This window comes from Rothia nasisuis (genome assembly GCF_928381405.1).
GTDB classification, from domain to species: Bacteria; Actinomycetota; Actinomycetes; order Actinomycetales; family Micrococcaceae; genus Rothia; species Rothia nasisuis.
Genome location: NZ_CAKMSB010000012.1, coordinates 1 through 57,671 on the forward strand (window position 1 = coordinate 1; position 57,671 = coordinate 57,671).

At 57.1% G+C, this 57,671-nt stretch carries 52 protein-coding genes, 1 tRNA gene and 1 pseudogene (1 of these 54 running past the window's edge); 16 read left to right on the forward strand and 38 right to left on the reverse strand.

Annotated features, from left to right (window positions below; genetic code table 11):
• Positions 1-128 precede the first annotated feature (128 nt).
• From L6966_RS09610 to rfbB, 9 genes and pseudogenes are all read right to left on the reverse strand, one after another.
• Positions 129-233, reverse strand: a pseudogene (locus L6966_RS09610) (adenylyltransferase/cytidyltransferase family protein); the annotation flags it as partial.
• 199 nt (positions 234-432) lie between these two features.
• Entirely contained in the window at positions 433-888 is a 456-nt protein-coding gene (sufU, locus tag L6966_RS09615; protein WP_083093355.1) for a Fe-S cluster assembly sulfur transfer protein SufU, read from the reverse strand.
• A 132-nt stretch (positions 889-1,020) separates the two neighbouring features.
• Positions 1,021-2,322 (reverse strand): SufS family cysteine desulfurase, encoded by a 1,302-nt coding sequence (locus tag L6966_RS09620; protein ID WP_237233276.1) that lies wholly within the window; start codon positions 2,320-2,322, stop codon positions 1,021-1,023.
• Between the two features lie 105 nt (positions 2,323-2,427).
• Positions 2,428-3,012, reverse strand: coding sequence for an aminoacyl-tRNA hydrolase (pth, locus tag L6966_RS09625; protein ID WP_083093351.1), 585 nt, complete (start codon positions 3,010-3,012; stop codon positions 2,428-2,430).
• A 121-nt stretch (positions 3,013-3,133) separates the two neighbouring features.
• Positions 3,134-3,757: a 50S ribosomal protein L25/general stress protein Ctc gene (locus L6966_RS09630; RefSeq protein ID WP_237224134.1), complete on the reverse strand. Its 624-nt coding sequence runs from the start codon at positions 3,755-3,757 to the stop codon at positions 3,134-3,136.
• A 173-nt stretch (positions 3,758-3,930) separates the two neighbouring features.
• Positions 3,931-5,079: a glycosyltransferase gene (locus L6966_RS09635; RefSeq protein ID WP_237224133.1), complete on the reverse strand. Its 1,149-nt coding sequence runs from the start codon at positions 5,077-5,079 to the stop codon at positions 3,931-3,933.
• Positions 5,080-5,234: 155 nt separating this feature from the next.
• Positions 5,235-6,068: a glycosyltransferase family 2 protein gene (locus tag L6966_RS09640; RefSeq protein ID WP_237224132.1), complete on the reverse strand. Its 834-nt coding sequence runs from the start codon at positions 6,066-6,068 to the stop codon at positions 5,235-5,237.
• Between the two features lie 29 nt (positions 6,069-6,097).
• Positions 6,098-7,516, reverse strand: coding sequence for a dTDP-4-dehydrorhamnose reductase (gene rfbD, locus L6966_RS09645; RefSeq protein WP_237233277.1), 1,419 nt, complete (start codon positions 7,514-7,516; stop codon positions 6,098-6,100).
• On the reverse strand, positions 7,516-8,514 hold the full coding sequence (gene rfbB / locus L6966_RS09650) for a dTDP-glucose 4,6-dehydratase (protein WP_083093619.1): 999 nt from the start codon (positions 8,512-8,514) through the stop codon (positions 7,516-7,518). Before rfbB ends, rfbD begins: the two co-directional genes overlap by 1 nt.
• A gap of 180 nt (positions 8,515-8,694) precedes the next feature.
• Here rfbB and rfbA point away from each other — a divergent pair, with 180 nt between their 5' ends.
• The 4 genes from rfbA (at position 8,695) to L6966_RS09670 (ending at position 12,623) form a co-directional block, all read left to right on the forward strand.
• Positions 8,695-9,555, forward strand: coding sequence for a glucose-1-phosphate thymidylyltransferase RfbA (gene rfbA / locus L6966_RS09655; protein WP_083093340.1), 861 nt, complete (start codon positions 8,695-8,697; stop codon positions 9,553-9,555).
• Positions 9,556-9,758: 203 nt separating this feature from the next.
• Complete coding sequence (locus L6966_RS09660; RefSeq protein ID WP_083093338.1) at positions 9,759-11,177, forward strand: tyrosine-protein kinase domain-containing protein; 1,419 nt, start codon at positions 9,759-9,761, stop codon at positions 11,175-11,177.
• A 305-nt stretch (positions 11,178-11,482) separates the two neighbouring features.
• A complete protein-coding gene (locus L6966_RS09665; protein WP_237233278.1) occupies positions 11,483-12,334 on the forward strand; it encodes a nucleotidyltransferase family protein in 852 nt (283 codons plus the stop codon).
• A gap of 1 nt (position 12,335) precedes the next feature.
• Positions 12,336-12,623: a PqqD family protein gene (locus L6966_RS09670; protein ID WP_237224129.1), complete on the forward strand. Its 288-nt coding sequence runs from the start codon at positions 12,336-12,338 to the stop codon at positions 12,621-12,623.
• Here L6966_RS09670 and L6966_RS09675 read toward each other — a convergent pair.
• The 16 genes from L6966_RS09675 to L6966_RS09750 all read right to left on the reverse strand — a co-directional run bounded on the left by L6966_RS09675 (position 12,591) and on the right by L6966_RS09750 (position 29,821).
• Complete coding sequence (locus L6966_RS09675; RefSeq protein ID WP_237233279.1) at positions 12,591-13,775, reverse strand: glycosyltransferase; 1,185 nt, start codon at positions 13,773-13,775, stop codon at positions 12,591-12,593. The two genes, L6966_RS09670 and L6966_RS09675, sit on opposite strands and share 33 nt — an antisense overlap.
• A 19-nt stretch (positions 13,776-13,794) precedes the next feature.
• Entirely contained in the window at positions 13,795-14,739 is a 945-nt protein-coding gene (locus L6966_RS09680) for a glycosyltransferase family 2 protein (RefSeq protein WP_237233280.1), read from the reverse strand.
• A 3-nt stretch (positions 14,740-14,742) separates the two neighbouring features.
• Entirely contained in the window at positions 14,743-15,783 is a 1,041-nt protein-coding gene (locus L6966_RS09685; protein WP_237233281.1) for a glycosyltransferase family 4 protein, read from the reverse strand.
• A gap of 6 nt (positions 15,784-15,789) precedes the next feature.
• Positions 15,790-16,698, reverse strand: a complete 909-nt coding sequence (locus tag L6966_RS09690) for a glycosyltransferase family 2 protein (protein WP_237233282.1) — start codon at positions 16,696-16,698, stop codon at positions 15,790-15,792.
• Positions 16,695-17,945: a hypothetical protein gene (locus L6966_RS09695; protein ID WP_083093326.1), complete on the reverse strand. Its 1,251-nt coding sequence runs from the start codon at positions 17,943-17,945 to the stop codon at positions 16,695-16,697. The genes L6966_RS09690 and L6966_RS09695 overlap by 4 nt, the downstream gene beginning before the upstream one ends.
• A 1-nt stretch (position 17,946) precedes the next feature.
• Complete coding sequence (locus L6966_RS09700) at positions 17,947-19,074, reverse strand: glycosyltransferase (RefSeq protein ID WP_237224124.1); 1,128 nt, start codon at positions 19,072-19,074, stop codon at positions 17,947-17,949.
• Entirely contained in the window at positions 19,065-21,308 is a 2,244-nt protein-coding gene (locus L6966_RS09705) for an N-acetylneuraminate synthase family protein (protein ID WP_237233283.1), read from the reverse strand. The genes L6966_RS09700 and L6966_RS09705 overlap by 10 nt, the downstream gene beginning before the upstream one ends.
• A gap of 4 nt (positions 21,309-21,312) precedes the next feature.
• The gene (locus L6966_RS09710; protein WP_237233284.1) at positions 21,313-22,059 is read right to left on the reverse strand and encodes an acylneuraminate cytidylyltransferase family protein; all 747 of its coding nucleotides are present in this window, start codon (positions 22,057-22,059) and stop codon (positions 21,313-21,315) included.
• A 5-nt stretch (positions 22,060-22,064) separates the two neighbouring features.
• On the reverse strand, positions 22,065-23,147 hold the full coding sequence (locus tag L6966_RS09715) for an RNA-binding protein (RefSeq protein ID WP_237233285.1): 1,083 nt from the start codon (positions 23,145-23,147) through the stop codon (positions 22,065-22,067).
• Complete coding sequence (locus L6966_RS09720) at positions 23,138-24,145, reverse strand: CgeB family protein (protein WP_083093314.1); 1,008 nt, start codon at positions 24,143-24,145, stop codon at positions 23,138-23,140. The genes L6966_RS09715 and L6966_RS09720 overlap by 10 nt, the downstream gene beginning before the upstream one ends.
• Complete coding sequence (locus L6966_RS09725; protein WP_237233286.1) at positions 24,146-25,063, reverse strand: glycosyltransferase family 2 protein; 918 nt, start codon at positions 25,061-25,063, stop codon at positions 24,146-24,148. It abuts the gene before it with no gap.
• A 111-nt stretch (positions 25,064-25,174) separates the two neighbouring features.
• The gene (locus tag L6966_RS09730) at positions 25,175-26,275 is read right to left on the reverse strand and encodes a glycosyltransferase family 4 protein (RefSeq protein WP_237233287.1); all 1,101 of its coding nucleotides are present in this window, start codon (positions 26,273-26,275) and stop codon (positions 25,175-25,177) included.
• Positions 26,276-26,596: 321 nt separating this feature from the next.
• Positions 26,597-27,580, reverse strand: a complete 984-nt coding sequence (locus L6966_RS09735; RefSeq protein ID WP_083093308.1) for a ribose-phosphate diphosphokinase — start codon at positions 27,578-27,580, stop codon at positions 26,597-26,599.
• Positions 27,581-27,585: 5 nt separating this feature from the next.
• Positions 27,586-29,070, reverse strand: coding sequence for a bifunctional UDP-N-acetylglucosamine diphosphorylase/glucosamine-1-phosphate N-acetyltransferase GlmU (gene glmU / locus L6966_RS09740; RefSeq protein ID WP_257618071.1), 1,485 nt, complete (start codon positions 29,068-29,070; stop codon positions 27,586-27,588).
• A gap of 52 nt (positions 29,071-29,122) precedes the next feature.
• Positions 29,123-29,194: transfer RNA gene (locus L6966_RS09745), tRNA-Gln, on the reverse strand.
• Positions 29,195-29,326: 132 nt separating this feature from the next.
• Positions 29,327-29,821 (reverse strand): arsenate reductase/protein-tyrosine-phosphatase family protein, encoded by a 495-nt coding sequence (locus L6966_RS09750; protein ID WP_180377905.1) that lies wholly within the window; start codon positions 29,819-29,821, stop codon positions 29,327-29,329.
• Between the two features lie 306 nt (positions 29,822-30,127).
• Between L6966_RS09750 and L6966_RS09755 the strand changes: the two genes are divergently transcribed.
• The 4 genes from L6966_RS09755 to L6966_RS09770 all read left to right on the forward strand — a co-directional run bounded on the left by L6966_RS09755 (position 30,128) and on the right by L6966_RS09770 (position 35,010).
• Entirely contained in the window at positions 30,128-31,957 is a 1,830-nt protein-coding gene (locus tag L6966_RS09755; protein WP_237233288.1) for an ABC-F family ATP-binding cassette domain-containing protein, read from the forward strand.
• Positions 31,958-32,144: 187 nt separating this feature from the next.
• The gene (locus tag L6966_RS09760) at positions 32,145-32,807 is read left to right on the forward strand and encodes an alpha-1,2-fucosyltransferase (protein WP_237224117.1); all 663 of its coding nucleotides are present in this window, start codon (positions 32,145-32,147) and stop codon (positions 32,805-32,807) included.
• A gap of 92 nt (positions 32,808-32,899) precedes the next feature.
• The gene (locus tag L6966_RS09765) at positions 32,900-33,928 is read left to right on the forward strand and encodes a glycosyltransferase family protein (protein ID WP_237224116.1); all 1,029 of its coding nucleotides are present in this window, start codon (positions 32,900-32,902) and stop codon (positions 33,926-33,928) included.
• 53 nt (positions 33,929-33,981) lie between these two features.
• On the forward strand, positions 33,982-35,010 hold the full coding sequence (locus L6966_RS09770; RefSeq protein ID WP_237233289.1) for a glycosyltransferase family A protein: 1,029 nt from the start codon (positions 33,982-33,984) through the stop codon (positions 35,008-35,010).
• Here the strand turns inward: L6966_RS09770 and L6966_RS09775 are convergent.
• From L6966_RS09775 to rsmA, 5 genes are all read right to left on the reverse strand, one after another.
• Positions 34,913-35,797, reverse strand: coding sequence for a glycosyltransferase family 2 protein (locus L6966_RS09775; RefSeq protein ID WP_237233290.1), 885 nt, complete (start codon positions 35,795-35,797; stop codon positions 34,913-34,915). The two genes, L6966_RS09770 and L6966_RS09775, sit on opposite strands and share 98 nt — an antisense overlap.
• Positions 35,790-36,968, reverse strand: a complete 1,179-nt coding sequence (locus L6966_RS09780; RefSeq protein WP_237233291.1) for a glycosyltransferase — start codon at positions 36,966-36,968, stop codon at positions 35,790-35,792. Before L6966_RS09780 ends, L6966_RS09775 begins: the two co-directional genes overlap by 8 nt.
• Positions 36,968-38,752: an ABC transporter ATP-binding protein gene (locus L6966_RS09785; RefSeq protein WP_237224113.1), complete on the reverse strand. Its 1,785-nt coding sequence runs from the start codon at positions 38,750-38,752 to the stop codon at positions 36,968-36,970. Before L6966_RS09785 ends, L6966_RS09780 begins: the two co-directional genes overlap by 1 nt.
• A 206-nt stretch (positions 38,753-38,958) precedes the next feature.
• On the reverse strand, positions 38,959-39,864 hold the full coding sequence (locus L6966_RS09790; RefSeq protein WP_237224112.1) for a GHMP family kinase ATP-binding protein: 906 nt from the start codon (positions 39,862-39,864) through the stop codon (positions 38,959-38,961).
• Positions 39,861-40,787, reverse strand: coding sequence for a 16S rRNA (adenine(1518)-N(6)/adenine(1519)-N(6))-dimethyltransferase RsmA (rsmA, locus tag L6966_RS09795; protein ID WP_180377913.1), 927 nt, complete (start codon positions 40,785-40,787; stop codon positions 39,861-39,863). The genes L6966_RS09790 and rsmA overlap by 4 nt, the downstream gene beginning before the upstream one ends.
• 63 nt (positions 40,788-40,850) lie before the next feature.
• Between rsmA and L6966_RS09800 the strand changes: the two genes are divergently transcribed.
• The gene (locus L6966_RS09800; protein WP_237233292.1) at positions 40,851-42,083 is read left to right on the forward strand and encodes a glycosyltransferase 87 family protein; all 1,233 of its coding nucleotides are present in this window, start codon (positions 40,851-40,853) and stop codon (positions 42,081-42,083) included.
• Between the two features lie 2 nt (positions 42,084-42,085).
• Here the strand turns inward: L6966_RS09800 and L6966_RS09805 are convergent, their stop codons facing one another.
• Both L6966_RS09805 and rsmI read right to left on the reverse strand, forming a co-directional pair.
• Positions 42,086-43,162, reverse strand: coding sequence for a TatD family hydrolase (locus L6966_RS09805; protein ID WP_237233293.1), 1,077 nt, complete (start codon positions 43,160-43,162; stop codon positions 42,086-42,088).
• A gap of 2 nt (positions 43,163-43,164) precedes the next feature.
• The gene (gene rsmI / locus L6966_RS09810) at positions 43,165-44,061 is read right to left on the reverse strand and encodes a 16S rRNA (cytidine(1402)-2'-O)-methyltransferase (RefSeq protein ID WP_083093276.1); all 897 of its coding nucleotides are present in this window, start codon (positions 44,059-44,061) and stop codon (positions 43,165-43,167) included.
• Between the two features lie 80 nt (positions 44,062-44,141).
• Here rsmI and L6966_RS09815 point away from each other — a divergent pair, with 80 nt between their 5' ends.
• Positions 44,142-45,854, forward strand: a complete 1,713-nt coding sequence (locus L6966_RS09815; protein ID WP_419721890.1) for a dolichyl-phosphate-mannose--protein mannosyltransferase — start codon at positions 44,142-44,144, stop codon at positions 45,852-45,854.
• Positions 45,855-45,945: 91 nt separating this feature from the next.
• Here L6966_RS09815 and L6966_RS09820 read toward each other — a convergent pair whose 3' ends face one another.
• From L6966_RS09820 to L6966_RS12115, 4 genes are all read right to left on the reverse strand, one after another.
• Entirely contained in the window at positions 45,946-46,998 is a 1,053-nt protein-coding gene (locus L6966_RS09820) for a TIGR01906 family membrane protein (RefSeq protein WP_237233295.1), read from the reverse strand.
• 8 nt (positions 46,999-47,006) lie between these two features.
• Entirely contained in the window at positions 47,007-48,254 is a 1,248-nt protein-coding gene (locus L6966_RS09825; protein WP_083093272.1) for a L,D-transpeptidase, read from the reverse strand.
• Between the two features lie 162 nt (positions 48,255-48,416).
• The gene (locus L6966_RS09830; RefSeq protein ID WP_083093270.1) at positions 48,417-48,683 is read right to left on the reverse strand and encodes a DUF3499 family protein; all 267 of its coding nucleotides are present in this window, start codon (positions 48,681-48,683) and stop codon (positions 48,417-48,419) included.
• A gap of 17 nt (positions 48,684-48,700) precedes the next feature.
• Complete coding sequence (locus tag L6966_RS12115) at positions 48,701-49,171, reverse strand: WhiB family transcriptional regulator (RefSeq protein ID WP_272878798.1); 471 nt, start codon at positions 49,169-49,171, stop codon at positions 48,701-48,703.
• Between the two features lie 338 nt (positions 49,172-49,509).
• Here L6966_RS12115 and L6966_RS09840 point away from each other — a divergent pair, with 338 nt between their 5' ends.
• Positions 49,510-50,274 carry a TIGR03089 family protein gene (locus L6966_RS09840; RefSeq protein WP_237233296.1) on the forward strand — a complete coding sequence of 255 codons (765 nt, stop codon included), beginning with the start codon at positions 49,510-49,512 and terminating at the stop codon, positions 50,272-50,274.
• Here L6966_RS09840 and L6966_RS09845 read toward each other — a convergent pair.
• Complete coding sequence (locus L6966_RS09845; protein ID WP_083093267.1) at positions 50,219-50,800, reverse strand: GtrA family protein; 582 nt, start codon at positions 50,798-50,800, stop codon at positions 50,219-50,221. The two genes, L6966_RS09840 and L6966_RS09845, sit on opposite strands and share 56 nt — an antisense overlap.
• Positions 50,801-51,043: 243 nt before the next feature.
• Between L6966_RS09845 and L6966_RS09850 the strand changes: the two genes are divergently transcribed.
• The 4 genes from L6966_RS09850 (at position 51,044) to L6966_RS09865 (ending at position 55,735) form a co-directional block, all read left to right on the forward strand.
• Positions 51,044-52,219 carry a 5-(carboxyamino)imidazole ribonucleotide synthase gene (locus L6966_RS09850; protein ID WP_237233297.1) on the forward strand — a complete coding sequence of 392 codons (1,176 nt, stop codon included), beginning with the start codon at positions 51,044-51,046 and terminating at the stop codon, positions 52,217-52,219.
• Positions 52,220-52,286: 67 nt separating this feature from the next.
• Entirely contained in the window at positions 52,287-52,940 is a 654-nt protein-coding gene (gene purE, locus L6966_RS09855) for a 5-(carboxyamino)imidazole ribonucleotide mutase (RefSeq protein WP_237224103.1), read from the forward strand.
• A gap of 161 nt (positions 52,941-53,101) precedes the next feature.
• A complete protein-coding gene (locus L6966_RS09860) occupies positions 53,102-54,643 on the forward strand; it encodes an LCP family protein (protein WP_237233298.1) in 1,542 nt (513 codons plus the stop codon).
• A 72-nt stretch (positions 54,644-54,715) separates the two neighbouring features.
• Positions 54,716-55,735, forward strand: a complete 1,020-nt coding sequence (locus L6966_RS09865) for a lipid II:glycine glycyltransferase FemX (protein WP_083093257.1) — start codon at positions 54,716-54,718, stop codon at positions 55,733-55,735.
• A 168-nt stretch (positions 55,736-55,903) separates the two neighbouring features.
• On the opposite strand, the gene glpX is transcribed toward L6966_RS09865, so the two are convergent.
• On the reverse strand, positions 55,904-56,899 hold the full coding sequence (gene glpX / locus L6966_RS09870; protein ID WP_083093255.1) for a class II fructose-bisphosphatase: 996 nt from the start codon (positions 56,897-56,899) through the stop codon (positions 55,904-55,906).
• A 201-nt stretch (positions 56,900-57,100) separates the two neighbouring features.
• On the opposite strand from glpX, the gene L6966_RS09875 reads away from it, so the two are divergent.
• Positions 57,101-57,671 carry the 5' portion of a DUF4245 domain-containing protein gene (locus tag L6966_RS09875; RefSeq protein ID WP_237233299.1) on the forward strand. The gene runs 137 nt beyond the window's last position, so only the first 571 of its 708 coding nucleotides appear in the window; the start codon lies at positions 57,101-57,103; the stop codon falls past the right edge of the window.

Genomic DNA, 57,671 nt, shown 5'->3' on the forward strand with positions numbered 1-57,671 from the left:
TGCTGAGGTCTAGGCCTTGTTCTTTGGCTTGGGTGATGAGGTTTTGGGCGAGTTGGTGTTCTGTTGTCATGGTGTTATTTTCTCCTGTTGGGGTTTGGAGGGTTTACACCGTTTTTCTGACAGTCCCCACAGTTCTTCTTGGCCTCGCGCAGAATATTGAGGTGACCTACGTGAAAGAGGTCGAAGGCGCCAGCTGCGTAGCCGATGTTCAAAGTTTCCCCCAGTGTTTTCATAGTTGTGACCCGGAGCGCGGGTTGGTACGAGTATTCTCAGGCTTTAACCCTACGTGAAGGTTACGGGCCAGTTAAGGGGGTGAAAACTAATTTTTTTTCACAACGTAATTTAGCGCACTGGAGGGGCCGCCGGCGGGCACGGCGCCACAAAAAGCTCAATAAGAGTATTTGCACTGGTCAAAAGCAACTTTGAAGAGGATTATGCCCCTGCTTCTTTGGTGGCTTCTTCTGCCGCCACCCAAGAGAGCATGGCGCATTTCACGCGAGCTACAAACTTAGAGACACCGGCAAAAGCAGCTGCATCGCCGAGCTCCTCCTCGTCAGGTTCAATCTGGCCGCGAGAGCGAAGCATCTCACGGAAGGCATCAACGAGCTTCTGAAACTCAGCCGTGGTCATACCAGGTGCCATCTCAGAAAGCACAGATGCCGCTGCCATGGAAATCGAACACCCGTCACCCTCCCACGAGATTGATTCGATGACCGGCTCGTCTGCTCTGAGGGCTACACGCAGGTTAATCTCATCACCGCAGGTGGGGTTGTACTGGTGGTTGGTGGCCGTGCGCTGCCCCCCGGTGGCGTCAAGGAGCCCCTCGCCGGAGCGTTGCTTGGCGTGTTCGAGGATGATTTGCTGGTAGAGCTGTTCAAGACCGCTCATGGGTATTCCTTCTTTCACGTGTTTTTGATTCAATCTCTAGGCACACCGCTCTGACGCGTAGGCGGGTAGTTAGCCAACTCGCATGGGCAAGGGGTTGTGCCAAGCGGAACTGGGATTGTGAAATTGATTATTCTAGTAGCCGAAGTAGGGCCGCACTGCGGCAAGCTCTTCAACGAAGCGTTCAACCTCGTCAGTGGTGTTGTAGATGTAGGCCGAGGCTCGGGTCGATGCCGTCATACCCAGCGCGCGGTGCAGAGGCTGGGCGCAGTGGTGGCCAACGCGTACCGCGATGCCCCGGGTATCGAGGAGCTGGCCGACGTCGTGCGGGTGCACACCGTCAACGTGTACTGAGGTGAGCCCTGCTCGGGGCTGGCCCGCGGCGGGCCCAATCAGGCGGACGCCGGGGATTGAGCTGACGCCCTCGGCCAGTAGCTGCCCGAGTTTGGACTCCCAGGCGTGAACCTGCTCCATACCCAGGTGCTGGAGGTAGCGCACTGCCTCAGCCCAGGCGACAGCCTGGGAGACGCGCTGGGTACCCGCCTCAAATTTGATGGGGGCGGGCATCCATTCGGCTTCGGTCATGGTGACCCTGGTGATCATGGAGCCACCGGTGAGGAAGGGCGGCATGGCCTCTAGCAGCTCGTTGCGGCCGTAGAGGGCGCCGATACCGGTAGGTGCCAGCATCTTGTGGGCCGAGAAAGCGGCGAAGTCTACGCCGAGTTTTTTCATGTCGACTGGCATGTGGGGCACCGACTGGCAGGCATCCAGTACGGTCAGGGCGCCCACCTTATCTGCCAGGGAGACCATGAAGTCTACGTCGGTGATAGACCCGGCAACGTTCGAGACGTGGGTGAAGGCAAGGACGCGGGTGCGGTCTGTGACGATGGACTCGGCTGCTTCGTAGTCGATTAGGCCCTGGTCGGTGACGGGGATATAGCGCAGGGTGGCCCCGGTTCGGGCAGCCAGGAGCTGCCAGGGAATGATGTTGGCGTGGTGCTCCTGCTCGGTGGTGACGATTTCATCACCCTCCCCCAGGGCAAAGCGGGTGGTTGCGCTTCCCCCGATGCCTGCTGAGGCATTGGAGAAGGAGTAGGTCAGCAGGTTAAGAGCCTCAGTGGCGTTGGATGCCCAAACCAGTTCGTTCTCGGCTGCACCGATGAAGGAGGCGACGGTGCGGCGGGCGCCTTCAAAGGCGTCGGTGGCTTCAACAGCGAGTGTGTGTGCCCCACGGTGGACCGCAGAGTTAGCGCCCAGGTAGTAGTCACGCTCAGCGTCCAGCACCTGCAGGGGGTTTTGGCTGGTGGCTCCGGTGTCGAGGTAGGCCAGGGGGTGGCCGTTGACTTCACTACCCAGGATAGGGAAGTCCTTACGGATTTCTGCCACAAGCTCGTTGGTGAGCTCTGCTCCGGCAGGTGTGCGGTAATCGCGGGCCACTGTGTTCACCTTTCCTCAGGGTTCTGCCTCTATAACGGCATACTTTTCTAGCGTATTCCTTGCGAGGCGGAAATGGTAGTTAGGGTGGGCTTTATAGCGGAGAGGTTAGGATGCCGCGTGGTACCGCTGCTGAGTTGCCAGTAAACCGCTCTTCACCAGCATTTCAGCGGCATCTGCCGCGCTAGAAATTAAAAAGGGCAGGTCCTTCTTCTCAGCTGCGCTGAAGGGCTTGAGCACGAAATCTGCGGTCTGCATCTGCCCCGGTGGGCGGCCGATACCGGCGCGCACCCGGTAGTAGTTCTTGGTGCCCAGAGCCTTGGTAATATCTCGCAGGCCATTATGCCCCCCTTCTCCCCCACCAATTTTGAGTTTGATGGAGTCAAAGGGAATATCCAGCTCATCGTGCACCACAATGATTTTTTCGGGGTCAATACCATAGAACTGAGCCAGAGCGGAGACGGGCCCGCCCGATACGTTCATGTAGGTCAGGGGCTTTGCCAGTACCACTTTCGCTCCCCCTACGCCCAGGCGTCCTTCGAGAACCTGGGCACGGGCCTTGCTGTGCTTCTTGAAGTTGCCGCCTACAACGGTTGCCAGTTCATCGAGCACCATCTGCCCGATGTTGTGGCGGGTTGCGGCGTACTCGGGCCCGGGGTTACCCAGACCAACAATCAGCCAAGCGTCAGACATGTTTTCGCCCTTTCTGCGGCGCAAGAATGTGGTGAGCATACAAGAGAGTCTACCGAGAGGGAGGCCCGCACCGTGTACACGATGCGGGCCTCCCTCCATCAGCTAAGTGAGCCGCTAAGGCTTACTTGGCTTCATCAACCTGTGCGTCAGCTTCTGCACCCTCGGGGGCGTTCTCGCCCTCTTCGCCAACCTCAGGGACGTCAAGTTCCTCAGGCTCGGAGATGTTAACAACCAGCAGTTCAGCGTCTGCTACGAGGGTAACGCCGGCGGGCAGTTCTACGTCCGAAGCGTGAACGTGGTCGCCTGCTTCGCGGCCTTCGATGTTAACAACGAGAGCTTCGGGAGCCTTCAGAGCGTCAGCTTCAACGAGCAGAACGGTTTCTTCCTGGTTAGCAACAGAGCCAACGGCGGGCTCACCCTCTACGTGTACGGGGATTTCAATCTCGACACGCTCGCCGCGCTTTACGGTCAGCAGGTCGATGTGCTGCAGTTCAGGGCGGATGGGGTGGCGCTGGATGTCCTTAATCATGGCCAGGTGTGAGTCACCTTCGATATCGAGGTCCAGAATTGCGTTGGGGACGCGGGCGGCCAAGGTGGTTGCGTGGCCGGGCAGTACGACGTGCTTGGGCTCTTCGCCGTGGCCGTAGATGACGGCGGGAATGTCTCCTGCCATGCGGATGCGGCGAGCATAGCCTTTACCGAACTCGGTACGAACAATTGCTGAAATCTTGATGGTCTCTGACATGGTCAGTCACCCTTTCTGGTTAGAAATTATCGATGCGCCAAGAAAAAAGTGAACTGGCGCCAGAAATCGCTTTCTAACCAGCCACCGTCAGTTCCGGACCTACGCTCATGATATGAGGGAACGTATTCCACTGCCTTGGCTATACAGTTGGGCAAAAGCACAACCTAGCCAGTTTATGCCTTCTGGCTGATTGAAATCAAGTGGTCCATCCTGCGAGCCACCGTTTTCGTATAGAGATGCGAGCTCATAAACCGCAGGGCAGCCTCCGACTTCCTCCCTACCTCGTCACGGTTAAGCGCTAAATGGTTAAGTATTTCAACCAGCGCGTCCACGTCTGCCCGAGGTACGGTCCACCCCACTCCTTCTTGGTTCAAGAAGGTTGAGGTTTCGTTCTCAAAGGCCACAACCGGCACTCCCTGCCCCAGGGACTCAAAGTAGGTCATTGACGGGTCCCCCTGAACGTGAGGTAGAACCATGACACTAATATTCTTTTGAACAAAGGGAACCCATTGCGCACGGTATTCCATAAATCCCTTGTAGATGAGGTTAGGTGCCGAGCGCTCAAGAATGTCTGACCTGTCGCTACCGTCACCCATGATATAGAACTTTATGAAGGGGTTAGTTTTATACAGTTTTTGGGAAATGTACGCGAGATACCGTGACCCCTTCATGGGGTCTAGCCGCCCGGAGAACCCGATGTTAAATTCTCGGTCGCTCCCGTACTTGCTGGGATTGGGTTCGGGGAGTGAATCCACCCTATGATCAAAGAAAACAATCGAGCTCTTTGTCAACCGGCGGTAGTGCTGTGCAGCGGGCGAGCCGTTAAACTGTAGCGCTGACGCTCGCCTAAGGAATCTTCGATCCTGATACTCTTTTCTCATTAAAGAAAAATCAATTACTGCTTTTTTCCAGAAGCCCCCAGTCATATGTGCACGGTAAATAGCCCGCCTAATCCCCGGGGTGAATTCAACAAGATAAACCACCCGGTGCGGCAAATCAACCAGAAACCGGGTGCTGTCTTTATAGAGCGCATGAACCGTTGCCCCCGGAGCGATATTCCTGAGATAGGTTGCAGCATCTTCAGTAACGAGGTTAATCGTTGAAGGCTCAAAGGGGTGCAGATGATCAACCGAGCTACCGCCCGCAGGGACGATGCCCTCCAGCGCTACAACCGAAAATGTGATGTGCTGGCTGACGCTCTCTAAATAATCCTTGTAGGCCTTGTAACCCAGGTAGCTGCGCTCCGGCAGATACAAGACCCCTTCTCTACTGGAGATAGAACCGGGGTCAACGATGACTATATGAAAATCAGTTTTACTCATACAATATACTCTCAAAGAGACGGGATACGCCGAGAGCTAACTAGGAGGCTTATTCAAAAGTGCCTTCGCCCCGGCTTCCCAGGCTCGCCCTCGCTACGCCCCTGGGTTCGCCTGATTACTTTTGAATAAGCCTCAAGAAACCTGGCTCCCTTTGCTCACCTACCCCTTTTGAATGACCTCAATGTTCGACCAACGGCCTTTCTTGCCGAGTCAACTTTGCCGTAGATTCTTTCATATCGCCTGATTTTCAGTCTTTGCTCGATGATTTCGCCCCAGAGCACGTCAATGTTTTCCATATAAAGCTCAGGGGAATTCTTTGATATGGCGGTGTTTGTCTCGACCATAGACTCAACACTTGCCGCATACCTGCCGTTGATGCCGCCCTCTGACTGTCTGTACAGAAAACCAGGCTTCTCAACACGCCCAAACTTAAAGTCTTTCGAGGCCATACGAACCCAGAAGTCATGATCTTCGTGACCATTGACGAAGCGCTCATCAAAACCCCCGATAGCGTCAAAGCATGATGCTTTTATCAGCGCAGAGATATAAACGCAGTTCTCGAGCATGATTTTTCGTTTGTCGAAAGGCGGCAGGTTCCATGGGATTTTCTCGCCCCGCATCGTTAACACACTTGCCTGGGAGTAAGAAATATCTAAATCATTTTTTAAAATGTTATCTAGATTATCTGAGATGTAAGACTCGAGCAACAAGTCGTCGTCATCAAGGAAGAGAAGGTAGTCCCCGGTGGCTAGAGTTCTACCGTAGTTTCTTGCCCCGGCGGGGCCACGGTTCTCTATACTGACCACCGAACAGTGATTGCTCTTAAAGCCTTCCAGAGTACTCTGAACCTCTGGGTTGGATGAACCGTCATCAACAATAATAATTTCATGAGGCTTATGGGTCTGGTTCAAGGCTGAACTTACTGCCTCATGTAAATAATCAGTTCTATTGAAAACGCTTATAATAACTGACACTCTGGGGTGAGTCACTAGAGCTCCTTAATCATCAGTTTCTAGTTTTAAGAGGCCTCTACGTATGCCTTGACGAGCTCTCTATGGTCACGGGGCGTGAATCCGGCTTCAATAATTCTAGATAGATCCATCGATGAGTTGGCCGGGCGGGGCGAGAACACCTCTGCCTGGGCGAAGTATTCCGCAGTGGTCACGGGAGTCACCCGGTCAGATGAGTGGCCGGTCGCCTCAAAAACAGCCTTGGCTATGTCTGCCCAGGTCACCACGTCACCGGTATTTGATACGTGGTAGGTGCCGAACTCACAGTTATTCTCAATCAGATGCAGAATCGCCCCCGCCAGGTCTTCAGTGAAGGTGGGGCGCCCGTGCTGGTCAGCTACCACGGTCGGGGCAACACCGCGTTCTGCCAGAGACTTCATAATCTCAATAAAGTTTTTACCGTCGCCCATTACCCAGGAGGTACGCACAATATAGTGGCGGGCAACCGAACGGGCAGCCATCTCACCGGCGGCTTTCGACTGCCCATACACGCCCAGCGGGGCCAACGGAGCATCCACAGAATATTCCTCGCCCAGTGGCAGTGAGCCGTCAAACACGTAGTCGGTAGAGACCTGCACCAGGGGAATACCCGCTTCGTCCGCAATCCGTGCAAGAGCCGCCACACCCGTGGCGTTAGAAGCCCAGGCGTCCGCGCGGCCCTCAGGGGTCTCAGCCTGGTCAACGGCTGTGTAGGCAGCGGCATTGATAATGCCGCGCAGCGAGCGCCAACGGTAAGAGTCAACCCAGGATTCTGGACGAGCCAGATCAAGTTCCTCGCGAGTAGCGGCAAGGTAGGGAGTTCCGGCCGCCGCGAGTTGCTTAACCAGTTCGCGGCCCAGCTGACCGTTGGCACCAACCACCAGAAGCGGGGCAGGTGTGAGCGGCTGCACCTCAGCGAGACGGGGGTGATTCCTGTCTTTCTCAGAGAGCTCCGCCTGTTCAAGAGAAATAGGCCAGTCAATAGCTACGGTCTCGTCGGCCAGGTTAAGGAAGGAGTACTCCCCCTGGGCATCTGCTGACCAGTGATCATTGACCAGGTAGGTGTAAGCGGTGTTATCTTCTAGGGTCTGAAAGGAGTTGCCCACGCCGCGGGGCACATAGACCGCCGTATCTGGCCCAAGTTCAACGGTCACCGTCTTACCAAAAGATTCCCCTTGGCGCAGGTCAACCCAGGCACCAAAAATCCGCCCGGTCGCTACCGACACATATTTATCCCACGGTTCAGCATGGATACCACGGGTGGTGCCAGCAGCAGCATTGAAAGAAATGTTATTCTGTACCGGCCCAAAGTCGGGTAGGCCAGCGGCAACCATCTTCTCGCGCTGCCAGTTTTCTTTGAACCAGCCGCGGTTATCGCCGTGCTGGGGAATATCAATAATGAGCAGACCGGGAATCTCGGTGGTGTGTACTGCCAGTTGCTTGGGCATTACTGGCCAGCCTTAGCGTACTTGGCTTCAACATCAGCCTTAAGGGGCTCCCACCAGGCACGATTCTCGGTATACCAGGTGATGGTGTCAGCCAGGCCAGACTCAAAATTCGTGAACCGGGGCTCCCAGCCCAATTCCTCACGCAGACGGCTACCGTCAATGGCGTAGCGCAAATCGTGGCCGGGGCGGTCAACTACGTGCTCGAAAGCGTCCTCAGGTTGCCCCATCAAGCGCAAAATTGTACGCAAAACGGTGATGTTGTTTTCCTCACCATTAGCCCCAATCAGGTAAGTCTCGCCAATCTTTCCCTTTTCAAGAATGGTGTGCACCGCCGAAGAATGATCAGAAGCATGAATCCAGTCGCGCACGTTCAACCCTTCACCGTAAAGTTTAGGCTTGATACCTGCCAGAATATTGGTGATCTGACGGGGGATGAACTTCTCGATGTGCTGGTAGGGGCCGTAGTTGTTAGAGCAGTTTGAAAGAGTCGCTTCAATACCAAAGGAACGAACCCAGGCGCGCACTAGCAAATCTGAACCGGCCTTAGTAGACGAGTAGGGCGACGAAGGATTATACGGGGTAGTCTCGGTGAACTTAGCGGGATCATCAAGTTCCAAATCGCCAAAGACCTCATCGGTAGAAATGTGGTGATAACGGACCTTGTGCTTACGCACGGCCTCAAGCAGGGTAAAGGTACCAACCAGATTGGTATGGATGAAGGGGCTGGGATCGCTCAAAGAGTTATCGTTATGGGACTCCGCGGCGTAGTGCACAACGGCGTCCGCATCGGCAACCAGGGGGTCCACCACGTCCATCTCAGCAATATCGCCCTTGACCAGCTCAAAGCGGTCAGCAGGCAGGTTAGCGAGTGACATTTCGTTGGCCGCGTAGGTCATCTTATCGAGAACCACCACGGTGTGGTCGGTATTGTCTAAAAGATAGTGAACGAAGTTAGACCCAATAAAGCCGGCACCGCCGGTAACAAGAATTTTTCCCATACCTACAAGAATACGGCGTTCAGCTCCCATTGCGGACCAACTACTGAAGCTTATTCAAAAGTCTCATCATCACGGATCCCCTATAGCTGGCCGCTTTACCGCGATCCCGGGTCGCCTGACCACTTCTGAATAAGCCCTACTACACCAAATTCCCCTGCTATTCATGCCACAATAGAGAGCATGAAGGGAATTCTACTTGCAGGTGGAACGGGCTCACGCCTCCACCCCATTACGCTTGGCATCAGCAAACAGCTCACTCCTGTTTACGACAAACCGATGATCTACTACCCCATCTCAACCCTCATGTTGGCGGGTATTCAAGACATCCTCATTATCACCACCCCCCAGGATCAAGAACAGTTCCAGCGCCTTTTGGGCGATGGCTCCCAGTTCGGCGTTAACTTCACCTACCAGATTCAGCCCTCACCGGACGGGCTGGCACAGGCCTTCATCCTCGGTGAAGAACATATCGGCAACGAGGGTGCCGCGCTGGTTCTTGGGGATAACATCTTCTACGGCCCCGGCCTGGGCACCCAGCTACGCAAGTACACCGAGGTAGACGGCGCAGCCGTCTTCGGCTACCGCGTGGCTGACCCTACAGCCTACGGCGTGGTGGAATTTGACGAGAACTTTAGGGCTATTTCAATTGAAGAAAAGCCCAAAGTTCCCAAGAGCGACTACGCCATTCCCGGCCTGTACTTTTACGACAATAACGTGGTCGACTACGCAAAAGCCATTAAGCCCTCTCCCCGAGGTGAACTGGAAATTACCGACCTCAACCGTGTTTATCTGGAACAGGGAAAACTACAGGTAGAAATTCTTCCCCGCGGCACCGCCTGGCTCGACACCGGAACATTTGATTCGCTGGCTGATGCGACAAACTTTATTCGCACGGTTCAAGCCCGGCAGGGGCTCTCCATCGGTTCGCCTGAAGAAATTGGTTGGCGCATGGGGTGGATTGATGACGCTCGCCTTGAAGAGCTGGCAAAACCCCTCATCAAAAGCGGGTACGGGGCCTATCTCATGGGCCTGTTGCGCTAACAAGAAGGCTTATTTATTAGGTAGGCACCGTTGGGATCACACTCACTGCAACCCCAACGGCACCCAAAAATTACCTCAGGGATAAAGCTCCCCCCAAGGCTAACCAAGCTCACGCAATATTCCCTACAGGTCTGCCGTATACGCTGGTAGAATCTATAAGGCTTTATTTCAATTTCTCCCTCGCATCCACACCTAGGTGACCTATGACCATACTCGACGTTGTGCGCATGTTGCGCGTTAATTTTAAATTTCTTCTAGCGGGACTCATTATTGGTGCCCTGCTAGGTTACGGCTACTCACTGACACAGCCGAAAATCTATGCATCATCTGCGACCGGCTACGTCACTGTAGGTGAAGGCGCTGGAATTGGCGACGTCATCTCAGGCTCCGCCGCCGCAAAAGAGAAAGCAGCAGCCTACCTGGCGTTCGTCAATAGTGGGCCCGTAGCCGATGAGATTATCGCAGCTAACCCCAACCTGAATCTTACTCGTGGTGAGATTCAGGGGAACCTGACCGCAACCGTTGACGAAAATTCAGCGCTGATTCGGGTTTCTGCGCAGGGCTCCACCCCCGAATCCGCCCAGGCACTTGCCAACAGCTCCCTGCAGGCCGTGGCTAAGGTAGCTAACGACCTCGAAGGTACGAGCACTGTTCGCGTGATCCCCCTTGAAGATGCCACGCTCAACAGCGGGCCAATTAGCCCAGACACCCGAAAACTGATGCTGGCAGGTGGCGGCGCTGGCCTGGCGCTCGTCCTTGCGGTGATTCTTCTGCGACGCACCATTGACACCAAGCTGCGCACCCGCGACGATGCCACCAAGGCCACCGAATCCGGCGTGCTCGGCGTGCTCCCGATTTCTGAGGAGCTCACCGAAGAGAATATTCTGCGTGCCCACAGTGACCACGTAGCTCAGGAAGCGATCCGTCAGATGCGCACCAACCTCCGCTTCGTCAATGTGGACAGGCCACCCAAGTCTCTCATCGTCACGTCGGCCGAACCCGGCGAAGGTAAATCCACGGTTTCTACCTCACTGGCCCGTGCCCTAGCTGACGCCGGTCAGCCCGTCATCATCATTGACGCTGATCTGCGCCGACCCACCATTGCTAAGAAGTTCAAAATTGACTCCAAGGTGGGTCTGACCCAGGTTCTTGCTGGCCAGGTAGAGCTAGCTGATGCCGTGCGCCAGTTTGAAGATACCCAGCTTTTCATTCTGCCAGCCGGGCGCATTCCCCCTAACCCCTCAGAGCTTTTGGGCTCAGATAAAATGCGTCAGCTGATTTCTGAACTCTCGGGTGAGTTCACGGTCGTTATCGACGTTCCCCCCGTCCTACCGGTCACCGATGCCGCCCTTCTCTCTAATTCGGTAGACGGTGTGGTCCTGGTGGGCACCGTGGGCAAGACCCGTAAAGAAAACCTTGCAGAAGCAGCTGATAATCTACGGAAGGTCAACGCTACCTTGCTAGGTGTTGTCATCAACAGGGCACCGCGCAAGGGCCTGGGCAACTCCTATTATGGTTTTGGTTATTCTTCTAATACCGCTTACTCCTCCTATTACGGCCAAGATAAAGACGGCCACAAAAAGGACTCCAGAAGAAGGAAGAAGGCGAAGTCGGGTTCCTGACCTAGCCTGGCGGGTTATTCAAAGTCTTTGAGGCTTATTCAAAAGTAATCAGGCGAACCCAGGCTCGCAGCGAAGAGCTGCTGGCTCAGATGGTGTCGGCAGCTTCAGAGCGTGCGAGAAAAGAAAGGCTGACGAGAAATAGGCGAAGCCACTGGGCTCCATCCAGCGCGAGCCTGGGTGGCCGGGGCGAAAGCACTTTTGAATAAACCTCCTCACACGGTTTATGCCAGCTCAGCACTTACGGTGAGCTGGCATAAACTATTTTTAGGGCTATTAACCCAGCTTTTGCGATACCTTGGAGATTTATGACCGATACATCTTCCCCGCTACAGGATGTTCCCCTACCCATACGCATTCAGCTTTCACATGCTTACTTTCAGCACCTGGCCGACAGGCTCAAGGTCGATCTCTTGCATGTGAAGGGGTACGCCTTCGCGGGCGAGGTCTATGGGCCCGGGCGTTCAAGCACAGACGTTGACCTGCTGGTACGCCCCGAGCACCTTAATCGGCTTATTGACGCTGCGGTTCAAGACGGCTGGGAGATTTTGGCTCACTTTGAAACCGGCTCCATTTTCGAGCACGCGATGACGCTCTATCACGGCTCGTGGGGGCTGGTGGATATACACCGCTACTTTCCCGGTATCGGGGATACCCGTGGCTCGGCTTTCGAGACGCTCTGGCAGCAGCGTAGAGCCCGGCTTATAGCCCACTACCCCTGCCAGCTCCCCTCCTTGCTGGATTCAAGGATCATAGTCGTGGTGCACGGTGCCAGGTCAACAGCAGAGCACAACCCAGATATCAGTTTTCTGAAAGAAACCCTCTCCCCCGACGAATGGGCTCAGATGCGTAGCCGCCTGCCCGAGCTCCAGGCACAGCTGGCTTTCGCGGCTGCACTCCATGAACTTGATGCTTTCAAAGATCACCCAGACTATTTGTTCTGGAAGTCTGTGTCAGAGGAGACCCCCGAGCACGTTCGCTGGAGAGCACGACTGGAACATGCCCAGGGGGTGCGGGGCAAGGTGAAGGTGCTGATGAGTATCTTGTTAGTAAACAAAGACCATCTGGCCATGGAGCTGGGGCATGCGCCAAGCCAGAGGGAAATTCGTGAAAAGTTTTTCAGTCGCTTTGTAGCCCTTAAACAGATGGGGAGAAAATAAGTTGTCTTCTCTCTATCAGCGTGCTCCCCACACCGCCTTTGTAGAGGGGGCTGACGGTGACGGCGCAGCTAGCGCTGCCTCATACGTGGCGAACCTGCTGACTTCAGAAATCGCCGTACTCAACGGCCCCAGCACGCTCATCTGGGAAATCCTTGAAACACCCTCTACCTCTGAAGCAATCATCTCTGAAATCACTGAGATGTACGGTGTCCCCAGAGAAACCGTGGCGCCCAGTGTTCTAGGGTTCCTTGATTCTTTAGTGGGCCGGGGGCTCGTCGTGCATCAATGAGAGTAAGTCCTCGTCCTTTTGAATAGCCTTTATACGCTCAAGATGTGCTTTGACCTCGCGGATAAACCGTTCTTCGCTAAACTGCTCAACGTGAGAGCGAATAGCATCACTTGAGAACTGACTCGGGTCAAAATTCTCAACAGCACAACGGATGTCTACCGCGCTGGGGGTCTTGATGAAAGTTCCGGTGACCCCATCAACGATGGTATCGAGAAAGCCACCAGCTTTAAGGGCAATAGTGGGTTTTCCAAAGGCACCGCCCTCAAGCGGAGTAATACCGAAGTCCTCGTGAGATACAGCGATCAAAGCTGTTGCATGGGCGTAGGCATACTGCATCTGTTCGTCTGAAATGTTTGAGGCAAAGGCAACGTTACTGCTTGCCAAAGCCTGTAACTCATCCATCATAGGCCCGGCACCAACAACGAGTAGCTTCTGATTTAAACCGGCGAAAGCCTCAACTGCCTGCTGAACATTTTTATAGGGAAGAAGACGAGAAACAATGATGAAGTAGCCGTCTGCCATAAAATCTTCGAGGCCAGGAATGGGCTCTTGAAGCCCTTCTTCACTGATGGAATAAGGCGGAAAGATAATTTCTGTGCGCTTGCCGTATACATCAAAAATTCGTTGTTGAATGGTTGACGAATTAGCCACATAATGGGGGTGCCGGTTAGCGGCCTGGCGGTCCCACCAGCGTAGGAAAGGGCGCATCATTTTGAAGGTACGCGCTAGACCCTTGTTGATACGGTGGCCTATGTATTGGTCGGTAAGGTAAATCCAGCGGGCCGGTGAATGGCAGTAGATAAAGCTCTGTGCCGGTAAATCGAAGCCATGCGCCCACCCCGTGGTCGATACGAGCGAGCGTTCGGCATCCACCTTTAAACGCCCCGAAAAGTAGGGCAGAAACGGTAGCGCAAGCCTGTGGTCTTTGCGGAAGAGGCGAACCCTGTTCAGCGGAGATGTAATAACCGTGCAGTTTTTAAACTCGGGGTAGGTGTTATCGGGATCATAAAGGGTTGTATAGATTGGTGCTTCTGGAAAGGCCTTGTGAAGAGCGAGCACTACGCGCTCAGCCCCGCCCCGCTGAGTAAGATAATCGTGAGCGATAGCGAGGGGGTAGCGCTCACTCGTCAGCTGATGTTTTTCGGGTCGCATGGTGCGGCGGCTCTTTCGGTTAAAAGTTTCTCTGTGCGCGGTGAGGGTATGTGATACCTGCGTAACTGGCAGATTCCACGATGAGAGAGATAAGTTTTTCTGCAATTGGACGGGGGAGTTGGTCAGCCAGAGCATCAACAACATTACCCAGATATTTTACGCTACTTTCCGTGGAAACTATGGCTAGGGTTCTCAGTGCCAGCCCCCACAGCCCGGTAGGGCGAGCCTGCGGCAGGGAGCTAAGCCCGTGCTTATCAGTGAAGATAGTACGGGCGGCACCGGAGTAGAGGGCGCGCCTGGCGCGAGTGGCTGTTGTTGTCGCTGCAAGGTAGTGGGGGGTCGCCAGCTCTGGATCGATCACGATGGTGCCGCCAGCCCGGTCAATCCTGTACCCCATATCTACGTCCTCCCAGCCGTAGAGGCGGTAGCGGTCGTCATAGCCACCGAGCTTCTCGAAGAGCTGGCGAGACATGGAGACATTGCCCGCCCAGTACTTCCACCGCTGATCTGGTGATGCCGTGTGGGCTTCTTGGCGGAATTTTTCGTCACGGTAACGCCCGTAAGCCCGGGCGTAGGGGGTGTCTGGAAGGATGTTTTTGTAGATACCGATAACGCCTGTTTCTCTTCCCGGAGTGTGGTGGGTGAGGTGTTGGGCCACGTACTGGTTGGCTGGTTGTAGGTCGTCATCGCAGCGGATGAGGACGCTCGCGTCGGCGGCTCGGTGCCCCGCGTTGAGGGCAGCTACTCGCCCCTGGTTGTGTTCGAAAACAATCATGGAGAGGTTGAGGGTGCCTCGATCGATGTATTCTTGCACAACAGCGGTTGAACCGTCGATGTCTCCATCGATAACCACGATGACCTGAAAGTCCTTCTCAGTCTGCTTCTCCAGGGCTTCAAGGGGGTAATGAAGTTTGGACGCCCCGCCACGGGTGGGGATGATAACAGCGGCTTTATAGGTGCTCACGGCTTAGCTTTCTAGTTTTTGGAGTGTACGGCGAACTCGTTCTTGCCCGGCCTGGGGCGAGTAGGCCTCGTGCCATCGCCAATAGTTCTCTGTGAGTTGGTCCCAGACGGCCTGAGGCTCTGAGCGCAGGAGCTGGGTCAGCTTTTCAATACTGGAGGCGAGCTCGTCCACGCTACCTTGCCTAAAGACCCAGGCGTAGTTTTCCCCTACCACCTCGGGGAGTGCACCGGCATCAGATACGATGAGTGGTTGCCGCGCGCTCATAGCCTCGGTGGCTACCAGCCCAAAAGACTCCTCCACCTCTGAAGGAACCACGAGTATGTCGCTGGTGGCAAAGAGTTGTTCAGGGGTAACCCAGCCCAGCATTTCAACGTCTTCGCCGAGTTCTGTGAAGGCCTGCTGCATGCGTTCCTGATCGCTACCGTCAATAAATTTTGCTGTGCCCGCAACAACGAGCCTGTACCGAAGGTGGGTGCTCTGCCGGTTAAGTTGCGCTATAGCATGGGCAAGGGTGTGGGTCCCTTTCAGGGGTGAGGGGCGGCCCAGAAAGCCGATTCGCACGGGTGTTTGCACGGAGGGCTGTGACAGGGGCTGCTCCGTCTCTCTGACCCAGTTTTCAAAGACATGGGTGCCCGGGAGCCTCCCCGCAACAAAGTGGCTAGGCACCAGCACCCGGCGGGCGCCCCGTCGAGCCAGCCTATAGGCATGGCGCTGTGAGCCCTGCGGTAGCTGATGCAGGTGGACTATACGGTTTTTATAACCAGCTGTGGCAAGAGCGGGCACGAGGCCGTTGCACCACAGCAGCCCATCTCTATTCTGTGCATACCAGGCCCTTAACTGCACCATGTAGGCTTTACGGTTGACCGCGGGGAGCGAGACGGTTGAGAAACCTTCGTCTCGGGCAGCCTCAATCAGCTCATCGGGCTGTGCTGGGCCTAGGATGGTCACGCTGTGGCCGAGCGCTCGTAGGGCACGAGCGATGTTGAGGAGCATGACCTCTCCCCCACCAATTTCTCCGTTATTTGCAGCTATAAAAATATTCACAAGGGCCTACTCCCCGGTTAAAATCTGATGAGGGGGCATTGTGTTTTTACCAGCATAGATAAGTGAGCCGTACAGATTACCTAGACTTGCCACAAGAACCGAAAGATCTTTTCGGTTTATGGTTCTCTCTCTAGCGAAAAAACGGATTATACGCACCAAGATAGAGAATACATTTTTGAGGCAGAACAAAGGCCTGTAGCTATTGTTATCATATTGGGGGTAGCGCCGAGCCATGAGCACCCTCCCCACACCGAGCATGAATTTCTTCTTCACCGATGCAGAGTTACTACTCACCGTGAAATAAACTTCAGCCTTGGGTTCATAATCTATAGAAAAACCAGATTCTTGAACACGCCATGAAAAGTCGACGTCATCAAATCCGTATCTAGGCAACCCCTCATCGAAACCACCCGATGAAAAAAAGGCATGGCTAGTAATAGCAAAGTTACAGCCAGACACATGGGGAAGGTACTTAGTTGCCACAAGACCTTGACCAATTCCGATATCAAGCCGGTTCCCTTGCCCATCCACCGGGTGAACACGGCCTCCCATGAGGGCATCACGCCCCTTCAGCGAATCGGCGATAGCTTGAACCCATCGCTCATGTACCCTATCATCTGCATCACAGAATGCAAAAATATCCGCGCGTGCCGCGCGAGCCCCTTTATTACGAGCATAAGGCAATCCCGGGGTTTCAGAAGCATCAATTATTCGGGTTATTAAAGCTAACTTATGTGATTGCTTGAGATACCGACGAATAACTTCTTGCGTTCCGTCGGTAGACCCATTATCGACGATAATAATCTCGAAGGGGGCATCAGCAACTTGACGTTCTAAGGCCGCAAGCTGGTTTTCAATAACCTCTACCCCGTTACGCACACACAGGATCACCGACACATCCACAGGAGCGCTCATCGGTATCTCCTTTCATCAATCATAGAGTCATAACCATACATATTGATATGTTTGTTCACTCCCAAATCAACAATCCAGGCCCGAATCACAAAGCCCATGCATATAGCCCACGGCAGGGTGTAAAAAACCTCCCCCAAGCGCAGTGCACAGACCATGAGGGCAATACCTATACCCTGACCAATAATCTGGTACGAAGACCAAGCCTTATTTTTAGTCAGGGGCCGCACAGCTACAAACAGTGTTATTCCCACCACCGCAACCGTCCATATCCACCCACCCTCGACGAAGGCCGACCAGTAAGAATTATGGAAGAACCAGGTGCGCTCGCGTGCTACATCGTAAACATAGGCCTCACCAAGCCCCCGCCCAAAGAACCCGGTGGCCTGTACCTTAGCCCAGGCCATAGCGTCAATCTGTGAACGTAGCTCATCGGTACCCGTGCGATCACCAAAGACCTCAGCCTGGGAGTAGTCTTCTGTGACGAGGTTCAGCAGCAGCCAGAACACCCACAAGAGGGCAATTTTTGCCAGGGGAACAAGGCGAGGAGCCAGCAGAATCCAGAGGCAGGCAAAGGCCAGGGCCGCAAGTGAGGTTCGTGACCCGGTCGTCCAAAGTAAACCGCACGAGACGATAAAGACCGTTACCTGCTGCCACCGGTGAGTGAACACGGTCATCACGAGCAGAGCGAAAAGGGCATGAACCAGACCAGCAAAGTTCTTATCACCTAGATAGCCCGTTAGATACTGGCCGTAAGTCGCTGGTGCTATACCCGCGAAGAAAAGGCCGGCATTAACTAGCAGTGCCGTCGAATAGCCCAGAATAGCGGACCGCAGGTGAATTCGCCCCACAGCGATAACGTATATCAGCAAGGTCATCGCTATCAGGCGTATCCAGCGGCGGCTCCACTCAGAGGCATAGACACTCGGGTCAGCAAAAACAGAGACCACACCCACGTAGGCAAGCGCCAAGAATAAAACAGTGAAGACTTGTGACCAGACACCCAGGGAAAAAACGGTTTTTTTGCCCAGTGCGTAGCCCACAATCACGAACACCATGAGCTGGTTGAAGGGGAGCCCGATCCCGGGCACCGTTTCACCGTAAATTAGTGCTGCAAACAGCAGGAACTCGGGGACGCGAATCTGTGAGGCCTGAACTTTAGCTCGGTCCCCCGCCTCACGGGCAAGCTCCCCGACGGTTCGTTGCCCGATGGTCAGTTTTCCCTGTTCAGAGACGCCAATCACTGACATGTCAGCTCACCTTCCCATACAAATTCACTAGTTGTTGCCCCATCTGTTGCTTGCTGGGCCAGTCAAAGGCTATGGGAGTAAGCCTCTGTTGCGCGATGATTGCCTCAGCGATCACCCTCACTGCAACCTCACGGTTGAGCTGCCTGAGAGACGGCACCAGCTCCGCCCCCGCAAGAATTTCAGGGTTTCCTCCCACGGCGGTAGCCACCACGGCCAGGCCGGCGGCTTTGGCATCAAGCAGGGTGTAAGAGCAGTTCTCCCACACCGACAACTGCACCAGAACGTCCGCGCGCCCCATGGCCTGAACGGGGTCAACAAAGCCGGGGAAGGTCACAGCCGGCTCGAGATTCAGCCTGCGCACCTGAGCCTCAAGCTCGCCCATCAGCTCCCCCGCACCCGCAATTTCAAGGGTGGCTCCCGGGACCCGCTCGCGAACACGCGCGAAGGCGCCCACCAGCACGTCAAGACTCTTCTCGGGTGCCAGGCGGGAGAGAGAAAGAACACGGAGGGCTCCCGGCTCAGCCGGAACACGGGCAGCCTCAACAGCTGCGGCAGTGGCAGATGCGTCAAGGCCGTTATACACAAGGTGAACCCGGCGGGCACCCCACTTACGTTTCATCTGGTCAGCGGTTGATTGTGAGACGGCTATAACACCGTCTGTACCCCAGAGCCTCACTCGGTGCACTGTCTCCATGAGCCTTGAACGCCAGGGGGCGCCGTGGTACACGGCGTCGTCCCCTGAGATGCCGTGCTCACTGGTAAAGAGCTTCGGTACATAGGTGGCAGGTCGGAGTAGCCTGCCTGCCTTGCGCAGATTCACCGCCACAGCACCCACCACATCAGCGTAAGCCAGGTGGGTGTGCACGATAGCCGGGCGCAACTCATCGATTACCTTGTTGAGGGTGCGCAAGGACGCCACGAACCCGGCCCCGGTGCCAAAGTCGGCTTCGCGTACCTCGGCACCCAGCTCCCTCAGACGGGAGGCAAGAGCTCCTGCCGGGCAGAGCACCACCAGCTGATAGCCGGGTAGCCCGGCCTCAGCAAGGTCGCTGATATGCCGGGCTACACCACCAAATTCAGGCACCGGTACACAGTGGAGGGCAACCGGCTGACCGGGGTTTACAGCCACTTTTCGAGCCGATCAAGAGCGGTGAAGAAGCCTTCGCCGTTATTGACGTGGCCCTGCCAGATTTCGGGGATGAAGGATGAGCCCGGGGTCAGCTCACGCAGCTGCCTGCCCAGGGCCGCCCAGTCGACGTCGCCTTCACCGATCTGCACGCCTTCACCGTCCACGCCGGTACCGTCTACCAGGTGCAGGTGGATGGAGCGGGGGGCCAGCAGTTCAACCGCCTCTGAGAGCGGAATCTTGAGGAAGTTGGCCGCCAGCACGGTGTGAGAGATATCTAGACAAAGGGCGGTGTTATAGGTATCCGAAAAATCAGCGGTGTCCCTGGGGTCAAGGAAGAGGTTGTGGTACTGCTGACCGCCCATAAGCCAGGGATAGGGCGGCAGGGTCTGGGCAGCCAGACGCACACCGGAAGTGTCAAGTTTGGCTAGGGCCTCGCCGATGCGCTCATACTTGTCAGCGCGGGCAGGAGGTGCGATGTGGCCGTCCTTGGTGAAACCGCCCATGGTCACGACCATGACCGGGTCGTCGTCCACGGTGAAGTAGCGGGTCAGATCGCGGGTGATGTCAATAGTGCGCTGGACTTCTGCGATAGAGCGTTCCCAGGTTTCCTGGTCGCGGGAGGCCAGGTCAACCAGAAAATCACCGGCGAAAAGGTCGGGCAGATGGGTGGTGAAGGACATCTCGAGCTTACGGTCAAAGACCTCGTCAATGTTGACTTCAAGATCCTTATAGGAGAAGTGGAACTCCAGAAAATCAGGCTTAGCGTCCTCAATGAGGGGCCTGTAGTCGTGGTAGCGCACGGGCAGGCCCCAGGGCCGGTCGAATTTAAAGTCGCGGCGGGTGACCAGGTCGTCCTTGAGGTCACCTTCGAAGAAGAAGGTGCCCGCTTCGACCGTGCGGGCCATGGTGCGGCCCAGAAGCTGGGGCAGGTAGTTGGGCTGCAGACCGCGGCCGGGTGATTTGACTTCGACGTCCGCCTCGGTGACGACCTCCCCCTTGGCTATGGTGCGGGTGGCAACCAGTGACTTGGCCAGGTTGACGCGGTTCATAAGCTCACCGGTTGAAACCTCTCGGGCGGCTGCCGTACCAATGGACTCCTCCACCTCGCGAATCTGCTGAACCATAGCCTTAAACTCGTCGGGCAGCAAGGAGACGGTGTGGTCGTTACCCTCCAGGGTCTTATCGACAGTGAAGTGCTTCTCAATAATCTTAGCGCCGCGGGCAACCGCTGCAAGCGGCACGTGGTAGCCGCGCTCGTGGCCCGAGTAGCCCACCAGGCACTGGCCAATCTCAGCCAGGCGGTCCATGTAGGCCAGGTTGACGTCCTTGAAAGGCGCAGGGTAGGTGGACTGGCACTGGAGCAGGGCGTAGGAGGCGCCCAGGGAGCGCAACAGGTTGACGGATTCGCGAATCTCTTCTTCGCGGCTCATGCCGGTGGAGACCAGCATAGGCAGGCCGCGAGAGGCCATATCGCGCAAGAGTTCGTGGTTGGTCAGGTCGGCTGAGGCCACCTTGAGGCCCTGAATACCGTAGTCCACCAGGGCCTGAACCGAGGGGCCGTCCCAGGGGGTGCACATGATGTCCATATCGTGCTGTTTGACGTGGTCAAAGACCTCGTACATCTGGTCAACGGTGAAAGAGAAACGAGACAGCAAGTCAAGGGTGTACTGCACACCTAGATCTTCGCCGGCTGACTTTGAGCCCTTCTGGCGGTAGAGGGCGTCCATGTCGCGCAGCTGGAACTTGACGGCGTCCGCCCCAGTGTCGACGGCCAGGTCGACCAGGCGCTTAGCAAGGTCAACGTCGCCCTGATGGTTGTTGCCAATCTCAGCGATGATGAATGCCGGTGAGTCCTCAGTGATTTCAGTGCGGCCGATACGCAGCACGTTCTGCTCGTCCATGGCGATGGCAACCAGGTGGCCGCGCTCGTCGATGAGGGGCAGGTGGCTGACTCCCTGAGCGAATTCCCCCTGCAAGTCTGCGGGTTCAGCCCCAAAAGGAGCGGTCTTCACCCCCAGATTGGCGACATCAAGCGCGCTGGTCTCAAGCGAAGCGGTGGGGTTAGCGATGAGCCAGCGGCGGAAGTCGCCGTCTGAGAGGGAGCCCTTGAGCACGCCAGACTCGTTGACTAGGAAGATAATGCGCTGACCGTTAGCAGAGATTTTCTGCAGGGCGGTCAAAACCGGGTCTTCAGAGAAAACAATATAGGGGGTGATATTGCGTTCGATAATCATGGATTTAGTTTTCTGCGTTTTCTGCGTTTTCTGCGTTGCTAGTTTCTGCTGTGTTCATGGTCGCTAAAAGTTGGTGCTCGGCAACCGAAAAGTCAATGGGGGCATCAATATCTACGCCCTCTATCTCATCAAGCATAAAGAGCTCTATTTTACCACCCAGACGATTATGGAGCGTCTCATAGAGTTCGGTGCTAGTGATGTACAGGGAACCGTTCTCACGGTAGCGGAAGGTCTCGCGGGTCAATTCCTGGCGGCGGGGGCGGGCCGTGACCTCGTACTGAGCGGTCGGTGGCTCCGTGGCTGCCCAGATGAAGGGGCCAATGGGGATAACACCCACCATAGAGTCTGCATCTGAGGCCGCAAACTGGCTGACGGCTCGTTCTAGGGTGCCCGGCAGGCGGACGGGTGAGGTAGCCTGCAGTAGCATGACGGCATCAGGGCGGCGGCCCACCCCAGTATAAAATTCGATGGCATGCTCGACTACCGGCTCCGTGGCGGTTGTATCTTCTGCCAGGTGAGCTGGGCGCATAAAGGGCACCTCGGCCCCATACTCGCGGGCAAGCTCCGCCAGTTCTGCGTCATCGGTCGAGACCAGTACGTCCATCTGATGTTCTCGGCTCAAGGCGGCCTTGGCTGCGAGTGCCTGTTCAATCGTCCAGGCGACGAGGGGTTTGCCTGCGATAGGCTTGAGGTTTTTACGGGGGATTCCTTTGGAGCCGCCGCGAACGGGTATGACGCAGAGGATGCGCATGTTTCTTAGTTCTCCAGTAATTGAGTAAGACGTTCAGCTATCTGCTGCGCGGGCTCCCGGTCAGGTAGCTGCGGGGCAGGGGTAGGTTCGCTCCCCCACTGGTTCATTCCATAACGTTGCCAAAACTCGGTGACCCAGGCGGGAGGGTTGGGGTGATAGACCCACGCGGGGACTCCGCGGAGGGCAGCTTCTAGCACGCCGGTTGAGAATATCGACACAACCGGGTTGTTCACCTGGTTGAGGGGTTGCTGCGAGCGATCAATCTCAATACCTAGTTTACCCATAAGGCCGTGAGTTAAGCGGGATAGTTTATCTTTCTCGCTGGGGTGGGGGCGGTAGATTGCGCCGTTGTCTCGGGTAAATTTTATGCTGGCACGCATCAAGGAGGCCCGTGGCAGCTCGGCGCCGTGCATCTGCCCTAGAAAGACAGGGGGTAACGGAGTGTCTTCTAGCTCAGTTACGGGCTTCTGTGCCGCCTCCCAGAAGAGCTGAGAACCGACCACATCGTGGGTCACGTCAGCCCGCCCTGAGATCCAGAACTCTGCGTCCTTTTGGCTGAAGGCTAGCAGGTGGGTTCCGTGAGCGAGCGGGGGCGCATAGGGGGTGTGCAGGCCGTGTTGCACGGTAACGAAGCGGGCTCCTGCGCGCTGGGCCAGACGGTAGGCCGAGGAGCCCCAGGCCATATAATGCCCCAGTGCCACTGCCAGCTTGAGGTTGGGTAGCTCTGTATTCAGTTCGCTCTCTACCAGCGTCTTGCGCGCCCACCCCTCCCCGGGCAGGTGAGCTGTAAGGTCCTCCGGCGCCCACACCGCTAGGGGGAGGTGGGCGAGATATTCGAGGGGGCGAACGAGCGAGTTCAGGGAGGTGGGCGACGTCGAATCAAGGGCCACCAGAACCTGAGGGTTCTGCCCCCGGGTGTGGAGCGCACCGGCCAGCGGTTGAACGGTTTCGGTGTTTCTACTACCACCAGAAGCTGCCGGGAGCACATTGTGCAGCGCCTTGAGCATTTCCTTGGCTCTGCGTTCAGGCTTACTCGTCAGCTGCCATTTCTGCCAGGCTTCTAAATCTTCAGGAAATTTTAGGCCCATAGGGTATCCATTTTCTGTGCACGGTGAAAAAAGGTGTGTTCAGCCTGGCTGCGGGCCAGGCCGGCGGCTCGAATTGAGTTACTCCAGCTGGGGTCAGCGATAATACGCTGGCACAGCTCAATCAGCTCACCGGTGCTCTGGTAGAGCAGTACCTCAGTGCCGATATCGTAGAATTCTTCAACGTCTGGGCGGTCAATGAGCTGTAGGCCGTTCATGCCGGGCACCTCGAAAGTGCGCATGGCAAGGCCAGCCTGCAGGCCGTGAACGTTGAGCGCACCAGCGGCGGCAGCCTGTACCCGGTAGGCATCAGCTAGCGGAATATCACGTTCAGCGGGCAGGTCAGGGCGCTTAAACTCCCAGGTGCGCATGCGGTCAAAGGGGTGGTGTGACCAGCCCCGCCCGTAGACACGGACCGGTACACCGGCGTCCGCCAAAGCGAGCATCATCGTCTCACGGTTCTTGTAGCGAGAGCCCACAAAGACAATCTCGGGGACGCGGGTGTTCGGGAAGTCTGCCAGGGCAGGGTCGTAGCCGTTAGCTACGAAGTGGGCGTTAATACCGGCGGCAGCGAGCTCTTCAGCCTCAGAACGGGCGTAGCTGACCACGGTAGGGAGCTGACGAAGAAATCCCCGGGTATAGCGGTGACGTTTGAGGTCGTCATAGAGCCAGAGAATATAGGGGATTTTGCGGTCTGTAACGGCCTGCCAGAAAATATCGCCCAAGGTGTCTGCTTTGATGACGATGAGCCGATCGGGGTTGACTTCTTTGAGCACCTGTAGGGCCCTGACTGTAGCCGCTCTTTCTGCCATTTTTTGCCCGTCAAAACCGACTTTGGAGGGTAACTCGTAGAGGGCTTTATTGCGAATCTTGTCTTTGACGGTGTCGAAGGCGTCATAGCGGTGCACGGTAACCTCATAGCCAAGCTCTTTAAAGCCGCTGGCAATGGAATAGCAATAGCCGTGGAAAGCAGGGCTGATGATGAGGAGTTTTTCTACCATTTATCGTTTGTTTTCTGCTTTCTTGATATATGTCAGTTCTTCGCGGAGTGTCGCAAGAGGGGTAACAGCCCGGTTACAGAGCGCTCTGATGGAGTTGAAGAGGAAGTTAGCAACAGTTACAGCTCTCAACGCGGTAGCTAAATGCTTACCTTTGTTCCATTTTGCGTTATAGATAAAGCGGGAGTCGAGTACCCATTGGCGACGCTGAGCAGAAGCTCCGGATGAGCCACCTCCAACATGTTCTACAACTATATCGCCACGGAAGATCCGTTTGATACCGCGGGTAGCTAGCCGACGCTGCAGGTCGGTTTCTTCGCTGTTCATAAAGAAACGTTCGTCCATCCCCCCTACCGCGTTGAAGTCTTCACGGCGGAGCATCATGCAGGCCCCCATGAGCCAGTCAGGTTCTGCCCGGTTGCCAGTGGTGCAGGCCAAGTCGTGCCCCACCAGAGCATGCCAGAGGCGGGTAGGGCGCAGGCGGGCTGCGGGGGTGAACCATTCCCAGGCATGGTGACGGGTTCTCGGGAAGGCCCGGCCGACCCACTGTGATTCACCGTTGTGACCGGTAATCTGTGGGCTGAGCATAACTCCTCGTCCGGTTCTGCGGGTTTCTTCTTCGGCAGCTGAGAGCATATCGACGAGAAAGGTAGGCGGCAAAGTCAAATCACTGTTGAGAATCAGAACCCACAGGCCGGTTGCCGCTGCAACCCCAGAATTGACGTTGGCACCGAACCCGCCGTTGGCTTCCCGGCGCACGAGGGCCACACCGTCTACCCGGGGGAAGGGCATGGGTGAGGCATCGTCTGAGACGATTATCTCAAGAGGCACATCGGCGCTCTGAGCTTTAATTTGCTCTATGAGCCCTAGGGTGTCGGTGGGGTCACCATAGAAAGGGATGACGGCTGAAAGTACCGGCATCAACCCTCCTTACATCAGGTGAGACCTCTTCAAAAGTATTAATTCTTAGCTCCCGGGCTCTCGCTCGCTACGAACCGGTAGATGCCACGAGAAAAACCTTATGAATAAGCCTCAGCGTCGAACGGTATTTTTACAAACGGTAATAACAGCATCGGCCCATACGGCCCAGGTCAGCCTGGTTTCTGCGTCCTTACGGGCCTGTACCGAAGCTACCTCGATTTCTTCGCGGCTCAGGCGCGTCAAGAGCTGTGTAGCCTCTTGAATCGTGTTCCGCTCTTCAACCAGCCATCCCGTATAACCGTCTCTAACCAGTGTAGGTATTCCACCCACCTTAGTTGAAATTACGGGTAGGCCGTGGTTGAGGGCGTCGGTGACTACTACACCGCCTGCACTCGCGTGGGTGGGCTCGAGCAGGAGGTCGTGTGATAGGTAGAGTTCTGACAGGTCAGCCCGGGGCATCTTTGGCCGGTAGGTCACTCCCGCTGGCGCTTCTGTACCGGGGGCTCCTACCACGGTCATGGTGAGGTCTGGCCTGAGGGCCCGAGCTCGGCTAAAAATTTCTAGTGCCCGGTCGCCGCCTTTGCGTTCCCAGTTGGATCCGATAAAGAGGATTGCTAGCCCGGGGCTACCTGTTGTTCTGCTACCTTGCGCGCGTGCGGCAGGGGAGATCCCGGGCCCGAAGGGAGCTACCGTTATGCGGTGGGGCGGTAGGTTGGCGTCTTCCATGAGCTTTTGAGCCGACCATTCGCTTGCCACACAGTAGTGCGCCGATTTTTTTGCTACGAGACGGTCGAGCAGCCTGCCTTGGTGTAAGGAGAGTCGCGATATTTTTTTGGTATTGAAGTACCCCTCGATTACCGCCGAAAAGGAGGAGTCTGTTACCTGCACCAGGGGGATATTACTGGGGACCCCCAGCGATTCTTTTGACGCTGCCAGTGATATGACGGCGTCTACCCGGTGATCCTTGATCATTGTGCGCACCTGACGGGATTTTCGGTAGGTGGTGGCGAGGGCGTCCCCCGGTAGATAGACGGTTCCTGAGCGCCCGTAGAGCCGGGTGAGTAAACGGTCAATGGCGGCGTCGTTGGTATGTGGGACGGGCAGGGGAACAATGTCTGCTCGCTCTCGCAGAGCTTGTACCGCGGGCATGACGACCCCAGACCAGGCGGCCGGATCGTTCATGTTCCATGATGATAGGACTCCGATTTTCATCTAGGTGACTCCTCGTTGGTAGATACCCGGTGCGGTGGCCAGGCTACCGCTTGCTGCCTCAGTGCAAGTGTTTTTGACTGTGCCCGCTGAGGTTTATTCAAAAGTCTCTACGAAAGCTTCGGGCACGGCAACAGTGTACTCACCCTTTTGCCTGGTTCACGGACTGGGTCGCAAGCTTGCCAGACCCAGCCAGTTCACCTTTCTGCCACCCCCCTTCCGCTATCGGACTTGTGAATAGGCCTCAGCATAAAATATTGGGATCATACGTATCTCTTCTACACATGATCCCAACCAGTAATTTATTAAGCCTCTACAAAACGCCTAATTCGCTCGCCCATCAAACAGGCTGGTCACTGACCCTTCATCAAAAACTTCTTTGATAGCGCGCGCCAGCAAGGGCGCAATTGACAGAACAGTGAGATTATCGAACACCTGCTCGGGTTTCAACGGCAAGGTATTCGTAACAACAACCTCACTGGCACCGCAGTTACCCAAGCGCTCGGCGGCAGGGTCAGAAAAGACCGCGTGGGTGGCCGCAATGATGACGTCCTTAGCGCCGTTCTCCTTAAGAACGCGAACAGCGCCAGCAATCGTGCCGCCGGTGTCAATCATGTCATCGATGAGCACACAGGTGCGGCCCTCAATATCGCCCACAACGGTCTTTGATACAGCCTGGTTAGGCACGTTAACATCGCGGGTTTTATGGACGAACGCCAGAGGGGCACCCCCCAACAACTCGGCCCACTGCTCAGCTACACGCACACGCCCGGTATCAGGCGACACCACGGTGACGTTGCCGGTATCAACCTTACTAGCCACATACTCAGCGAGCAGAGGAATAGCCATCAGATGGTCCACCGGCCCGTCGAAGAAACCCTGAATCTGGGCGGTGTGAAGATCAACACTCATCAGACGGTCAGCGCCAGCGGTCTTATACAAATCAGAAACCAGGCGAGCTGAGATAGGCTCACGGCCCTTATGCTTCTTATCCTGGCGGGCGTAGGGGTAAAAAGGCGAAACAACAGTAATAGAGCGTGCTGAGGCTCGCTTAAGCGAGTCAATCATAATCAGTTGCTCCATGATGGCATCGTTAATCGGCGCCGGGTGCGACTGGATCACGAAAGCGTCCTTACCTCGCACCGATTCGTTAAACCGAACATAGGTCTCACCGTTGGCGAAGGTATAGGCAGATGAAGGAAGAACCTCATTCCCCAGTTCTGCTGCAATCTGCTCAGCAAGCTCAGGGTGGGCGCGGCCTGAGACCAAGGCCATCTTCTTTTCACCTGGATTCGTAATCTCAGTCATTACTGCTATTCGCTTTCCTTAACTGATTCGGTCGACTCCGCATCAAGCGCAGCCTGCGCTGCCTCTGCGGCCTCAGTACCTGCTCTTTGTGTAATAACCCAACGCTCAATATTGCGCTGAGGGGCCTCGTTAATTGCTAGGGCGCCAGCGGGGACGTCCTTGCGAATCACGGTTCCAGCTCCAGAATACGCCCCGTCACCGATATGTACGGGTGCGACATACATGTTGTCTGAACCCATGCGAACATTATTACCCACCGTTGAGCGGTGCTTGTTCACGCCGTCGTAGTTAACAAAGACCGAGGCCGCACCAATATTAGAATTCTCCCCGATGGTTACGTCTCCCGCGTAGGAAAGGTGAGGAAGTTTAGAGCCCGCGCCAATTTCGGCGTTTTTAGTCTCCACGAAAGTGCCGATTTTGCCCTGGGGGCCTAGCTTGGTGCCGGGGCGCAGATAGGCGAAAGGACCCACGGTGGCACCGGTAGCAATCTCTGAATCTGACCCCTCAGTCCGAGAGACGGTGACCTTCTCACCCACCCGAACATTGGTCAGGGTGGTATCCGGGCCAATGACGGATCCGGTGGCTATATGGGTGGTGCCTCGCAGGTGGGTGCCGGGCAAAATGGTCACATCGTTCTCAAGGGTGACGGTGACATCAATCCAGGTGGACTCGGGATCAACAATTGTTACGCCAGCAACCATGTGCGCGTGGGTAATACGGTCGTTGAGCTTACGCCCCAGCTGAGCCAGCTGAACACGGTCGTTCGCCCCCTCTACCTCCCAGCGGTCTTCAATATCGAGTGCGCTGGTGCGGTAGCCGTCTTCACGGGCGATAGACAGCACATCGGTGATGTACTTCTCACCCTGGGCGTTATCGGTGGTGACGCGGGTCAGCGAATCACGCAGAACCTTCGCGTCAAAAGCGTAAATACCGGAGTTTATTTCGGTGATTGCTAGCTGCTCATCGGTAGCGTCCTTGGCCTCAACGATAGCGGTGACCTCACCAGCTTCATTGCGGACGATGCGCCCGTAGGAACCGGGATCTTCAATGTGGGTGGTCAGAACAGTGACGGCGTTCCTCCCTTCTTCGTGGAAGGCAATGAGCTGGCGCAGAGTCTCGGCCTTCAGCAGGGGAACGTCGCCGTAGGTCACCACCACGGTGCCCTCAACCTCACCCGAGTGGGCATCCAAGCCCAGCAGACCCACTTCGACGGCGCGCCCGGTGCCGGGAACCTCGTCCTGGTCAACAATGGTGACCTCTGGGTCAAAGTCTGTCACATGAGCTGCGACCTTATCGCGCTGATGACGAACGACGACCGCCAGGTTCTCTGGCTCTAACTCACGAGCTACAGCAACTGCGTGCTCAACCATGGAACGCCCGCCGAGGGTATGCATCACCTTAGGGGTAGCAGATTTCATGCGGGTTCCAGCTCCAGCAGCTAGAACGATAACAGCAGATGGAACTGAAGCAACAGCGGTCACGAGGGGCACTCCTTGAGCAAACGAGACCCCCTGTAGCTTGCGAGATGGTAGGGGTCTTGAGCTCCGCCACAAGGACTCGAACCTTGAATAACGGCTCCAAAGGCCGCTGTGTTGCCAATTACACCATGGCGGATTGTCTATTACACACATCGCACCCGCCGGGTGACGGCGCACGCAATGAACGAATCACGATACTACCAAGTCTTGGCCTCAGAACGAAACAGCTACGCCCAACGTCTCGATAGGTTAGATAGCTACAGTAGGGTCAGGTGCCAAGCCAGGGGATGATTTTAGTGAGTGCCCCCTCAACCTCTTCCACAGCCACACGAGCCGCTTGAGGCCCCCTCTGATAGGGGTCAGCTATCCCGTCTTCTTTCAGCGGAGACTCATCTAGTCGGTACATGAAGGAGACAGGGTCAGTGCGCCTACCGGTGTGTGCTTTGACCCGCGCCATCTGCTTCAATAGATGAATCTTTGACCGGTACTGCGGCCACTCCCTCACAAGCCAGTTCAGGTGTTCCTTTTCCATGACCAGAACCAGTGTTGATTCGGCAAGAAGCGCACCCGTGACCTGCTTAGCCCGATGGTTCTGAAACTGAACACCGCGTGCGGCAAGTTCACGGTCAATGTGGGGGGCCACCCCCGCTCCTACAACGGCTCCGGTACCAGCGCTATCGAAACGCCAGGCCGACTCAGGGCTCGAAAGCTGATTCGCCAGATACTGGGCGGAAGCAGAGCGCGCAATATTACCCGTGCACACAAACAAAATTTTTTTGTGGGTGGGGCTATCTGAGCGTTCCTCAGCCGGTGCGGGTGCTCTCTTTCTCAGCAGAGACCCCACATTGAACTGCGCCATGCCGCTCCAATCTAATTCTGAAAACTTTTCCTCAAGACTTATACAAAAGCCCAGTTGACTAGCACAGTGGCTACTGCCACCTCGTTCAATGTATGAATTCTACCCGCAGTTCTCGCATGCGCCTATCAGAATGTAGACACTTTCACCGGCATTTTATGTGCAAAATAACACGAAGTGGCAGGTAAATTACCGACCTTGTAGCCTAGAAGGGTGGCACATCTACTTGGCGGCGAAGACCTGCACATCGAATTTCCTACCCGAACTATCTTTGAGGGCATTACCATTGGCCTGAATGAGGGCGACCGTATTGGCATTGTAGGCCGCAACGGTGACGGCAAATCAACCCTGCTTGCACTACTGGGCGGCAGGTTAGCGCCCGACTCAGGTAAGGTAACCGCCCGGTCGGGCACACGTATTGGCTTTCTGACCCAGACCGATACACTTGATGACGCCTTGACCGTAGGCCAGGCTATCGTGGGTGATACACCCGAGTACCGGTGGGCCTCTGACGCTAAAATCCGCGATGTTATCGCTGGGCTCGTCTCTGACCTCAGCTGGGAGGCCCCCGTAGGTTCGCTCTCCGGCGGTCAGCGGCGGCGCGTTTCTCTCGCGGCCCTGCTGGCTGGCGACTGGGACGTCCTGATGCTCGATGAGCCCACCAACCACCTTGACGTTGAAGCTATCACCTGGCTGGCCAACCACCTCAAGGGCCGCTGGCCCAAAAATTCCGGGGGGCTACTCACAGTCACCCACGACCGCTGGTTCCTCGACGAAATTTGCACCAAGACCTGGGAGGTTCACGATGGGCTCGTTGAACCCTTCGAGGGAGGCTACGCGGCCTATATTCTGCAGCGGGTGGAACGTGACCGCCAGGCCGCTGCCACCGAAGCTAAACGTCAGAACCTCATGCGCAAGGAGCTGGCCTGGCTACGCCGTGGCGCACCGGCGCGGACGTCCAAGCCCAAGTTCCGTATAGATGCCGCCAACGCCCTCATCGCCGATGTGCCCCCGGTGCGCAACAAGGTTGAGCTGACGCAGATGGCGGTTTCGCGCCTGGGCAAGGACGTGGTGGATATAGAGGATGTGGACGTCAGCTACCCCGATGCCCACTCCCCGGAAGGGGCTAAGGAGGTGCTGAAGAGGGTAACCTGGCGCATTGCACCGGGCGAACGTACCGGAATCATGGGCGTGAACGGGGCCGGCAAATCGACTCTACTAGGCCTGGTCACCGGAGCAGTTACCCCCACGCGGGGGCGGGTAAAGCGCGGCACAACAGTCAAAGTTGCCACCCTGACCCAGCAGCTGGACGAGCTACGCGAAGTTGAGAACGACCGTGTTTCAGACGTGATTGGGCGTAGACGCACCTCGTACGTTGCCGGGGGCAAGGAGATGACCCCCGGTCAGCTTTTGGAGCGCCTGGGGTTCACCTCAGCCCAGCTTGCTACGCCGGTGAAGGATCTTTCAGGCGGTCAGAAGCGCCGCCTACAGTTACTCCTGATTCTGCTTGATGAGCCCAATGTGCTCATTCTCGATGAGCCTTCCAATGACCTCGACACCGATATGTTGGCAGCTATGGAGGACCTGCTAGATACCTGGCCAGGCACCCTGCTCGTAGTTTCACACGACCGCTACCTGATGGAGCGTGTGACCGACCAGCAGTACGCCCTCATAGATGGGCATGTGCGGCACCTACCCGGCGGGGTAGACGAGTACCTACAACTCTCGGTGGCGGCAGCTGACGCACCATCTACCCGGGCTGTGGACTCCTCACCCCTGGGCAAGCAGGGAACCGCCACTACAGATTCTGTGCCCAAGGCCAGCGGGGCAGAGATACGAGCGGCTCAGAAGGAAATCAACCAGATTGACCGTAAGCTCGGCAAACTCGCCGACCAAAAGGCCAGGCTCGATGAAAAAATGGCAGAGCATCACCACTCGGATTACGAGGGGCTGGCAGCGCTTTCAGCAGAGCGGCAGTCCGTTCAGGACGAAATTGACGGGCTAGAGATGCGGTGGATAGAGCTGAGCGAGATTGTTGGGTAAGCCTCATAATTGGGATAATAGTTTTGTGAACCCCAGAAATTTTTTAAAACAGACTGTGTTTCTGCCCCTCGGTCGGGCTCTAGGTTACCCCGAAATTCAGCACGCATCGCCCCTCATTAACGGCGGCAATTTTCTTTACTACTGGTTGTATGCATATAACCAGGAAGGCCGAGGAATACAAACCAGGGTGCAAGAGCGTGAACGTATTCTCGTGTGGTTTGAGCAGTTCCCCTGGCTCAAAAAATACTCTGTCCGCCCAAAGCTCCCCCATCGTTTGCTCTCTGCCTGGAACGGTACATCGCCAGATATTCTGGGGCGTGACTTCACCGCAGAACAACTCCAGAACTTCTGCCGAGAGCTTCTAGAATCGTCGCCGGCTTTCATGGCCAAGGTAGAAGGCTACAGGGCCTTACTCGGTGAAAAAACCTGCCTGATTAATATTCGCCGCGGTGACTACTATCAGCACCAGCACCTCATTGACCAGTACGGCCTTGACAACGAAAAATACGTGGTTGCTGCGCTCGGTCTGCTACCAGAGAGCTACACACGTTTCTGCCTTGTATCAGATGATATTGGCTGGTGCCAGGAATATATCACCCCGCTCATCCCCGGTGAGGTTTTCTACAACCACAACCGGCAGGACATGTTCGACGACCTGGCCCTGCTCACCGCCGCGCCCGCCCTCGTCCTTGCCAATTCAACCTTCTCCTTTTGGGGTGGGCACCTGGGTGACACGCTCAACCCCCAGCGCCTGGTACTCGCCCCTCCCTACCACTTCAAGAACCCTGACGGCAGCTATAACAGGGAGCGCTTTGACCGGTCATGGGCGGTCGTTGAAATCAGTGAGTAGCGGTGAGGCTTATTCAAAAAGCCTCCCTCACCCACCATTACCTGTGCCACGGAATAGCGAGCAAAACCGATGAATACCAAGAAAGAGCCGAGATGGCAAAGATAGCAGTCCTCTGCGGAGGCAAAGCAAGTGATGGCCCCTACGGCATAGATCTTATGTCCCGAGAGCTCGGGCATTCCTTACTAGAAGTCCCTAGCGCTCACACTCCAGCCCATATCAAGCTCAGGGACGTGCTTGAGCACAGGTTAGGGTTCCCCTTAGACAAGGCCGTCCGCTCCGTGCCGCGTATAGCGTCAGCCGACGTACTTTTTTGTTTTCTTGAGAGTTTCGCTGTTTTTCCTTCACTGCTCAAACAGAAGAAAATACCGCCCTTCGCTAACACTCCCTTAGCCATGATTTCATGCTGGTTAGCCGAAGAAATCCGCCACCTGCCCCAGAGTGAGAGAGCACAGCTCGTTAAAACATATGCCGGGGTTGATCTTAACTTTGTTTTGAGTGGCAACCAGATAGATATTCTGGTTGACTCGGGGTTCGCTGAGGATAGGGTCGAAAGCGTCAACTTCGGGTTCGCCCCTGAACTCTTTTCATATGAGGCGGGCGCGCAACGGCCCCTCCAGCTTTCAGCCCTGGGGTTTGATCGGGGTAGAGACTACAGGACTCTGATTGAAGCAGTTCGGCCTCTCTCTATTGAGCTTAATCTCTACACTCGACCCGAAATCATCGAGGGTATCGACCTGCCCGAGAACGTGCGCTTTCACGGCACCGTTCCCTTTGAAGCCTATATTGAGGTCTTGCACTCATCAGATATGGTTGCAGTGCCCACCGTTGAACTGGCCTACCCTACCGGGCAAACGGTCGCCTTAGAAGCTGCCGCCACGGGGGCTGCCCTGCTTCTGACGGATTCCCGGGCAATGCGCTACTACTTTAGCGACGACACGGCCTGTTTTATTGGCCAAGGAGACGTTGAAGGGTGGCGAAGGGCTATCACCGATTTAGCACAAAGCCCCGAACATCGAAGGGCCATAGGTGCGCGGGCAGCTCACCACGTTCACGCCAACCTCAAGTATATTGACATGTGGACGGCTATAGAAAAAGCCTTCGCAAGAAGAGGCTGGATATAGCAGCCTTCTCTCACTCCCCCTCCCCTAAAACAAAATACTAGGTAGATTCCCCCATGTACCAGGCTAGTGTCATCATCCCGGCTCATAACGCAGAAAGTACCATCGCGCTCACTCTCGAATCACTCTTTAATCAGTACAGCGACGGTGAAACCCCGGCACAAATTCAGGTGATTGTTTCTGACAACGGTTCAACGGACCGCACACGGGCCGTCGTTGAACAATTTGCAGCTGAACGCCTACCCCCGCACCTCGGATCGGTCTCTGTTGTTGATTCTTCTCACCTGGCTAACGCGAACTATGCCCGTAACGTCGCCGCCCGGTATGCTCACGCAGATTACCTGCTCTTTTGCGATGCTGACGATGTGGTTGGTTACTACTGGCTTGATGCGGCGCTCAAAGCTTTTGAATCGACCCCTGTTTTTACGGGCATAGCTGAAAATATCAACGACTACAGCTACCCCAGTACCGTGAGCGAGACACGAGATATCTTTGATTGGCGCGGGCGGGGTGCAGAGCTGGTTCTACGCGAAAACCAGCAGCCTGTTTTGCTCGGGGGAAATTTTGGTATCAGTAAGGAGCTCTTCTATAAGCTCGGAGGCCTTGATGTTGCTGCACCTGCCCAGGCGGACGACGACGAGTTTGCGTTGCGAATACAGGCTACGGGCCGCCCAGTCCCCATACTGGTCCATTCAGTCATTGGCTACCGTATTCGCACCGGTCTCTCGGACCAACTCTTGCGAGCTCGTCAGGGTGCCTACGCCCGCGCCTGGCTCTCAGCGGTGTACTCCACCGCCAACCCTGAGCTCGAAAAATCACTCTTCAACCTGGCTAAAACCCATGTGGCGCTCCCTTGCTTAAGGCTCCTCAAACCCGGTATTGCCCAAGAAGATATTAGAATGCGGCAGGTTGTTGCCAGAGGCTACTTTCACGGCAAGGTTGTGTTTTCTGTAGCCAGAAGAGTCAGACGCGGAATCGGGGTGGGCCTTACCTCGCCGCACCAACCTGCCGGGGAGGCTGGCCACCCAACCAGCGGTAGCGAATCACTCCCTCTAGAACACCAACGTTCCACCAAAACCCCCTAATCTGATCCCAGGTGCGCTGCCGTTGAAGAAAAGACCCGGGCATAGCCGTCAGCACCTTTCGTAGCATGAGCTTAAGGCCTGGCACCTGGTCATCAAACTCGGGTGAAAAATTTTCAGCTAACTGCACCCAGGTACGCCCATAGAGGCGTGACTGGCGAGCTAAACCCCGTGCAGACAAACGCTGCCGGTACTGAATCAGAGGTTCTGCCACCCACCCCTGCGCCAACCCCGCCGCAGAAGCCCGCAAACAAAAATCTACTTCTTCATGCCCGCCGACATAGGATTCATCAAACCCACCGACTGCCGCAAAAGCTGCCCTGGTCATACCCATGCTGCAGCTCAGGGAGTACACACGGCCGTTGAACACATGCGGTTGCTCGCACGAGGCAGAGCCAGTCTCATAGCGGCCAGACACCTCATTAAAGCGATAGTGATAGTAGCCGCTCCCCACCACATCGGCGCTCTCAAGAGCCTGCACCAGTTTCTCAGCCCACGTCTCTGCCACGATATCGTCAGCGTCGCACAGAAGAATCACATCATTTTTTGCTGCGTGAATCCCCCTGTTGCGCGCGTAGTTGGGGCCCTGCCGCTGGCCAGAGTCCACATAAGTGATATTTTTGTGTTTCTCAGAAAAGCTGAGGGCAATATTTTTAGTAGAGTCGGTAGATCCGTTATCTGAAATGATAATTTCGGGCACCTCAACCGTTCCCCGCAGGAGAGCCTCAAGCTGCTCTGTCAGATAGTCCTCAGCGTTATAGGCGGGAATAACAACGGAGAAATTATTCATCTCCCCTCCCGTATACTTGAGCAATGCGGTTCCGATAGGCTTCTGACGAGTAGAGAGACTTCGCCTCGTCACAAGAAACTTTCGCTTTTTCAGCATAGACCTCTGGGGCGCTGAGAACATCAATCACAGCCTGTGTAAAAGAGTCAGCACTATTTGCCAGTTTTGATATCCAGCCTACTCGCGCTATGCCCTCAATTCCCGCGTTCGTAGAGACAACTGGGATGCCACGCAGAATAGCATCGAGGGTTTTGAACTTCACTCCGCTCCCTAACCTGATAGGGGCAACAACAAGAGCCGCTCGGGCGTAGAGAGGCTCCACGTCATCAACAAATCCCAAGAACTCAATCCGCGCGTCTGAGCCAAGAGCTACTAGGTCCGCCGAGGGGCTTTCTCCAGCGACCAGTAAACGTGCATGCGGTTTCTTTTTCCAGACGCCGGGCAAGATTTCACGAATAAACCATTCCACCGCCTCGTGGTTTTCCCACCGATACATGGTGCCCACAAAAAGTATGGTCGAGTCATCGGCCTGCCTCTGAGGCAGAGCCCGTGTTGTGTATACGGGAGGTAATATAACCTGGCATGATTCCCTGAAACCGGGCTCAAGAGCAAGCAGATGGAAATCTTTATCAGAGAGAGTGACCAGGGTGTCTAAGGATCTAGAATAAAAATTCTCAGAAGCACTGGCGGCGACGGCCAGGGCACGCCAGTACAGCGCTTTCACAGGGTTGCGCTCACTTCTGCCCCTCCGTTTAAACCTCTGCTCACTAATATCGTGAAAGGTGCCTATAACCTGCGCCTGTGGGTTCAGCCTTTTGATCCAAGGGGCAAGAAGTAGGTTAGAAGACCACTGTAAATCAACGATGCGTGCCTGTTGAAGAATAGACAGCGCCGCACTGTTAGCCTTGATTCCTTTGAGAAGCTGTCTATTGGGCGACCAACTATTATAGAGATTACGAATATGGGTAAAACGGGAATCAGAATTGACCCGAATAAAAATATGGTCAACGTCGTATGACTCTGCTTCTCCGTTAAGAGGCTGTGCAGAAAAAATGATGGGAGTGTGCCCCACCGCCTTGAGAGCAAAGTAAAGCTCGCGAATCAGCCGCTCACCTGCACTCGTAGGCTCTATTTTCGGCACACCGTTTGAAATAATGACAACAGAATACTTCACTAAAGCTTCCCCAAATTTACAAGCTCTTCAAACTCTGGGACCTTACGTATCAGCTCCTCAAAGTTCCCCTGATCAATAATCTTACCGTTCTTCATGTAGTAGATAACATCTGCCTTCCTGATGGTTGAAAGGCGATGGGCCACCATAATAATTGTCATTTCACCAGACAAACGGTCAATTGTCTGAGTGATCTTATGTTCGGTCTTATTATCTAGAGCAGAGGTCGCCTCATCAAGCACCAGCAGGCTGGGATTACGGTAGAGGGCGCGGGCGATACCTAGCCGCTGCCGTTGGCCCCCCGAAAGCCTGCTACCGTCCTGCCCCAAATCCTCATCAATCCCCTGAGGCAGGGAAGACAAGAGATCCCCCAGCTCTGCATACTGTAGAGCCTGGTGCACCCTCTGCTCATCAATCTCACTTTCAGCAAGACCAAAAGCAACATTGAGCTTCAAAGAACCGGGTAAAACGTAGACGCTTTGAGGTACAACGCCCAGTTGTGACTGCCAGGACTTCAAATCATCATGGATAGAATTCCCGCCGCACAAGACCCTGCCGGACGTTGGTTTCAACATACCCAACACGATATCTACCAACGTGGACTTACCCGAACCACTTGAGCCTACGAACGCGACAGTACGGCGGGCCGGGATAGTGATGGATACCTTATCGAGCACCGACCTCTCATCAGGGCTGTACTTAAAAGTGACCCCCTGCACCTCAACGTCACCTTCGTAACGGGTACCCGAACTTGGTAGCTCAGAGTAGCTCTCCATGTTCTTAAAATAGGCGATCTCGCGATTGAGGGTAGTGACGCCGGAGGCACCCACCCGTACAGCGTTGAGAGAGGCTATCGCTGAATTAACTGCGGGCATAACCCGTACTGCCGCCACCGTGAAAACACCCATGGTAGCAACAGCTTCGGCCTGATCTTTAGTTGAGAAGAGAAAAATTGCGAGGCCTGCAATGCTCACCACAAACACTATTTCCATGATGTTCTTAGGCAGTTCATTGATTACTCCCTGCTGCCGGCTTCCAACGGCACGCAGGGACGCTCCCTCAGCATATTTCTCAACAAACCTGTCGCCAACAGCAAAAAGCCGCATCTCTCTAAAGGCCTCAAGCGCCGGCATCGATGCGAACCACGAGATATGGTCAGCCTTGAGAAATAGGTGGCTGATGTCTATCAGTTTGCGGCGCAGAAGCATGGGCAGAACATACCCCACACCGGCAAAGATACAAAAGGCGAACAACGCGATGACCGGCGAGATAAAGAGAGTCACCAGCACCATCATAATAATGGTCAGCACACTGGTCATGAAGCTAAGCCCACCAAAAATAGTTTGGCTGTACGCCTGCCCTACGGCACTCGCCAAGGTGGTGTGAATTTTCGATAAATCCTGTTTTTTGTGGTCAGCATAGGGAGCATCAAGGTACGACCGGAGTAGCGTTGTTCTGGCACTTTTCTCCATCTCATTGATAAACCCAATCTGCCACCACCTAAACCCAAGGGTGAAAATGGCCTTCACAATAAAGGCAGCGATGACGGCACCAGCTATGTAAAGAATGAGCTGCTGGCGATCTTGCCTACCTAGGATATTCGATACAAAAGCCAAAATTCCTGTATCTGCGGGCTGACCTGAAGCAAGAAGCAGAAGCGGATAGGTGGCTAGAACCCCTGCGATTTCAAGCAAGGAAACAGCAAATGCGCCAATCACAGAAAAAATGAGTTTAGCTTTAACCGGAAAATCAACCAGATAAAACAGGTTACGAATATTAGCTAACATGACCCCTACGGTGCGTGATATTTGAGGCTTATTCATCAGGGTTGAGGTGCCACTGGCTCACAGCAAAGTGACCAGCTCGGATAGAGTGCCCGGGTAAGAACCCCACAGCGCCCTGAAATTACCCCTTTGAAGTAAGACTCATAGACGAGTACCCCAACCATTCTACCCGCGTAGGCAGGGTACCCGGCTAGGTCTTCACCGCACACCTACGAGATGTATACAACTGTGGGCCCCGATCCAGACACAAAGCTAACTGCAGCCTGCGACTCCGCCGCAGCGCTAGCCAGGGTTCCTGCTAGTTCAGGTAACAGAGTAACCGCAGGAGCAGCCAAATCGTTGCGTAGCAAAGAAGCAATCAGAGGCAGCCTGTCAGCTAGCGGCGCTCGCGAAGTAAGTGCCTCGCAAAGCTTGGGGGGAACCTCAAGTTCTGCGCTCGGGGCAGGGTAACGGCCAGCAGCGCGGCCAGCGTCCAACTCTTTAAAAACTGCGGGGGTCGATAACCCTGCTACCGAGGGAATAAAGCCGAACTGCAATGGAGCCACTCCCTCTGGAACATCAATAGGGGTGAGCTTTTCCCCGGCACCGGTACCCACAGCCAGCCCACCCACCAGGGCAAAGGGAACGTCCGCACCCAGCGGAGCAGCAAGCTCCAGCAGCCGTTCAGCGCTGACGCTCTCGGCTACTAGCTGGGCTTGAAGCAGGTAGGAGTTCATAGCCTTCATAGCCGCAGCAGCGTCAGCTGATCCACCCCCCATACCGCCAGCCACCGGCACAGCTTTTTCAATGTGAAGCTGCACGGCGACGTCCGCAGGGGCCAGACCCTGCTCAGCCAGTACCGCCTCCGCGCCGCGGTAAGCCAGATTGGTGGCATCGAGAGGCACCTCAGCCGGGTCGAAAGCTCCCACAGAGACCTGCTGAGCTACCGGAGAACCCGGGGCAACGCTCAGAGACTGGGCGATGCCGGGCTCACGAGCGGTGGTGATAGTCACGCGCTCCAGCACATCGGTAGCTGCATAGAGGGAGGCAACCTCATGGTAGCCGTCTGCGCGCAGTGGGCCCACCGCAAAGTAGAGGTTGACCTTACCCGGAGCGGTGGCAGATACGGTAGTCATAGCTCACCCCTCTGAGCGAGAGGTTCTACAGGCACGGTACGGGCAGCCTCAGCAATCTTGATGAAATCAAAAATATCGAGCTTCTCACCGCGTAGCTGCGGGTCAATACCGGCCGCCTCAAGCACGGTACCCGCGCGGGCAGCTGAACCGGCCCAGCCCGCGAGCGCGGCTCGTAGCGTCTTACGGCGCTGAGCGAAAGCAGCGTCAATCACGGTGAAAATTTCTTCGCGCGGTAGTTCTGAGAGTAGCTCTTCACGGCGGGTGAGTGCGACCAGGCCTGATCTAATTTTAGGAGCGGGCCAGAAAACGTTAGTTCCTATCACACCGGCCTTGTCTACCTGAGCGAACCAGTTGGCCTTGACCGAGGGCACACCGTAGGTCTTGGAGCCGGGCTGGGCTGCCAGGCGGTCGGCAACCTCGTCCTGAACCATGACCAGGGCATGCCTGATGGAGGGAAAGGACGCGAACATGTGCAGGAGCACGGGCACGGCAACGTTATAGGGCAGGTTGGCAACCAGGGCGTGCGGGGTGCGGGGCAGCTCAGTGACTTTCATGGCATCTGAAAGCACCACGTCAATGCGGTCTTCTGAGCCGGGGCGCCAGGTGGCGATAGTGTGGGGTAGCTGCTCTGCCAGGGGTGGGTCAATCTCCACAGCAACCACATGGCGGGCTGCATCCAGAATACCCAGGGTGAGAGAGCCCAGGCCGGGGCCCACTTCAACCACAGTTTCATCGGGGTGAATGTTGGCAGTGGCAATAATACGGCGAATGGTGTTGGGGTCAATCACAAAATTCTGCCCCAGGGTCTTGGTGGGGCGTATACCGAGCTTTGCGGCCAGGTCACGGATTTCTTGAGGGCCAAGGAGTTGCTGTTCAGTCACAGGCTCTAGCTTACCGGTTGAGCAGACGCACAGGTTATGCATCTGTTGTGCCTGCACACCGGTAGAATCAGACTTCGTACCAACACCCCAAGCTTCAGGGAACCCATGTCTACCGCACCTACCGCCACCACGCGTCCTGCCTTCGTAGCCCTCACCCGGGCCTTGACCGGCAACGCCGCCCTGGCTGCTGCGGGCGCGCTCACCCTTATCAGCCTCTACCCCTTTCTCTGGGACGATAAGATGGTGCCCCGCGAATTCTTCGATCTGCAGGTTTACTACGGTGGGGTGGAGCACTGGCTGGATACTGGGCAGCTCTACAACTGGGCTCTGCCGCCAGAAGAGATTTACGGCTTCACCTACCCGCCTTTTGCCGCGCTTGTCTTTGCCCCCTTCGTCCTGCTCACGAGTGCTGAGACTGCCGGGCCGATATTTCTGGTACTCAATGTGGCAGCCCTGGTCACCCTGGTCTACCTATCCTGCCGTGGTATGGGTGTTACCGGTCGCCCGGCTCTGGCAGCGGGCCTCTGGCTCACTCCCCTGCTACTGACCTTCTTTCCCATTCGCTTCAACATGGAGCTCGGCCAGATTAACCTCTTTCTGGTGCTACTGATTCTCAGCGACGTCATCTACCTGAAGAACACCCGCTGGCACGGTGTGCTCATCGCTCTGACCGCCTGCATCAAGCTCACCCCCGCCATCTTTGGGCTATTCTTTCTAGCCACCCGGGACTGGAAGTCTCTGACCCGTTTTATCGGTACCGGGCTGGCATCTATTGTGCTCAGTTTCGCCGTCGACTTTGAGGTAGCCCGCGAGTATTTCACCCAGAAAATCTTTGAGTCCTCACGCATTGGCTCGGTGACCGGTGCTCTCAATTACAACCTGTTGGGCACGTGGTCCATGCTCTTCCCGGCCTGGCTCACCGGCCTACTGTTTACCCTCACCGCTCTCGCCGCGCTCGTGCTGGCCTACCGGGCGGTGCGCGTCCTTGCCCACCAGGACGCCGGTGGGGGCTACCTGGGGGCGGCCTCCTGCGTGGCGGTGCTGGGGCTGCTGCTCTCGCCTATCTCGTGGACCCATCACTGGGTCTGGTTCGTAACCCTTCTCATCTTTTCGGCCCTCTACGGCTGGAGGAGCGCCCGAGCCGAGTACCTGTTCCTGGCAGCGGCAGGTACCCTGATTTTCTCTCTGCCTTTTGCCGTCTGGTTTGGAGGGTACGACTGGGGTGGCAACGAATGGCCTGAGCTCCTGGCACTGCTACATGCCCTGCCGGTGGTATGGGCAGCTGCCTACCTCTGGTTTGGGGCCAAGAGGCACCCAGCTAGCCCCCTACCGGCCTAGCCCTAGAACCCCTCAAACCCCCAAGAACCATACGCCGCAATCGAGTTAGCGCGAATATCGCGGCAAAGTTCCTCCAGGTCAGCATCTAGATAGTCAGCCATAAACCGTACTGTGTAGTTGGTCATATAGCTGGCGTTGGGGCGGCCACGGAAGGGGTGCGGGGTCAAAAAGGGCGCATCAGTTTCAGCCAGAATCAGGTTGCGGCGGGCTATTTTTAGGGAGTCCTGGATGCCCTTGGAATTCTTGAAGGTGACAGTACCTGCAAAGCTCATATACCAGCCGTGGTCATTGCAAATCTCGGCTAGGTCTTGGCCCCCAGAGTAGCAGTGGAAGACGACGGTTTCGGGGGCCCCCTCATCGAGCAGGATGCGAACCACATCAGAGTGGGCATCCCGGTCATGGATTTGCACCGCCTTACCGTGTTTCTTAGCCATTCGGATATGGGCGCGGAAGGATTCCTCCTGGGCGCCCTTGCCCCCGTCCCCGGTGCGGAAGTAATCAAGGCCGGTCTCACCTAGGGCACGGACGCGCGGGTCGGCGGCCAGCGCGTCGATAGCTGCGAGAGCGGCACCCAGCTGGCCTGCCTCAGCCAGCTTGGGGGCCTCATTGGGGTGCAGGGCAACAGCTGCCAAAACACGTGAATCAGCATGCGCGGCCCGCACGGCGTAGAGGGAACTGGGAACATCACAGCCCACCTGCACAATAGCCCCAACGCCCAGAGCCTCACCGGTGTCGAGAGCATCGCGGGCTGTCACAGCAACCTCGCCGTCAAGCAAATCCATGTGGGTGTGATTATCCACAATCGCATAGGGCAGCGGGGCGGGAGCCGGCGGGAAGACCAGGTTGCGGCGGCGGCCGTCCTCGCCCTTTTCACCGCGGCGGCGGGTGCCCTCACCGCTGGGCTCCCCAGCAGTGTTATAGCGGTCTGCCCGGTAAGCCGGAGGGGTTTCGCCCTCAACGGCGGGTTCGGGGGTCTGAAAGATGGTAGCGGTCTGCTCGGCTTCGGTTGGCAGGTAGGCAGCGAAGCGTTCGGCCAGTTCTGTGAGTTCAGCAGCGGTCAGGGTGTGATTGGTGCACATGGTCAGTTTTCTTTCTTGGTCTCAAGTACGGCCTGATAGAGGTCTCGTTTCGAGACACCGTGACTTTCAGCTACCCGGGCGCAGGCCTCCTTGAGGCGGAGTCCGCCTGCCACCAGCTCGAGGACGAGGTCAGTCAGGTTCTCTGCCTCTTGAGCCTCGGGCGCGGGAGCGCCCTCTACCACGATGGCGATTTCACCGCGCATCTGCTTGGACTCGGCCCAGCCAATGAGCTCCTCTAGGGTTCCCCGGGCAATTTCTTCGTGCATTTTTGTGAGCTCTCGGCAAACGGCTGCGCGGCGGGTCTCACCAAAAGTGACCGCAAAGTCATGCAGCGTTACCGCCAGCCGGTGCGGGGATTCGTAGAAGACCATGGTGCGCTCTTCGGTAGCCAAAGCAGCCAGACGGCGGGTGCGGTCGCTCCCCTTACGGGCTAGAAAGCCTTCGAAGGCGAACCGGCCAGAGGGCAACCCTGAGACTGCGATGGCGGTAACGACGGCAGATGGGCCAGGCAGGGCGGTGACGGTCAGCCCAGCAGCGGCAACGGCAGCAGCAGCCAGGTAGCCGGGGTCTGAAACGGCGGGCATGCCGGCGTCCGTTAGGAGCAGAACGGTCTGACCGGCGGCAACGGCGTCGACAATCTGCTGGGCGCGGGTGGTTTCGTTGTGGTCATGGTTGACCAGCACCCGGCCGCGCGTGGTTACACCCAGGCCTGCGGCGAGTTTGCGCAGGGTACGGGAGTCTTCAACCGCCAGGAGGTCCGCACTCGCCAGGGCCTCACGGAGGCGGGGGGAGGCGTCCGACAGGTTGCCGATGGGGGTGCCACCCAGTATCAGGGCGCCACCTGTAGCAGGCGCTGACATGTTCGACTCGGCCAGTGCGGCCAGTGGGGAGGTATCCATAGGTTTTAAGCCTACTAGAGAGCGGCTGCGCCCATGCCCAGCTCCCTACCACTTGGTACCGGCTACGTCTGGCACCTTACATGGAGACCTTGCATCTACCCCATAAGCCCACGCACCTGTGCGCCCTGCCGGGCAGACCCGGTAGCATAGCTAGGGTGACACCTAACCCAGCTTCTAAGCCCACCCGCCCCGCCAAGCCGAACACGGCCGTCCTAACGCTCGCAGAGTCCTTCACTGAGGCTGCGCTGCGCGCCCGCCTAGCAGTGACCCGAGCGCCCTTCCCCCGCCACGGCTGGATTGCCCCACTCCTCGTGCTACTCCTGGCCGGTCTTCTGCGTTTCGTCAACCTGGCGAACCCCAACGCTATCGTGTTTGACGAGACCTACTACGCCAAAGACGCCTATTCTCTGCTGCACTTCGGGTATGAGCGCAACTGGTCTGAGGACGCCAACGCCACCTTCGTCGCTGGCAACCCCTCGGGTATCCTAGAAACCCCCGGGTACGTGGTGCACCCACCGGTTGGCAAGTGGATGATTGCCTTCGGCATGGCTATCTTTGGTGACGACAACCCGCTGGGTTGGCGTTTTGCTGCGGCACTCACGGGGACGCTCTCCATCGGCTTGGTCATGCTGGCGGGCTGGCTACTGTTCCGCTCGGTCACGGTGGCGACCCTGGCCGGTCTGCTCCTGTCAATTGACGGCCTGCACCTTGTGCAGTCGCGCTTTGCTCTGCTCGATATCTTCCTGATGTTCTGGCTCCTGGCAACCTTCGTGTCTCTGCTACTCGATAGGGTTCAGGCTCGGCGCCGCCTGGCTGCCCGTATAGCCGCCCACGCTCGTCACAACGGCGGTACCCCTCAAGATTCCTTCATGCTCTACGGCCCTATGCTCGGCTTCCGCTACTGGCGGCTTATTGCCGGCATCTGCGCGGGCCTGGCAGTGGGCGTGAAGTGGAATGCCCTTTTCTTCATCGCGGTGTTTGGGTTGATCACCGTGGCCTGGGACGCCAACGCCCGCCGTGTCGCGGGCATCCGCCGCTGGTACGTGGCCGGCTTTCTCCGCGACGGCGTGCTGGCCTTTCTCGCGCTGATTGGTACCGGCCTGCTCACCTACGTCATGACCTGGACCGGCTGGTTCCTTTCCGACTCCGCCTACGACCGCAACTGGGCCGCTGATCACCCCGGTGAGGGGGTGACCTGGCTACCTGAATCGTTGCGGTCCCTCTGGGAGTACCACCGCTCAGCCTATACGTTCCATTCTGGGCTGAGTTCACCCCACACCTATGAGTCACCGGCCTGGCAGTGGCTGCTTCTGGGCCGCCCCACCAGCTACTACTACGAGTCATCCGAGCTGGGGGTGAACGGCTGCCCGGTGGACTCGTGTTCTGAGGCCATATTGAATATTGGTAATCCGCTGATCTGGTGGTCTTTCATCATAGTGGCCGGCCTCTCGCTTCTGCTGGCGGTGCTACGCCGTGACTGGCGTTTTGCCGCCCTCTTTGCGGTGTTTGCGGTCGGCTACTTCCCCTGGTTTGCCTACCCAGAGCGCACCATGTTCTTCTTCTATGCGCTCTCCTTTGAGCCCTACCTGATTCTTATGCTGGCGGGTATACTGGGCCTGGCGCTGGGCCGCTCCGAAGATTCGGTGCGGCGCAAGCGCCTCGGGCTGATTCTGGTGGGTGCCTTTGTGGTCTTCAGTTTGCTGGTTTCTATTTTCTACTGGCCCATTTGGACTGCCCAGACTATCCCCTACGCCGACTGGCGTGCCCGCATGTGGTTTGACGCCTGGATCTAGGCCCGCAGACACCACGCACCTAGAGGTAGGGGGCCGGACGCGAACGTCCGGCCCCCTACCTCTAGGTCACCCTGTTTTTTAGGATTTTTCTTTAGGCGCTGAGTTTGGCCCTGAGCTCTTCGCGCTCAGCCTGACGTTTGAGCGCCAGCTGCTTGCGGTAGTGGGTGGGCCAGGTGATCGCCAACAGAGCCCCGGCCATGAGCAGAATGAGGATTCCTGCGGTGGCCGCCGCATCGACCCAAAACTGGGGTGGATAAAGACGAATCAGTGTGTCGCTCATGGCAAACTGCCAGTTGCCCTGCGGAAAGAAGAGCTGGTGAAAGGCAGTGAAAAAACGCTCCCAGCCCAGCAGCCCGGTAAGAGCCAGGGCCAGGCACGTCAGCAGAGTCAGCCAGGCCCCCGCAAAAAGCGAGGAACGCAGAACACCGGGGGCCCGCAGACGGAGCGAGCGGGCTGATATCAGAGCCAGAACAAGCATCACCACGGCGAACACCGTGGCCGAGAGCATCACGTGTTTCACATCGGTCATATGGTGCACCTCAGATGCTTGGAAGGCCGCTTTGCCACCGGTTTGCACGTGGCTCAGGTAAGTTTCTGGTGCCAGGTTGAGAATGTAGTCCAAACCGTAGGAGCCCAAACGCAGGCGTTCTTCGGTTGAAAACCCGTAAGTGTCAGCTGGAAAGCCGGGGCGGTGGTATTCAATCCAGAGAAAGAGGGGGCTAGCTACCGCCCGCACAGCTACCATGATGGTGAGTACAGGTATGGTCAGAGTGATAATAGCCCGGCGTAGACGCAGCAGACGCGGACGGTCGCGCACTGCGCTCTCACGGGCCGTAGCCGGCCCTCTATCCGCAGCGACGCGGGGGGCTGGCCCAACCTCATTTGCCCTGGCTGCAGCGGCCGGTTCATCGCTCGGAGTCTCATCGGCAGCCGCCGGTTTTTGAGCCGGTGTCTGCGCTGGCAGAGGTGGTGTTTGGGGAGCGTCTACCCCTAGGGCAGGTGCTGGCTGCCCAGGCTCCAGCCCTGGCTCCTGACCGCGGTTCGCTGGCAGGTCGCCCGCTTTCGCTGAGCCGATAGCGGGTGAAAGCTTACTCCACTCCCGGGCAGACTTCTGATGACCGGGTGGGTTGGTTTCTTGTGCCACGGCCGCTACTACCAGTTACCCTTCCAGTTGGAGTCGCTGTAGTGCTCGAAGGGGATATTCCAGTCACCGTAGCCGTCATCAGGGTCGGCCTGGGGGTAGCCGGTGTTCACGGTTTCAACGATGTCGCCCACCCCGAAGGTGTCGTAGAAGAACTTGGCGTCCTCAGGTAGCATGCCGATACACCCGTGGGAAACGTTAGCGACCCCAACAACAGGCCAGGCGGTGGGGAGAGCCTGGTGCACAAACACCCCGCCGCTGGTCAGGCGGGAGGTCCACGAAGCCCAGAAGGGCTCATAGTAGTGGGGGTCGTCCTTTTCAAGGTTGAGGGAGCCGGGGTTGAAGTAGTAGCTCTCCGCTTTTTCCATGATGACTAGCTGCCCAATAACAGAAGGCCACTCGGTGTTGCCCAGGGTGATGGGAGCTTCGCGTACTAGCTCGTCGTCCACATACATCTTGATGGTCTTGGTGTTGTTGTCAGCTAGCGCGTAACGCTTATTCCAGGTCTTGAAGGTGCGGGTGGTGGTGTGGTTACCGATCATGCCGTTGCCCATCTCAAGCCCGAAAATATCGACGGTAACACTGATAGTGGAGTTAGGGGCCCAGGTACTTTCGGGGCGGTAGCGCACCATGTAGTCGTTGTACCAGCGGAATTTGCCGGGCAGGTCACCGCCGCCTGTGACGGTGATGCTCTTTTCTACTTCTGCCTTGTTAACTACGGGCTCAGAGAAGTTGAACTGAATAATCTTGCCGATACCGTAGGTGGCTCCGTCCTCAAAGTTGATTAGGGTATCTACCTCGTAGGCGGCCGAGACCGTAGAGAAAGCCGACTCTCCTTCACCCTTGGCCCCTGTGGTGTCGGTTGCCTCCCAGCTGACCGTGTAGTGGGAGTGGAAGAGCATATTTTCTGTTGAAGTCCAGCTACGCCCGTCCGTTGCGAGTTCACCGGGGAGCTCCTCACCCTCGGCGGTGACGACAACGACGCGGGTGAGAGTAGAGTCTGGGCTAGTCACCGTGACTTTTTCACCGGGGTTAACTTCGATTTCGTCGAGGGCAGGGTACACTTCAACCGCTCCCCCGAACGTGGCAGCCGGGGTGGGGGTTGGGCTCGGTGAGGCACTGGTACTGGTAGGGTCACTCGCTGCGGTTGTGTCTTCTGAGGCGCAGGCTGCCAGGGCTAGGGTGCCCAGAGCGCCGACGGTAACAAATGAGCGACGGGTGAAAGCGTCTTGAGTTTCTGAGTTGAGGGCTTTGACCACGAACTTCTCTTCCTAGGTATGCGGGGGGGCAGATGGGTGCGAGTGTGTAGAGTGCACATGATGTGGAGGTGTGCTCGTCATAGTCTATCGGAGAGCAGCGCCTTTTGACACAGGCTATATCTGCCGTCACACAGCGTGCGGGAAGGTGGTCTGACCCAGGGGTTAGTTGACGCTCCGTAGCGGCGGGTACGGCACCGCCGCTTGCTCAGTCTGGGCGGCTACAGCAGCGGGGTCGTCAAGCCTCACTACATCCCAGCCCTGTGGCGCGGTGAGCCGGTCGGCATGGAACTCACACAGGTCGTAAGCGTGAGGTTCACGGTGAACAGAAAGAGGCCCAATCACGGCTGTTGATTGCGCGTAAGCGTAGGTGAGCGTGAAAATTGCCTCGCGCTGGCAGGTCTGGCGTGAGCACTGGCGGGTGGTTGCCATGGGTGTGAGCTTCTTTCTTAGACAGCTTGTTTGCGAAGACGGCGGCGTTCACGCTCTGAGAGACCGCCCCAGATGCCGAAGCGTTCGTCGTTTTCCATGGCGTACTCAAGGCAGGCTTCGCGAACCGGGCACTCGTTGCACACGCGTTTGGCGTCGCGGGTTGAGCCGCCTTTCTCGGGAAAGAAAGCCTCAGGGTCAGTCTGGGCGCACAGGGCATCTGCCTGCCAAGACAGTTCACCGTCGTCGCCGTCTGTGCTGTAAATCCCAGCGGCCTGCTGCCATAGGGAAAGCGCGTCTGGATCTGAACTGAACATATCGGCTGACGGGGCAGTATTGCCGCTAGTGCGGCCCCGTGGTGTAGAGGCTGCTTCTTTGAGTAGTGTGGTGGCCTGATCTTCGAGGTAGTGGGCAGAGTGCATAGTCTGATAGTGGGCCATCTCTGATGCGCGCCCGGCAGTGCCGGAGGGTAGGCGGCTATGAAGGCCCATGTTCTTCCCTTTCGTATCCCGGTAGAGGGCTGAATGTATGGCGCCGGGCAGGTACTGCGGGTGCAGGTGCCAGGTGGCGCTCCGTGGTAGCACGCGGTTCGGTGCGGTTTTGGTTCCTTGGTCTGGATTCGCTTCCGGGCTGCCTGCCGGTGCTGATAAAAATTCCCTGAACCTAATTACACGCGTGTAATGGCCCATTCGTCAAGCTGAGATTAAAAATTTTTTTGATACACGAGATTATCTAACAAAAAATTTGCGTTTCTCTGTGGTATATGCGAACCTGCACCCTGTAGCTGTCTCTCTAGCTTCGGGGCCCCACCGTGTTCTACAGTGGGGGCATGGCCTTCTCACCTCACCGCCCCGTTTCCTTTTCGCGTTTTATGCAGCTGCTGGCTACCCGGCACTCCCCCGCCCTGCTCTGGTATTCGGCACCGGGTGAACGCATAGAGCTCTCGGGCCGTGTGCTAGAAAACTGGGTCGCCAAAAGCGCTAACTTTCTCATGGATGAGTGTGAGCTAGATGTCGCCGCCCGCCTTGCGGTGCCGCTCCGCCTGCACTGGCGATCTTTGGTGCTGGCCCTGGCGGGGCTACAGGTGGGAGCCCACCTCACCTGGGAGCAGGCAGAGAGCGCGGACGTCCGCGCCTCCTTTGATCCCCGCGAGCTACTGGAGAGCGCCGGCGAGAACTACCGGGTGGCGGTCGCCTCTGAGCCGCTAGCTCCGCGTTTCATGGGGCAACTCCCCGAAGGTGTTCTCGATTTCGCCGCCGAGGTACGCTCGCGCCCCGATGCTTTCATGGGCTTGACCGGCCCCGACAGTGGCGCCATAGCCTGGGGCGGCACCGGGTACGAGCAGCTCATGATTGAGGTGGCCCAACAGGCAGAAAAACTCGTGGCTGCCCTGCCCGACGGCACAGCAGCTGTGCACTGTGCTGGTGAGGTCTTCTCAGCACAATGGTTACAGCAGGCGCTCACCGCCCTGGCAGCTGGGCTAGCCGTGCTAGTACTCGACCCAGAGGTGAGCTGGGAAACTGACCGCTACGCCCGGGTTATGGCCGACGAGCGGGCCCAGCCTTACCCTGCCCCCGAGCGTCGCCCTCAATGACGGGGATGGAGCCGGTAATGATTTGGGTGGCTTCGGTGATGAGGTCGGCGCGCTGTTCTTGAACGGTCTTATCGCCAGAGTGGCTGCGGGACTGCGAGAATACCCAAAATTTGTAGAGGAAGTAGCGCACGATTGTACCTAGAATCGTGCCGATGATAGTACCCGAGATGAAGGACGCCGTGGGGCTTGTTAGGCCTAGCACGTAGACGCTGAACAGCACGCACAGCGTCTCAACACCAATGCCGATGGCGTTCACGATGCCAAATTCTATGGACTCGCGCACCTTGTTGCCAGTGCGCTTTTCACGGAAGGTCCACAGGCGGTTAGCCACCCACGAGAAGATGGTCGCTACAATGCCCGCAACCACCTTGGCTTTGGCGTGCCCGTCAGCGAAGATAGAATGCATCAGCGTCCAGGTCACCACGGAGTTCAGGATGAAAGCTGCGCCGCCCACCGAGAGAAACTGCATCACTTCACGGCCGTGGCTAGCCCACAGCAGGTTCAGACGCTGTTTCAAAGAACTCATGTTTCCCCTTAGGTTTCTGGTGCGATTCCCCCGGTGCGCGGTCGACGGTGAGACTGGGCACGAGTCAGAGCACCGGGCGGCGGGGAAGTAGGGCAATCCTGTCTCACATGTTACAACCGGCTCGGGGCAGGCGTGCCCCTTCCCAGGTAGTGTTTCGCTCACAGGTAGCAGGGAGTTCACTGAACGTGGGCTCCCTTGTACAAGGAGCATGCACCCCGGTAGCCTAGGAGTGTGACTTACCCTATGACTGGCCCAAAAATTGGTGTGGTGGGTGGCGGTCAGCTGGCGCGCATGATGGCGCCTGCCGCTACTGAGCTTGGTTTTGACGTGCGCATTTTGGCCGAGAGTGAGGACTCCTGTGCCCGCCAGGCAGTGCCCTTGGCGCCGGTGGGTGACTACCGAGACTTCGAGACCCTAGCAGCCTTCGCGCGTGAGGTTGATGTGCTGACCTTTGACCATGAGCATGTGCCCACTGATTTTCTGCGCCGTCTGCTGGCTGAGGGCGTGAATGTGCAACCACGACCAGATGCACTGGTGTACGCCCAAGACAAGATTGAAATGCGCAAGGCCGTTGACCGCTTGGGCTTGCCCAATCCGCGCTGGTCACAGGTGCGCACACTCGGTGAGCTACTGGACTTTGGCGCTGAGATCGGCTGGCCGGTGGTGCTCAAGACGCCACGCGGCGGCTACGACGGTAAGGGTGTGCTGGTGCTTGTTGATGAGCAGGACGCCCGCACCCGGTCGGCCTCCTGGTTTGAGCAACTGCCCACCCGCACTGATTTTTCAGCCCTTCTGGCCGAAGAGAAGGTCCCCTTTACCCGCGAGCTTTCCGCCCAGGTGGCCCGCCGCGATTCGGGCGAAGTGCGGCCCTGGCCGGTGGTCGAATCTATTCAGGTGAACTCCGTCTGTGATGAAGTGCTGGCTCCCGCCCCGGGCCTTTCGCCGCAGGTTGCCCGGGCAGCCCAGCAGGCCGCCGTTCACATTGCAACCGAGCTCGGTGTCACCGGTGTGATGGCTGCTGAGCTCTTTGAGGTTCCTGACAGCGAGACCGGGTTCCTCGTGAACGAGTTGGCTATGCGCCCCCACAACTCAGGCCACTGGACCCAGGACGGCTCGGTGACCAGCCAGTTTGAACAGCATCTGCGCGCTGTGGCCAACTATCCGCTGGGGTCTACCGATCTCAAGGGCGAGGTGGCCCTCATGAAGAACTTTCTGGGCGGCTCGAACCAGGATATTTTTGGGGTCTACCCGGCCCTCATGCAGGCGTACCCCGCAGCCAAGGTGCACTACTACGGCAAGGCGGTCAAAACCGGCCGCAAGATTGGGCACATCAATATGACCGGTGAGGCCGCTAACCTGCAGGAGCTTCGCAGACAGACCGCAGCCGCAGCGGCCCTGCTCACCAACGGCCCAGCCTAAATTTTTTTTCAAGGAGCCAGCGCCGGCGTCCTGCTACCAGCACAACCCATCTCTCTAGGAGCTTCACATGACTTCTCCCTACGACTCCAATAACCCCATCGTCGGCATTGTGATGGGCTCAGACTCTGACTGGCCGGTCATGGAAGCAGCGGCCGAGGTGCTCGACGAATTTGGCGTGCCCTACGAAGCCGATGTGGTATCAGCCCACCGCATGCCCGAAGACATGATTGCCTACGGGCGTGAGGCAGCTGGCCGCGGCATCCGCGTGATTATCGCCGGTGCAGGTGGTGCCGCCCACCTACCGGGCATGCTAGCGGCGGTCACCCCTCTGCCGGTGATTGGCGTGCCGGTCAAACTCAAGTCCCTCGACGGAATGGATTCGCTTCTTTCCATTGTTCAGATGCCCGCAGGGGTGCCCGTAGCTACGGTTTCAATCAACGGTGCCCGCAACGCTGGGCTGCTGGCCTTGCGCATGCTGGGCTCCGGTGAGGGCAGCTTTGCCCGCCAGGTACGCTCTGACCTAACTGATTTTGCAGCAGATTTACGGCAGGCTGCTATGGATAAAGGGGCGGTACTGCGCGCCAGGGTTGAGGAGCACAAGGCTGAGCTAGAACAGGACGCTCCTGCCCGCAGCTCAAGCTCCCAGCAGGCCGAGCAGCAGGCAGTACCCGGCCACAACAGTGAGCGTGATGGAGCCAACAAGACCCCCTATGCCCCCTAGGGCTGGCAAGGGGCTGGGCCGCACGGTGACGAACATTTCAGGTGGGGTTTTCCGGTGGTATTCAGCTTGAACCGCTAGTGTGGTTGAGCAGTTAAGCTGTTCAACCGCACTCAACTTTATAGTCCAGGCCCGTCTCACCTGGTACTTTCGGGAGGCTCACTATGTCAGGTTCGCGCACCGACCGCGGCTCTTCTGCGCCCATTGTGGGCATGAGGGGGCGCGGGCAGCAGTTGGGCGAGTCGCTCTACACCGACCCGCTGGGGCACCCTGAGGTAGCTTCGGCAGGGCTCAAGGCCCGCCGAGCCTGGGTTCTGTTGCTCCTGACGCTGGTGTTACCGGGAGCCGCCCAGCTACTGGCTGGAAAGAGGCCGCTGGGTGCGCGCGCCCTGAAGGTGACTTTCACTGTGTGGGCTGTGCTGGCTCTGGCAACTGCCACCTGGTTTCTGAACCGTAGCCTCCTGCTTTCTGTGGTCACGAATAGCTGGGTACTCCTGCTCCTAGTTGGCGCTCTCATTCTGCTAGCTCTGGGTTGGGCCTACCTGTGGCTCGATACCCTGCGGATTATCCGCCCCGGCCTGCTGGAGGGACGCTCCAAGCCTGCGGTGACGCTGGTACTGGCTATCTGCCTTCTGGTGACCGGCGGGGGGCTGGGCTACACCGCCTATATCACCTGGGTCGGACGCGGGGCTCTGAGCTCTATCTTCGCAGGTGGAACCCCCATTAAGGAGCACGATGGCCGCTACAACGTTCTGCTGATGGGCGGCGACGCGGGTTCTGACCGCATTGGCCGACGCCCTGACTCTATGACCGTGGTTTCCATTGATGCCCAAACCGGCCAAGCTATCACTATCTCGATTCCTCGCAACCTGCAGAACGCCATTTTTGAAGAGGACTCCCCGCTGTGGCAGGTTTACCCCGAGGGGTTCAACTGCGGTGACGAGTGCATCCTCAATGCCCTCTACCCCACCGTCACCGCTGAGCACGCTGACCTCTACCCCGAAGCCGACGACCCGGGGGCCGAGGCGACCATGGATGCCGTCTCAGGCGTCCTCGGGATTACCGTTGAGAACTACATTCTGATTGATATGTCTGGCTTTGAGCAGCTCATTGACGCCTTAGGTGGCATCACCATTGATGTGGGCGGCCGCGTGCCAATTGGCGGTGGTACCGACGAGGTGACAGGGCTACCTAACCCTATTGACGGCTACATTGACCCAGGTGTGCAGCACCTGGACGGCTTCCACGCCCTCTGGTACGCCCGCTCCCGTGAAGGTGCGTCTGACTACGACCGTCAGGCCCGCCAGCGCTGTGTGCAGGCGGCCATGCTCAAGCAGCTTGACCCGGCCAACGTGCTGACCAAGTTTGCAGACATTACCGCTGCCGGTGAGCAGGTCATTGAAACCAATATTCCCCAGTCGGGTCTAGCTTCTCTGGCAGATGTGGCCCTGAAATCTAAGAACTACGAGCTGATTCAGTTTGCGGCTGGCCCACCCTACTTCGACGCTCTCTTTCCTACCTACCCTGACTTTGACCAGCTCCACTCGGCTGTTCAGCAGGTTATTGTGGATTCGGCCAGCGGAACCCACCCGAGCACTAACGCAGCAGGTGGCCTTGATACCGTTGAGACCGTCTCCTACCGGGCCACTACCGTGGCAGAAACAGCCACCGAGCTGAGTGAAAATGGCACCTGCTCGGTTCCCTAATAACCGGTTTGGGGTGCTACCGGTGCCCTGTTAGGCCGGTGCATCCGGCATAAAAAAGGTAAGCTGGTGCCCATGACAAACATTCTGCAATCAGATATCTGGGCCCGGTTTCAAGAGGCAAACGGCCACAAAGTCTTCAGCGGCCGGGGGGACGGCTGGCATTACCTAGCAATTTTGGAAGGCGGCAAAACCGGCCGCTACCTTTACACGCCCTACGGCCCGGAGGCCAGTAGTGCTGCCGCCTTCGATGAGGCTATTGCAGATCTCAAACGAGTAGCCGCAGAGAACAAGTGTTGGTTCGTTCGTGTGGAACCCACCCAGTCAGATATTTGGGGTAACCAGAGCGGTGAAGCCTTTCTAGCGGCTCGCGGGTTCAAGCTCGCCCCGCGCCAGATTCAGCCTGCACACACCCAGATTATCGATCTAACTCAGAGTGAGGAAGACCTCATTAAAGGGATGTCGTCGTCAAACCGTAACCTACACCGCAACATTCATAAGAAGGGTGTGACCTTTGAGAAGTCACAGAACCCTGCCGATGTAAAAATTCTGTTGCACTACCTAGACCAGACCGCTACCCGTCTCGGTTTCAACCGTCAGCAGGACGACTACCTGACCAAGGTCGCTGAGGTGCTCATGCCTGCCGGTGCAGCCACTCTCTTTATCGCCAAGGTTGACGGTGAGCCCATAGGCGCCTCCCTCAACTATGATTCCGATGACACCCGTGTCTACGCTCATACGGCCACCTCTTTTGAGCACCGCAAACTGAAAGTGGGCACTCCCCTACTCTCTTACATCATGCTAGATGCCAAGGAGCAGGGCCTGACGCAGCTCGATCTTTTTGGTATCGCCCCGACCGATGACCCGGATCATGAGTGGGCAGGTTTCACCCAGTTCAAGAAGTCCTTTGGCGGTAGGTCAGTGGCCTACCCCGGCACCTGGGATTTGCCGGTCTCAGCGGCAGGCTACAGGATTTACGGGGGAATCCGCACGGCCCGCGAGACTCTGGCGGCAGGTAAGAAGGCACTCCGGGGGCGGGTGCTCCCCAAGGCCAGGGGCGCTGTAGGTAAGTTACGCGCGAAAGCCGGCGCTTAAAAATTGGGGCCCGTCAGCTCACTGACGGACGGCTTGACGGGCTGTTTTGCTATCCCATTTAATGCCCAAGTCGCCCATGAACCCCCGCCCCGGTAGCTCTTAGCGAGTTCGATACGCGGGGAGCCGGTTTTAATGAACTGGCGGGCCCTCTTCTCTGGCCTGAGTTATTTATTTCTGCATGATTCCGGCAATCATAGCGGAGTAGCGGGAGAGCTTATGCTCGGCTTCAATCAGGCGCACGGTGCCTGATTTGGAACGCATGACCAGGGACTGGGTGGTCACCGTGTCACGCCCATAGCGCACACCGCGCAATAGCTTGCCGTCGGTGATGCCGGTGGCGGCGAAGAAGCAGTTGTCGGTGGTGACAAGTTCGTCGGTGGTGAGCACAGCGTCAAGGTCGTGGCCTGCGTCGAGAGCTTTTTGGCGTTCTGCTTCGTCAACGGGGGCCAGACGGCCCTGAATGACACCGCCGGTAGCCTTGATGGCGCAGGCAGCGACAATGCCCTCGGGAGTGCCGCCGGTGCCCATCATCAGGTCAACACCGGTGCCCTCGCGGCAGGCTGCGATAGCTCCTGCCACGTCACCGTCTAAAATCATGCGGGTACGAGCTCCGGTGGCGCGGATCTCTTCGACGAGCTTGGCGTGGCGGGGCCGGTCAAGGACGCAGACGGTGAGCTGGTTGACGTTGGTGCCTTTGGCTTTGGCGACCAGGTGCAGGTTTTGCTTGACGGGGAGACGCAAATCAACGAGGTCTGCGGCGTCTGGGCCGGTGACGAGTTTTTCCATGTAGAACACAGCAGAGGGATCAAACATGGTGCCGCCTTCGGCGACGGCAATAACAGAGAGAGCGTTATCCATACCCAAGGACGTGAGGCGAGTGCCGTCAATGGGGTCGACCGCGACGTCAAATCTTGCACCTGAACCGTCGCCGACCTGCTCGCCGTTGAAGAGCATGGGGGCTTCGTCCTTCTCGCCTTCGCCGATGACGACGGTGCCGTTGAAGTGCACGGTCTTGAGGCGGGCACGCATGGCGTCTACGGCGGCGCCGTCGGCCATGTTTTTGTTGCCTGCACCGACCAGGGGGCCCGAGGCGATGGCAGCGGCTTCGGTGGCGCGCACCAGTTCTAGCGCCAGGTTGCGGTCTTCGTTGATTACTTCTGACATAACTCACCTTCGAGTAGTTTTGTGTTTGTGCGGCTTACACTCCCTCACCAGGGCGAAACCGAGAGGGTGAAACCTTCGGTCTCTAGCCTACTCGTTTCTGGTCGGCTTTACCGGGGTTGGGCTTCATCGTTGCTCTAGATGACGAGCGCGCACACCCTGACAGGTGGCGCGTAGGGCGGTTGATAGACCAGAATAGAAGGCGTGATTTCATCGACTAACCCCAATACCCAGCCCGATTCGCCCGATGCACAGAACAAGGGCACTACGGTCTCCCCCGCCCCTGAGGGCGAGGAGCAGGTGGTTCCTCAGATTACGCAGAAGCAGGCTGAGCGCATTAACGCGCCCGCGCGTAACATGGTGATTTCGATGGTCGTGATGGTTCTGCTTCTGCTACCGGTGCTGTGGTTGATGCCGCAGCCGAATAAGAATCCCTACCGGCCGTCTGTGGATCTACCGGTGGCCGCCTATGAGGCGAGCGAGCAGGCGGGTTACCCTGTGGTTGCGGCTGAGCAGGAGGGCTGGCATTACAATTATGCCCGCTGGGTCACCGGGCAGGCAGACGGTATTAACTATTGGTCCACCGGTCAGGTGACTCCGGCCAATGATTTTATCGAGCTGATTCAGGCCACGGGCACCAACCCCACCTGGGTAGCGCAGATAGTGGGTCAGGCAGTACCCGAAGCAACGGTGAGCGCTGGGGGTGTAACCTGGGACGTTCGTACCCTGGTCGATCCCGACGACAGGGAGAAAATCACCACTTTTTACATCGGTG

Excerpts from the sequence above, each read along its gene's own strand:
- rfbB (WP_083093619.1), bottom strand. The coding sequence starts at position 8,514 with ATGGGAAAAATTCTTGTTACCGGCGGTGCCGGCTTTATTGGGTCTAAC.
- rfbD (WP_237233277.1), bottom strand. The coding sequence starts at position 7,516 with ATGCCCAAGCAACTGGCAGTACACACCACCGAGATTCCCGGTCTGCTC.
- L6966_RS09790 (WP_237224112.1), bottom strand. The coding sequence starts at position 39,864 with ATGACTACCGTATCTGCCACCGCTCCGGGTAAGGTCAACCTCTACTTT.
- L6966_RS09830 (WP_083093270.1), bottom strand. The coding sequence starts at position 48,683 with ATGGCAACCACCCGCCAGTGCTCACGCCAGACCTGCCAGCGCGAGGCA.
- L6966_RS09705 (WP_237233283.1), bottom strand. The coding sequence starts at position 21,308 with ATGATTATCGAACGCAATATCACCCCCTATATTGTTTTCTCTGAAGAC.
- rsmI (WP_083093276.1), bottom strand. The coding sequence starts at position 44,061 with ATGGATACCTCCCCACTGGCCGCACTGGCCGAGTCGAACATGTCAGCG.
- L6966_RS09635 (WP_237224133.1), bottom strand. The coding sequence starts at position 5,079 with ATGAGTAAAACTGATTTTCATATAGTCATCGTTGACCCCGGTTCTATC.
- L6966_RS09860 (WP_237233298.1), top strand. The coding sequence starts at position 53,102 with ATGTCAGGTTCGCGCACCGACCGCGGCTCTTCTGCGCCCATTGTGGGC.
- L6966_RS09785 (WP_237224113.1), bottom strand. The coding sequence starts at position 38,752 with ATGTTAGCTAATATTCGTAACCTGTTTTATCTGGTTGATTTTCCGGTT.
- L6966_RS09815 (WP_419721890.1), top strand. The coding sequence starts at position 44,142 with ATGGAGACCTTGCATCTACCCCATAAGCCCACGCACCTGTGCGCCCTG.
- sufU (WP_083093355.1), bottom strand. The coding sequence starts at position 888 with ATGAGCGGTCTTGAACAGCTCTACCAGCAAATCATCCTCGAACACGCC.
- L6966_RS09840 (WP_237233296.1), top strand. The coding sequence starts at position 49,510 with ATGGCCTTCTCACCTCACCGCCCCGTTTCCTTTTCGCGTTTTATGCAG.
- pth (WP_083093351.1), bottom strand. The coding sequence starts at position 3,012 with ATGTCTGACGCTTGGCTGATTGTTGGTCTGGGTAACCCCGGGCCCGAG.
- L6966_RS09805 (WP_237233293.1), bottom strand. The coding sequence starts at position 43,162 with ATGTGCACCAATCACACCCTGACCGCTGCTGAACTCACAGAACTGGCC.
- L6966_RS09850 (WP_237233297.1), top strand. The coding sequence starts at position 51,044 with ATGACTGGCCCAAAAATTGGTGTGGTGGGTGGCGGTCAGCTGGCGCGC.
- L6966_RS09775 (WP_237233290.1), bottom strand. The coding sequence starts at position 35,797 with ATGAATAATTTCTCCGTTGTTATTCCCGCCTATAACGCTGAGGACTAT.
- L6966_RS09765 (WP_237224116.1), top strand. The coding sequence starts at position 32,900 with ATGGCAAAGATAGCAGTCCTCTGCGGAGGCAAAGCAAGTGATGGCCCC.
- rfbA (WP_083093340.1), top strand. The coding sequence starts at position 8,695 with ATGAAGGGAATTCTACTTGCAGGTGGAACGGGCTCACGCCTCCACCCC.
- L6966_RS09725 (WP_237233286.1), bottom strand. The coding sequence starts at position 25,063 with ATGCCGGTACTTTCAGCCGTCATCCCTTTCTATGGTGACCCCACCGAC.
- purE (WP_237224103.1), top strand. The coding sequence starts at position 52,287 with ATGACTTCTCCCTACGACTCCAATAACCCCATCGTCGGCATTGTGATG.
- L6966_RS09715 (WP_237233285.1), bottom strand. The coding sequence starts at position 23,147 with ATGGGCCTAAAATTTCCTGAAGATTTAGAAGCCTGGCAGAAATGGCAG.
- L6966_RS09770 (WP_237233289.1), top strand. The coding sequence starts at position 33,982 with ATGTACCAGGCTAGTGTCATCATCCCGGCTCATAACGCAGAAAGTACC.
- L6966_RS09800 (WP_237233292.1), top strand. The coding sequence starts at position 40,851 with ATGTCTACCGCACCTACCGCCACCACGCGTCCTGCCTTCGTAGCCCTC.
- L6966_RS09735 (WP_083093308.1), bottom strand. The coding sequence starts at position 27,580 with ATGACTGAGATTACGAATCCAGGTGAAAAGAAGATGGCCTTGGTCTCA.
- L6966_RS09730 (WP_237233287.1), bottom strand. The coding sequence starts at position 26,275 with ATGAAAATCGGAGTCCTATCATCATGGAACATGAACGATCCGGCCGCC.
- L6966_RS12115 (WP_272878798.1), bottom strand. The coding sequence starts at position 49,171 with ATGGGCCTTCATAGCCGCCTACCCTCCGGCACTGCCGGGCGCGCATCA.
- rsmA (WP_180377913.1), bottom strand. The coding sequence starts at position 40,787 with ATGCATAACCTGTGCGTCTGCTCAACCGGTAAGCTAGAGCCTGTGACT.
- L6966_RS09660 (WP_083093338.1), top strand. The coding sequence starts at position 9,759 with ATGACCATACTCGACGTTGTGCGCATGTTGCGCGTTAATTTTAAATTT.
- L6966_RS09665 (WP_237233278.1), top strand. The coding sequence starts at position 11,483 with ATGACCGATACATCTTCCCCGCTACAGGATGTTCCCCTACCCATACGC.
- L6966_RS09690 (WP_237233282.1), bottom strand. The coding sequence starts at position 16,698 with ATGAGCGCTCCTGTGGATGTGTCGGTGATCCTGTGTGTGCGTAACGGG.
- L6966_RS09720 (WP_083093314.1), bottom strand. The coding sequence starts at position 24,145 with ATGGTAGAAAAACTCCTCATCATCAGCCCTGCTTTCCACGGCTATTGC.
- L6966_RS09845 (WP_083093267.1), bottom strand. The coding sequence starts at position 50,800 with ATGAGTTCTTTGAAACAGCGTCTGAACCTGCTGTGGGCTAGCCACGGC.
- glpX (WP_083093255.1), bottom strand. The coding sequence starts at position 56,899 with ATGTCAGAAGTAATCAACGAAGACCGCAACCTGGCGCTAGAACTGGTG.
- L6966_RS09865 (WP_083093257.1), top strand. The coding sequence starts at position 54,716 with ATGACAAACATTCTGCAATCAGATATCTGGGCCCGGTTTCAAGAGGCA.
- L6966_RS09695 (WP_083093326.1), bottom strand. The coding sequence starts at position 17,945 with ATGTCAGTGATTGGCGTCTCTGAACAGGGAAAACTGACCATCGGGCAA.
- L6966_RS09630 (WP_237224134.1), bottom strand. The coding sequence starts at position 3,757 with ATGTCAGAGACCATCAAGATTTCAGCAATTGTTCGTACCGAGTTCGGT.
- L6966_RS09710 (WP_237233284.1), bottom strand. The coding sequence starts at position 22,059 with ATGCGCATCCTCTGCGTCATACCCGTTCGCGGCGGCTCCAAAGGAATC.
- L6966_RS09675 (WP_237233279.1), bottom strand. The coding sequence starts at position 13,775 with ATGCGACCCGAAAAACATCAGCTGACGAGTGAGCGCTACCCCCTCGCT.